We start from the raw sequence: 57,671 nt of genomic DNA, 5'->3' as shown, positions 1-57,671 counted from the left end.
CGCGGCGGCCCGCACAGCGAACGACGACGACGTCCCCCAGTTGGTGCGCGATGTCCTGGCCTCGTTGGGCTATACCCGTGAAGCGCCGCAGAGTTCCGGCGCTGTCCGGGAAAAGTGGGAATCGTTGGCCGCGCTGGTTTCCCTTGCGGACGAACTGCAGTCAGCGCGTTCAGAGCAGGGCTTCACCCTGCAGGATTTCGTGGCGGAGCTGGAGGAACGGGCGGCCGCTCAGCACGCTCCGACGGTGCAGGGTGTCACGCTCGCTTCGTTGCATTCGGCGAAGGGCCTTGAATGGGACGCGGTGTTTCTGGTGGGGCTCAGCGAAGGGCTCATGCCCATATCCTTCGCGGACACACCGGACGCCGTCGATGAGGAACGGCGGCTGCTCTACGTCGGAATCACGCGGGCACGGAAACACCTGGCCCTTTCCTGGTCTACGTCCCGGACACCGGGCGGCCGTGCATCCCGGAAGCCTTCACGGTTCCTCGACGGTCTGCGCCCCGAAACGGAAGGCAGGCGGACGTTCCGGGAGCCTGCGGCGAAGCGTCAGCGAAAAGTGGCCGCTCCCGCGCACTGCCGATCCTGCGGAAAAGTGCTGGGAACCGGTGCCGAGCGGAAGATCGGCCGCTGCCAGGATTGTCCGGCGAACTACAGCGAGGAGACCTTCGAAGCCCTGCGTTCGTGGCGTCTGCAGGCAGCGCGTGAGGCCGACGTCCCTGCGTTCGTCGTATTCACCGACGCCACCCTCGTCGCCATCGCCGAAGCGCGCCCTGACTCGCTGACGAAGCTGGCCGAACTCGCTGGTGTCGGGCCAGCCAAGCTCGAGCGTTACGGAGAGTCGGTGCTGGATGTCCTCGGCGATCAAAACTGAACGTCAGCAAACGCGGGTCGGAACCCATGAGCGATGAAATCTCGAACCAGCGCAACCGGTTTCCTGTTGAGGTTCGGCGTTCTGCCCGTCGGCGACGCACCGTCAGCGTAGATCTGCGGGACGGTGTCGCTGTGGTGTCCATTCCCGCAACGTTTACGCGCCGGCAGGAGCAGCAGTGGGTCGAGCGCATGGTCGCGAAGCTGCACGCAAAATCGGTGCGTCCCGCGGAATCAGAGTCGGCGTTGACCGTCCGTGCCGCAGAACTGTCTACCCGCTACCTCGCCGGTAAGGGCCTCCCGGACAGCATCCGGTGGGTCACTAACCAGAATTCACGCTGGGGTTCGGCAACGCCCGTCGCCCGCGCCATCAGACTCTCCCACAAGCTGCAGGGCATGCCCGAATGGGTTGTTGACTACGTCATCCTTCACGAGATGGCGCATCTGATCGAACCATCGCATAACAGCCGGTTCTGGGCACTACTCAAGGCGTACCCGCACACCGAAACCGCGAAGGCGTTCCTGCAGGGCGCAGCCTTCGCCGCCGACCACGGCCTGAGCGGCCGTTAGGGCCGTGGCCGGGAATAACCACTAGCTGCGCGGGCCGTCGTCGTTCTTCGGCTGGTCCTCGTCCCCGTCTTCGGAACCGGTGTCGGGTGCTGAATCCTCACCGTTGGGGCTGGCATCGCCGCCATCTGGCCCGGCGGTTCCCGGCTCATTTTGGGAGGAACCGGCTGGTGAGTCGAACCCGCCGTCGAGTAGCTTCTGCAGAGCGGCATCGACGTCGGCGTCTGCCGATTCCGCGAGTTGGCGCCGCTTGCTGAAGCCAGCCGGGTCGTCGAGGTCCTCGGGGGTGGGGAGAAGATCAGGGTGTTGCCAGATCGCGTCGCGTCCGGCAATCCCGCGTTCCCCGAGGAGCTGTTCCCACAGCGCGGCCGCGTCCCGCAGCCGGCGGGGCCGCAATTCCAGGCCAACGAGGGAGGCGAAGGCGTTTTCCGCCGGCCCGCCGGTGGCCCGCCGTCGTCGTACCATTTCGCGGAGGGAAACGGAGGAGGGGAGGTTGACGGTGGCTGCCGCAGTGAGCTCATCCACCCAGCCCTCGACCAGGGCGAGCGTGGTCTCCAGCCGGGCAAGTGCAGCATCCTGCGCGGGCGTGCGCTCAGGCATGAATACCCCCTGGGACAGGGCCGCCTGCACGGACTCGGGGTTGGACGGGTCGATGTCCCTTGCGACATCCTCAATCTTCGACATATCAATGTGGATACCTCGAGCGAAGCTTTCGATCGCACCCAGCAGGTGGCCGGTCAGCCATGGCACGTGGGTGAACAGACGCACGTGCGCTGCCTCCCGCGTGGCCAGGAAGAGCCGGATATCTTCGTCCGGAATGTCCAGGCCTTCGCCGAACGAGGCAACGTTGGCTGGCAACAGGGCCATGCTGTTTTCGGCCAGCGGGATGCCGATGTCCGTAGAACTGACGACATCGCGGGACAGGGCTCCGACAGCCTGCCCGAGCTGCATTCCGAACATCGCTCCGCCCATGTTCTGCAGCATCGACGCGGCGCCGCCCATCATGGTTTTCATCTCTTCGGGCATCTGCTCGGTGATGGCGTTGGAGAGGGCGAGGGCGATACTCGTGGCGACCGGCTCCGTGAGGCGTTGCCAGGTTCCCATTGTTGCTTCCACCCACTCGGCGCGGGACCATGCACGGCCGAGCAGGGCAGTCGCCGGAAAGTCCGTGACGGGATCCAGCCACATCTCGGCGAGGCGCAGGGCGTCATCAACTTCCCGCTGTTCCTTGCTGCTGACGGAGGGATCCCCGCCTGTGGCAGCTGCCCGCCTGGCCTGTTCGCGGGCAAGGGTCCAGTTCACCGGGCCTTCCGACTGGGCGGAGAACATTGCCTGGACCTGCTGCATCATCATGGCCATGGTCTGGGGATCGTTCGGCAGGCCGGCCGCCTTCGCGATCTCCTTCGGATCCATGCCCTGCATGTTGCCGCCCATGAGCCGCTCCAGCATCTCGGAGAGGGGATCCTTGGGGGTGTCGTCGTCGTTGTTCGACGGGTTGGAACTCATCGATACCACCGGTCCTAGGTGTAAATGGTGCGGTTCAGGGGTGATTGGGAAGACGGTCCGGGCGAAGTTCGCGGATACCCGGAGCTCAAAGTCGGTCGGGACTCACACGTTACCGTCAGCGTTCGGTGTTGTCCCGCGCCCCGCACTTCAGTTCGCTCTAGGCAAAGCCCAACGGGGCAAGAGGTACTGTCCGCGCACATTCCCACCCGGGAACCTGCGCCGCGGCTTGTACGCTTGACTTGTGATGCCCTGCTGCCGCACGCCGGTAACGGGTTCGCTCCTATTCCAAAGGTGACACTCTTGACCCAGCCGCTTTCCCAGGACACGATCCAGCCTGACCACGGCCCCCGGAAACGTGATCCCCGCTTCACGGTGATGTGGGCGTCTGGTCTACTCGCGGCGGGGTTGGGCGTGGCAGCGGTGACATTGCCGGCGCCGTATGTCATCGAATCTCCGGGCCCGACGTTCAACACCATCGGCCAGATTGACTCGGAGCCGTTGATCAGCGTGGACGGGCGCGAAACCTACCCGACCAGCGGAGGTCTGGACCTGACAACGGTGTTCGTATCGGGCAGTCCCGGACAGCCGGTCAGTATCTTCGACGCGTTTCGCGCGTGGGCAGATCCTGCACAGGCGGTAACTCCCCGTGAACTGGTCTACCCGCCGGATGTTTCCGAATCCGATATCGAGGAGCGCAACGCTGCGGCCATGACCTCGTCGCAGGAGTCGGCCGTCGCTGCCGCCCTCTCGCACCTTGAAGTTCCCTATGAAGAAACGCTGTCAGTTGTCGGGCTGGCACAGGATTCTGCGTCGGAGGGCATCCTGCAGGAGGGGGACGTGCTGGTAGCCATCAATGGCGAGCCGATCGAGTCATTGGAGCCGTTGAAGGACGCGCTCAACGCAGCCGGCGGGGAGAGCGTCGAAATCACGGTCCTGCGTGAAGGCGGGGAGGTTATCGAGACAGTCACACCGATCGAGTCGGAGACCGGCGACTACCAACTCGGCGTGTTCCTGATGTCCGAGTTCCAGTTCCCCTTCGACGTCGACGTCGCGCTGAACAACGTCGGTGGCCCGTCAGCGGGCATGATGTTCGCGCTGGGCATCGTGGACAAGCTCACCGAGGGGGAGCTGACCGGTGGGGAGCACTTCGCCGGAACCGGAACCATCGACTCGTCGGGCAACGTGGGCCCCATTGGTGGAATCCGCCAGAAACTCATCGGCGCGCGCGACGCCGGAGCCGAGGTTTTCCTGGCACCGGCTGCGAATTGCGAAGAGGTTGTCGGCCACGTACCCGACGGCCTGCGCGTGGTGCGCGTGCAGACCCTCGATGATGCGGTGGACGCTGTCCGCACCCTGGGGGCAGAGAACGACGACGGCGCCCAGCTTGCATCCTGCGAGAGCTGATGTTTCGCTTCCTTTCCTGAATTAGGACACGATTCAGTGTCGATCGCGCCTCGCTGCCCCTGGGCCGGAACCGAATTGGCCCGCCCAGACGTGGACAAGGCAGAATGAAGAACGATGGGGGTTGCGCTTGAGGGCGCATCCATATGCCCACGCAGCGTGACTCCGTACAGCCAACGATGAGGTAATAGTGACATCCGGACCAGACCGGCCCTTCAGCAGCAGGCCTAGCCAATCGAGTTCCTCCCCAAACCGGCGACGCGGACCTTTGGTCCCCACCCTGATCGTGCTCGGTCTGCTCGTCGTTGCATTCGTGTATTTCTCCCAGGTGTATGCAGACGTGCTCTGGTACAACCAGTTGGGGTTCCTCGAGGTTTTCGTGACGGAGAACCTCTCACGGATCGGCTTGTTTGTCGCGGCCTTCCTGATCATGGGAGCGAGCGTCTACTTCAGTCTGCGGATTGCGTACCGCTCCCGGCCCATTTATGCGCCGGACAGCAACGTCCAGGACAACCTGAACCGCTACCAGGCCCAGCTCGAGCCGATCCGCAAGCTCCTGATGATCGGCATCCCGATTGTTCTCGGCGCATTCGCCGGGACCGCTGCTTCTTCGCAGTGGGAAACCATGCTCCTCTTCTTCAACGCGGAGCCGTTCGGAGAAGTGGACCCCGAGTTCGGACTGGACATCGGCTTCTATGTCTTCACCTTGCCGTTCCTCGGCTTCCTTCTTGGATTCCTCATCAGCATCGTGGTGATCAGCGGTATTGCCGCCATCCTCACGCACTACTTGTACGGCGGTATCCGACTCGAGGAGAAGGGGCTGTTCACCAGTCGTGCGGCGCGGACACAGATTGCGGTCCTCGCAGCACTGTTCCTGATCCTGCAGGGAGTGAACTACTGGCTCGATCGGTACGCCACTGTCACCAGCAGCGATGGCAATTGGACAGGAGCCCTCTATACCGATGTGAACGCGGTGATTCCAACGAAGGCGATCCTTGCTGCGGCCGCCGTCATCGTCGCCGTACTGTTTATCGTCTCCGCCGTGATCGGCCGCTGGCGGCTCCCGGTCATCGGGACCGCAATGCTGGTCATCACTGCCATCCTTGCCGGCGGCGTGTACCCGTGGATAATCCAGCGGGTCCAGGTGGAGCCCAACGAGTTCGCTCGTGAGGAGCAGTACATCGAGAGCAACATTACGATGACCCGCGCCGCCTACGGTCTCGACGATGTTCAGGTCAATAATTACCCCGTCGAAGAAGTTCCCCAGGAAGGCGCGTTGAACGCGGACGGCGAGACCACTGCGAACATTCGGCTGCTCGACCCGAACCTGGTGAGCGACGCATTCAGCCAGTTGCAGCAGTTCCGCCAGTATTACCAGTTTCCGGAGATCCTCAACGTAGACCGCTACGAGATCGATGGGGAGGTGGAGGACACCGTCATTGCCGTCCGTGAACTCAACACGGCGGGTGTGCCCGACGGCTGGGTCAACGAGCACGTGTTCTACACGCACGGCTACGGCGTAGTTGCCGCAGCTGGGTCCACGGTGCAGCCGGATGGACGGCCTGAATTCATCCAATCTGGTATCCCAACCACGGGTGTCCTGGGCGACGAGAGTACCTACGAGCCGCGAATCTACTTCGGGGATGAGTCCCCCGAGTACTCGATCGTGGGTGCTCCGGAAGGTGCAGCGCCGCAGGAGATCGACCGGCCGGAGACCGAAGGTGCCACCCAAGAGGCACGCAGTACCTTCCAGGGGGATGGCGGGCCGCGGATCGGCAACTTCTTCAATCGACTGGTGTATGCACTGAAGTTCCAGTCCACGGACCTGTTGCTATCAGACCAGGTGAACTCGGAATCGCAGATCCTTTACGACCGTGACCCCGTTGATCGTGTCGAGAAGATCGCTCCGTATCTGACACTCGACAGCAATAGCTATCCAGCCATCGTTGATGGACGAGTGAAGTGGATCATTGAGGGTTACACCACCACCACTGAGTACCCATATTCGACGCAGCAGGAGCTTCAATCCGCGACCGTCGATTCGCTGACTGCAGAGGGCGTTGCCACCGCACTGCCCGCTGAGCAGGTCAACTACATCCGCAATGCCGTCAAGGCCACAGTCGACGCCTACGACGGGTCGGTGGATCTTTACGCCTGGGACGATCAGGACCCCATCCTCAAGGCGTGGCAGAAGGTCTACCCCACGTCCCTGAAGCCGTACAGCGAAATGTCGGCCGATTTGATGGCGCACGTGCGTTACCCGGAGGATCTCTTCAAGGTCCAGCGCGAGTTGCTGGCCCGGTATCACGTGACCGAAACCTTGCCATTCTTCAACAACAGCGAGGCGTGGACAGTCCCGGTTGATCCAACGCTTGAGGAGGAGGAGCAGGAGGTCAAGCAGCCCCCGTTCTACCTCTCGCTCCAGATGCCCGAGCAGGAATCGGCAAGCTTCTCGCTGACCACGCCATTCATTCCCTTTGTCCCCGAGGGGCAGCAGGCACGGAACATCCTGTACGGCTTTTTGGCTGCCGATGGAGATGCCGGGACCGGTGAGGACGGTGTGAAGGCCGAGACGTACGGCACCTTGCGGTTGCTCGATACCTCCGGTGAGGACTCCGCCGTCGGTCCGGGCCAGGCAGCAAACCTCTTCAACTCCGATACCAACGTCTCGCAGGAGCTGAACCTGCTGCGTCAGGGCGCCTCCGAGGTGATCAGCGGTAACCTGCTGACTCTCCCCATCGGTGGCGGCATCGCTTATGTGCAGCCGGTATTTGTCCAGTCCTCGGGTGACTCGTCTTTCCCTGTCCTTCGTCGCGTACTCGTGAGCTTCGGTGAACAGGTTGGCTTCGCGCCCACCCTCGCTGAGGCGTTGGATCAGGTGTTCCAGGGCGATTCGGGTGCCGAGACCGGCGATAGCGAGAACGTCGGCGAAACTCCGGATGATCCGGCGGCGCCCCCTGCCGGAGAGGAACCCACAGGGGAACCGACTGAGGAACCCACGGGTGAGCCTACGCCTCCTGCAGATCCAGGTACGGGCGATCCCGCCGCGGACCTGCGGGCGGCGCTTGAGGATGCAAACGCGGCAATCCAGGAGGGGCAGGCAGCGCTGGCTGAAGGCGATTTCGCAGCGTACGGCGAAGCGCAGGAGCGGCTCGACCAGGCTCTCCAGCGCGCGCTCGACGCCGAAACCCGCCTTTCAGAAGCAGGCGGCGAGCCTACCGAATAGGCCGTCAAGGGCTCGATTTGTGATCCCATCCCGCGGCGGGTAACGTAGGTATCACCGCCGCGGGGTGGAGCAGTTCGGTAGCTCGCTGGGCTCATAACCCAGAGGTCGCAAGTTCAAATCTTGCCCCCGCAACGTAAAGGAAAGTCCCGGAGAGGTTTCTCTCCGGGACTTTTTGCATTCCGGCATGTTCGTCCCGGCCAATCTTCAAGTGGCCATGTAATCTCTGCGCAGCGCCGCCTCACCTACACTGAATCCATGATTGAACAGGGTGCCGTCGGCGGCGATGATGAGCGTGGTGAAACCGCATTGCAGAGGGTGGACCGCAACTGGCTGGAACTCCTTCAGGAGCTGCGCGTTCTCCAGACCGGCATCCAGATCCTGACCGGTTTCCTTCTTACCCTCCCGTTTCAGTCACGGTTCAGTGAACTCGATTCGTTCCAGTTGACCACCTATCTCATACTGGTTGTCCTCTCCGCGCTCATTACGGCTCTTCTGCTGGGCACGGTGGTCATGCACCGCACCTTCTTCCGGCTTCGTATCAAAGCGGTTCTGGTACGCAACGCGGACCGCATCCTTCGGGTCACTCTGGTACTTGTGGCATTCGTGCTGATCGGGATCACCGGGCTCATTTTCGACATTGTGCTGAACCGGACTGCAGGCACACTGACGGCTATCGGTTTGGCTGTTCTCATTGCAGGACTGTGGGTGGCGCTTCCCGAGTTCCTGAAGCGCCGTTCCGTGAACGGGGCTAACGGGAACGCAGCTCACGGTAAGCCGTGAGGGCCTGTGCACGGGACTCCTTCAGGTCGACCAGGCGAGCGGGGTAGCCGTCCGCGTCGCCCTTCCAGGGCTCGTGCACGTTCTCGGCGGCGCGTAGCTCAGGTACCCACCTGCGGAGGTAACCGCCGTCGGCGTCGAACTTCTTGCTCTGGGTAACCGGGTTGAAGATGCGGAAGTACGGTGCGGCGTCTGCGCCCGAGCCGGCTACCCATTGCCAATTGGCGGCGTTATTTGCCGGATCGGCGTCAACGAGGGTGTCCCAGAACCATTGTTCACCGATTCGCCAGTCCACCATCATGTTCTTGACGAGGAAAGACGCAACCGCCATGCGCACCCGGTTATGCATCCAGCCGGTGTGCCAGAGCTGACGCATGCCGGCGTCAATCAGGGGATACCCCGTCCGACCGTAACGCCAGGCGTCCAATTCCTCAGGGGCGGGTTCATGCCACGGGAAGGCGTTGAACTGTGGCCGGTAGTTCTCGGTCGCCAGATTTGGATTGTGGTACTGCAATTGCCAGCAGAATTCGCGCCAGCCTATCTCGTTGCCGAACACTGTGACATCGCGGGAAATGGCCGGATTTCGGCTGTGCTCGGCTGAGTGCCACACCTGAAACGGGCTGACTTCACCGAATCTCAGATGTGGGGACAACCGGCTGGTTCCTTCGACGTTCGGCAGCTCGCGGGCGTCGGCGTAACCGCTGATGGTGCCGTCGAGGAATTCAGCAAGGAGTCGTTGACCGGTAGGTTCCCCGGGAGTCCACGCTTCACGTAGCCCACCGGCCCAGTCCGGTTTCGTGGGCAAGAAGCCCCACTCTTTAAAGCTTTCAGATGTGAGCTGCGGACCTCCTAGAATGTGTGGTGCGGGAAGTGGTGGTCGCGGCTCGGAAGCGCTCCTGCAGGCGTTCCAGAAGGGCGTGAAAACCCTGTAGGGCTGGCCGCTACCCGTAACGATCGTCCAGGGCTCGTGGAGCAGATTCGCCTGGAAGCTGTGGACTTCCACTCCTGCTTCGGTCAAGGACGCTTTGATCCCTGCGTCAATGGTGCGCTCGGCGTAGCCATAACGGCGGTTCCAGAAAACGGCATCTGCGCCTGACTCCTGAACAAGTTGCTCGATGACGTCTTCGGACCTGCCCGCACGTAACACGAGTGGAATACCGAGGGCTTCGAGTGAATCGCCCAACGAGGAAAGTGAATGATGCAGCCACCAGCGGGACGCTCCACCGAGGGGTCTCAGTCCTTCGCTCTCTTCATCCAGGAGATAGCAGACCACAACGTCTCCGCGCTCCGCGGCCGCGAGCAGCGCCGGATTGTCTGCAACACGTAGGTCATCCCGGAGCCACACCATAGTCAACGCCATAGCGCCTAAGCGTACCCGGCGAGGTGTGACGCCGAGCGTCTGGGAGGTGTGGGACCCAGGTAAGCGCTACCCGTCGAGGCATCATGCGCCGGGCGTCCTAGAAACAACAAAGGACGACGACGGCCCGTCGGGAGCCGCCGTCGTCCGTGAGGAAGTGGGTTAGTACTTGGGTGTTTCCTCGCCTTGTTCGATCGCGGTGGGTGTACTGCTGCCGGAACTGCCTGACTTCAGCGCTGCAAGGCGAGCTTCGATCTCGGTCTGCTCCCCGAGATCCTCGAGGCTCTCGAACTGAGCGTCGAGGCTTGAATTCGCCAGCTCGGACTGGCCGAGCACGCGGGCCTCCTCGCGCCTGATCTTCTCCTCGAAGCGGCCAACTTCGCTGGTGGGATCCATGAAGTCGATGCTCTTCATGGCGTCATGTACCTGCTGCTGCGCGGCGGCGGTGCGGGATCGGGCGATGAGCTCATCGCGCTTGCTGGTGAGCTCGTTGAGCTTGCCCTTCATCTGGTTCAGGCCAGTCTTGAGCTTCTCGACGATCTCCGTCTGCGACGCGATGGTCGGTTCGGCGCCCTTTGCCTCATTCTCAGCGGTGATCTGTCGCTGGATGGCTACCTTGGCCAGGTTGTCGAACTTCTCTGCGTCAGCGGTATCTCCGGAAGCACGGTACTCGTCCGCCTTCTTGGACGCCGCGAGCGCTTTGTTGCCCCAGTTCTGCGAGTTCTCGCGATCCTCGTTGTAATCCTCCTGGAGCATGCGCAGGTTCCCGATGGTCTGGGCCACCGCGCTTTCCGCTTCGGCGATGCTGTTTGCGTAATCGCGCACCATTTGGTCCAGCATCTTTTGCGGGTCCTCCGCCTGATCCAGAAGGGCGTTGATGTTCGCCTTCGCAAGAGTTGCCATACGTCCGAAAATTGATTGCTTTACCATGGGTTACCTTTCGATCTGCCTGAGTATTTCACTGCCTTGTTGGGCTCGCCTAGAAATCACCGAAACCACCGCCGAAGTCGCCGAAGCCTCCGCCGCCGGCGTCGAATCCGCCGAATCCGCCGCCGCCGAACATCCCGCCGTCGCCGCCGCCTCCGCCGAAGTCCCCTCCGCCTCCGCCGAAGAATCCGCCGCCGTGGCCTCCACCGTTGAGGATGGACCCGATCAGGATGCCTCCGAGCAGCGCCCCGCCCATCCCGTTTCCTCCGCCGCCGAACATGCCGCCGCCACCGAAGCCGCCCATGCGGCCCCCAAATCCCTCCACGTCCTGCTGAGCAATTTGGCCGGCCTGTTCGGCGAGTGCAAGTGCCTGTTGCGCGTGGGAGAGCGCAGTGACGGGATCATCGGTTTGGATCTGGAGTGCGTAGTCGAGGTTTCGTTCCGCTTCGGCCAGCCGGGTCCTTGCCTCACTGCCCACGCCGCCGCGGCGGGCACGGATGTAGTCAGCGGTTCCTGAAATCCGTGATTGGGCCGCCATGATGGTGTGCTGCAGGCTTTCGCGTGCACGACGGGTCTGGTCAGCCTGGTCCCGTACGCCGCCCAGCGCCGCGTCGAGCTGATTGTGTGCGGACTCGACTCGCTGCAGTAGAGCAACTGGGTCGATCTTTCCGGACGCGATCTCCCGTTTCACGCCATCGAGTGCAGCGGCGGTTCCTGCCGCCGGTCCTGCAAGCTCCGGGTTGGATCCTGCGGAAACCATTGCCTGGGCCTGGGCGAGATCCTGCGCGGTATCGGAGACCGCCTGTTCCATTTCGCGCTCGGCATCGGAGAGCTCCGCGGCGCGGCGATCGATCGCTTCCAGCAGGACCTTTGTCTGATGCACGCCTTCCTCCGTAGCCCGGACGGCGACGACGGCGGCGCTGGTGTTGCCTTCAGAGAGGTGCTCCTGGGCCTTGGACGCTGCGTTGTCGACGAACTGCAGCCGGTCACGAGCCTGGTCGACGTTGTCCTCCACCTGGGCGGTTGCTGAAGGAGCGTAGCGGTCCTGCAGTTGCCTCAGCGCGGCCTCGGCGGCCGCTACGCGCGCACTGACGTCGCTGGCCGCGTTCTGGGCGTCTCGGAGAGCTTGCGGGGCATTGCGTTCGAGTTTACGGAGGGCATCGAAATCGGTCTTGTGTTCCTGGAGGCTTGCATTCACTGACTCGCATCGGCGAATGATGTCGCCGAGCCACTTGCGTTGATCCTCTTCGGTGTCGGGGATGTGGTCGTCGAGTTGCTGCTGGAGCTTGAAGGATTCGCTCATGTGGGCTTTTGCGGCTGCGATGTCTTCGGCGAAGGGTTTCACCGAATCGTCGCCGTACTGGGCCTGGGCGAATCCGAGTTCCTGTTCGCTGGACTTGATGGCGTCGTCGGCAGCGATCAAAAGGCTTCCTGCCCGCTTTCGCAGGTCCTCGACACTAACGGATGCGAGGGGGTCGAGTACCTCTCCGTTGGCATCACGCCCGGGACCGAAGTCCATCTCGGCGGGCCGCTGTTGCAGTTGCTGGTTGTTGTTCTGCTTCCGGGTCTTGGAACGGAGGTAGAAGTAACCGCCCATTCCGGCGAGTACCAGTAATGCACCTATGAAGAGAATAGCGCCCACTCCGCCTCCGTCGTCGTTCGTGTTGCCCGCTGATCCGACGGTACCGCCGTCGAGCACTTCTGCAATTCCGGTGGTTGCGGCGATGGCCGCGCCGTCCCAGTTACCCGCCTGAATCTCGGGGGCGATCACCGACCCATAAATCTCTTCGTCACGTTCGCCTATGGGCGTTGAACCGGACCCGATCAGCCCTGCCTGCTCCTGCTCGAATCCGACTACCATGATCGCGTCGCGTGGCCCTAAGTCGCTGGTCACGGCGGCCTGCTGCGCCCACGCTTCACCGTCGGAAGGATTTGTGAATGAGTCCACATACGCGACGTGCAGCGTGTAGCCGTGCTGGCTCTCCAACTCGGCGATGGCCTGCTCAACCTGCTGCTGCTCGCTGTCGTCGAGGACGTCTGCCTGATCAATGACGGTGTCGGAGTTGAAGTCCACGGGATCGACTGCATACGCAGCCGGCACCGCCAGCGGACTCATCATGAGAAGGGCCCCGAGACCCGCAGCGGATGAGATACGTGTGGTGCTCGACTTCATTCACGACCCTTCAGGAGTGTCCGCCGGGCGCTCCGGGAACCGGCGAAGCACGGTGCATCCAGGCTACATCCCCCGCTTCGCCTCACTGCGATTCTATGGCCCTCCCAGTAGGCCGTCCACCGAATCGGGTATGCCTCCAGCGAAACCGGTTCGCATTTTACGGGCCGGGTGAATGGGACACAATGAATGGACGTGCTCCGGCGTTCGGCTTGTTCACAGCAGGCATACAGGGAACGTTGGCCGAGACTCCAGTTTGGCTTGGCATAGTTTCAGGGAGCATCAGTGAAAGGACAACCGATGACCGAGAACAACGCCGGCTATAACGGACCGCTTCCTCCCCGCCCGCAGAACCCGCCGACGCAGCGCGCGGCCGAGGAACGAGCTGAAGAAGAACGGCAGGCCGCCGAACATGCGGCAGCAGGATCGCCCACTGAAAGCACACCAGCGGACCGCCCCGCCGAAGGCGCACCGGCGGACCTCCCCGCCGAGGGAGCACCAGCGGACACAACCGATGCCAGCGACGGCGTCCACGCGCAGCAGCGGGGTACGCCAGAACAGCACGAAACTCAGGCGTACCCCACTGCCCACGCAACGCCCGCGGAGCAGCAGTCCTACGGCGCTTCGTTCGGGTATGACGCCTACGCCCAACCCGAGACCCCCGTGTACAAGCGCCGGGAGAAGAAGCGTGTCGGCGCCGGGACCTTCGTTACCGGAATGCTGGTTGCCGGCCTACTGGGCGGGTCAGTGGTGGCTGGGACCGACGCGCTGCTGGATACAGGTAATGGTGTCGGGAACACCGGGACCGCACAGCCGCAGTCCGTTGTTGTCAACGACACCGGAAGCGTAAATGAGATCACGGGCGCGGCCGCGAAGGCTTCACCCAGCGTGGTCACCATCTCAGTGAGCGGTGGGCAGTCCGGTGGTTCCGGTTCGGGAATAATTCTCGACGCTGAGGGCCATATCCTGACCAACACCCACGTGGTGACCCTCGGCGGGCAGGTGGCCGACCCGGCGGTCGAAGTGAGGACCAACGACGGCCGGGTATTCCAGGCTGAGGTGGTGGGTACCGATCCACTCTCCGACCTGGCCGTGATCAAGATCGACGCACCAGACCTGCAACCCGCAACCCTGGCGGATTCCTCCGAGCTGAATGTCGGTGACGTCGCTATCGCGATTGGTGCGCCGCTGGGGCTCAGCGGCACCGTTACGGACGGAATCATCTCCACACTCAACCGGACCATCAGCGTGCAGTCCTCAGCTGTGCCCGAACAGCAGGCCGATGAGCCCGAACAGGCTCCCGGAGACGGATTCAACTTCCTGCCGCCGGATGGCTCCGAGGCTCCGCAGCAGGGGACCCAGGGCTCGATCTACCTGAATGTCATTCAGACGGACGCCGCAATCAATCAGGGCAATTCGGGTGGGGCGCTCGTTGACTCCCAAGGGCAGATCATCGGCGTGAATGTCGCGATCGCCTCTGCAGGATCAGGCGAGAGCGCAGGCAACATCGGCGTCGGATTCTCCATCCCGATCAACTACGCGCAACGTGTCGCTGAGGAGATCATCGCTAGCGGCGAGGCTACGCACGGCTTCCTCGGAGTCAGTGTGGGGCCAGCTGCCTCAGGCAATGCCGAAGGCGCGAGTACGTTCTCAGTCGGGGCCGAGGTGCAGTCAGTGGAACCGGACAGCCCGGCCCAAGTTGCAGGACTGCAGGAGGGTGATGTCATCACCAAGGTAGGTGAACTGGGGATCGAGGACCCGCAGGCCCTTACCGCCGCGGTGCGCATGCTTGCCGAGGGAGAATCAACCCAGGTGGAACTGCTGCGCGGCAGTGAAGCGCTGACCCTCAATGTAACGGTTGGCCGCTCACCCGCCTGACCGGAAGTTCGAGAGAAGCAGCCCGTCCTTGTGGCGGGCTGCTTCTTCGTCATATAGCTGCGGTATTCCGCTTTCCCTTGTGGTTAGCTTGTGTGCGGCAGCTAGTAGCCGCATGGAAAGGCAGCAATGGACGAGACGAAATCAGCGCTCAAGATCGCGGTACTGGTGAAGCACGTGCCGGACACCCAGTTCGACCGTCATCTGCAGGGCAGTGACCACAGCACCGACCGCTCCGAAAGCATCCTTTCCGAGCTGGATGAATATGCACTCGAAGCGGCGCTGCAGGTCATCGAGGCGCATGGCGGCGAGGCCGCCGGCCACCGGGTTACTGCTATCACCATGGGACCCGCCGCGGCCGTGAATGCTGTCAAGAAAGCGCTGCAGATAGGCGCACATGACGGCGTCCACCTCACCGATGACGCCCTTGCCGGCTCCGATGCCTCCGGCACCTCGCGCGCGCTCGCAGCCGTCGTACGTCATCTCGGCGACGTCGATATTGTCCTTACCGGCATGGCCTCTACCGACGGCGAAACCTCGCTGGTGCCGGCGCAGCTCGCAGAGCTGCTGGAGCTTCCCCAGGTCACCTTCGCCTCGAGCCTTGAGATAGGCGACGACGACGGCGCCTGGCGGCTCAGCGCGCGGCGCGAAAGCGACAACTACGCCGAGACAGTGGAATGCAGCCTCCCCGCCGTGGTGTCGGTAACCGATCAGATCAACGAACCGCGCTACCCGAATTTCAAGGCAATCATGGCTGCCAAGAAGAAATCCGTATGCACACTCTCCCTGGCCGACATCGGCTTGGACGCTTCGCAGGTGGGGCTGGAGGGGTCATGGACGCGGGTCGAGGACGCACAGCCGAGACCTCCCCGGACGCAGGGAACCATCATCACCGACGAGGGAGATGCGGGCCTCCGTCTGGTCGACTTCCTCGCTGAGCAGAAGCTGCTCTAGCCGTAGCTTCCGAGCGATCATCAACTTTTTAAGGAGCCTGCCATGGCAACAGTCCTTGTCTATATCGATAATCCAGGTGATTCGCTGCACAAGACGGATCGCGAGCTGCTGACTCTCGCACGCATCCTCGGCACACCCGCAGCCGCGTTCATTGGCGAACTTTCGCCTGCGGTGGCCGAGGAACTCGGCACATTCGGCGTGAGCAGTGTGTACCAGCCCTCCACGCCGGGACTCGATGAACTGCTGGTTGCAGGCAAGGCTGCCTTCCTGTCCGCCGCGGCTTCGGCAACCCAGGCCGCCGCCATTCTTCTCGGTAACACGTTCGAGGCCAAGGAGATCGCTGCGCGGACAGGAATTCGGCTCGCCTCCGGCGTCATCACGGATGCTGTGGCCGTCAGTGAGGATTTTCAGGTCACGAAGTCCGTTTTTGCAGGTTCATACACCGTACAGGCGACCGTTACCAGCGGAACACCCATCGTTACGGTGAAGGCCAACAGTGTGGAGGTTCAGCCGGCCCCGGAAGGCTGCGTTCCCGAAACGCACACAGTCGACGTCGATGTTCCAGCGGCAGCCGCCCGCATCACCAGCCGGATCGAGAAGGCCGCCAGTGGGCGCCCCACCCTCGACGAAGCGCAGGTAGTGGTAGCCGGTGGGCGTGGAGTCGATGGAAACTTCGGCCCCATCGAGGACCTCGCCGATGTACTGGGCGGCGCAGTGGGGGCCTCCCGGGCGGCAACGGACGCTGGCTGGATCGAGCATGCCGCGCAGGTTGGGCAAACCGGCAAGACCGTCTCCCCGCGGCTGTACATCTCTGCGGGTATCTCCGGTGCCATCCAGCAGAAGTCAGGTATGCAGACGGCCAAGGTGATCGTTGCGGTGAACAAGGACGCCGACGCCCCTGTCTTCGAGATCGCGGACTTCGGCATTGTGGGTGACCTGTCCACGGTGCTCCCGCAGGCAACCGAAGAGATCCGGAAGCGCAAGGGCTAGGAGTGGGTCGCCCTCCCGCACCAGATTTCGGCCAGGTGAGCCGAGTGCTCTGTTTCGTGGCGCATCCGGATGACATCGACTTCGGGGCGGCCGGGACAATCGCGACGTGGACGGCGTCCGGCGTCGATGTTCAGTACTGCATCATGACCGATGGTGACGCCGGGGGTTTCTCGGACGAGCACCGGCCGGACATCGTGGAACGACGCCGCCAGGAACAGCGCTCAGCTGCCGGTCTGGTCGGCGTGGAGACGGTCCATTTTCTCGGGCACCGGGACGGTTACCTGGAGCCTACCGAGGAACTGGTGGCGAGTGTCGTGGAGCTGATCCGGCGTGAACGCCCGCAGATAGTTCTCTCGATGCACCCGGAACGGAACTGGGAGCGGATCCAGAAGAGCCATCCGGACCATCTGGCGTGCGGGGAGGCGGTGACCCGCGCGATCTATCCCGCCGTGGAAAACCAATACGCGTTTCCGGAGTTGGCCGCGAAGGGGCTCGACGCTTATCGCGTTCCCTGGTTGTGGTTCTTCGGTGGACCTACACAGCTGGAAAACCACTTCGTCGATGTCACTGAACACGTGGAGGACAAGATGCGCGCGCTCCACTTCCACGCGAGCCAGCATCCGGACATCGATCGTATGGACCGGGCCGTCCGCGCCTTCCTGAGCGCAAATGCGGAGCGCGGTGGGCTCAGGCAAGGGCGGAGCGCCGAGGTCTTCCAGGTAGTTCCGGTCAATACCGACGCGACTATTGCGGGCTTCTAGTGTCATGCGCCTTAAATTCGTTCTATAAGTTGTAGAATGGGGTATGCCACGAACCGGTCGCCCCAAAGCCGAACTGACACTGACGGATGATGAACGCCAGACCCTGACCCGGTGGGCCCGTCGAGCCAAATCATCACAGGCGCTGGCTTTGCGCTCGCGTATTGTCCTGTCCTGCAGTGAGGGCAAGACGAACAAGGATGCTGCTGCAGCGCTCGGGGTCACCTCGCCCACGGTCGCGAAATGGCGGTCGCGTTTCATCGCGCACCGGTTGGATGGGCTCGTTGACGAACCTCGCCCCGGACGGCCCGCGACGATCACGGCCGACCAGGTCGAAGACGTCGTGGTGTCCACCCTGGAACACACGCCGAAGAACGCCACGCATTGGTCACGAGCGAAGATGGCCGAACGCAGTGGACTGTCGAAATCGACGATCGGGCGAATCTGGAAGGCCTTCGACCTCAAACCACACCGGGCTGATGGGTTCAAGCTCTCCAACGATCCTTTATTCGTGGAGAAGGTCTATGACATCGTCGGTCTCTACCTCAACCCGCCCGAGTCGGCAGTCGTGCTCAGCGTCGACGAGAAGTCCCAGGTCCAAGCACTCTCCCGATCGCAGCCAGCGTTTCCGATGATGCCGGGCATGCCAGAGAAACGCACCCACGACTACGCCCGCCACGGCACCACGAGTCTCTTCGCGGCCCTGAACGTCGCTGACGGGACCGTGATTGCCTCGACGCACCGGAAGCATCGGGCGATCGAGTTCCGGAAGTTCCTGACCAAGATCGACAAGGAAGTCCCCGACCATCTCGATATTCACGTCATCTGCGACAACTACGGCACGCATAAACACCCCACGGTCAAGACCTGGCTGGACAAGCAGCCCCGGTTCCATATCCATTTCACTCCGACATATTCGTCATGGATCAACCAGGTCGAGAGGCTGTTCGCCGAAGTCACCCGGGACCTACTCCAACGCAGTGATCACCGCAGCGTGCAGGCACTGGAAAAAGACCTCAGGGAATGGGTGAAAGCCTGGAACGAGGACCCGCAACCCTACGTGTGGACCAAGACCGCCGACGAGATCCTGGAATCCCTATCCCGACTAATGCAACGAACTACCGGCGCAGGACACTAGACCGGTTGCAGCTGTTGGAGAGGACCGCGAGGGCGGCTCTCTCCAACAGCTCCGTAGATCTTCGTGCGGCGCAGATCAGGCGTTGAACGGGATCTGCACAACCATCGGTAGAGTTGGTGCTTCCGAACCACCCTCTGGTTCGACTGTGATGGCAAGGCCGCTGTATGCGTTGATGCCTTCTACAGGCACTTCCGTGTGGGTGACTTCCTCGGCCGTCATGGTGCCAAGGGACTCCGGGGGAGTGCCGTCCGCGGGCAGCCGCCACATCTGGTAGACCTTGCCTGCGGGAGGGGCCGGAACGCCGTCGAGGGTCACGACAGCGGCATCCTCGGAGGTGGAGAACGCGAGTTCAGCGGTTCCACCACCCTCGATCGGGACCTGATTCCGCTGCACGTCCGCCGCCTGCAGCACTTCCTCCTGAACCGACGAAGGCTGCAGATTCTGGGCAACGGTCACACCGCCGACAGCTACGACGACAGCGGCCGCCGCTGCTACGAGCCAGCGTCCCGCCGATGAGGGCTTGCGTCGCGCTTCCCTTCTGGCGGAGAGGTCGTCTGCCGGGGCAGGCGGGGTGTTGTGAACGGGTTGATCCTGCCGGTCTCCCGGGATGCTGCTCATGATGCGTCCAAGCAGATCAGCCGGCGGTTCAGCCTCGTCAACGGCGTAAGCCTTCGCTATGGTCTCCTGCGCGGCCCGAACTCGTTCGTTGAACGCCTTGCGTTCCTCGGGAGCGGATCCTGAGACGTAGTCCTCGAGTGTGGTGCGCTCCTCTTCGCTCACAGCATCCAGGGCATACATCTCAGCCCACTCAAGGGCCAGGCCGTTGGCCAGGTCCTGCCGAAGATCATCTGCAAACTGCTTGTTCGTATCCTTGTCCTGCATCTCAGTTCACCCCCAAACAGGTTTTCAGTCGAATCAGGCCATCCCTGATTCTCGATTTGATGGTTGGTACCGCTACTCCGAGCTTTTCGGCGACCTCGCGGTAGGTCAGGCCACCGTAATACGCCAGCCGTACGGATTCCTGCTGGGTTTCCGTCAGCGTCTCGAGACACTCGACTACTGCTTCAGCCTCAAGGCGCTGCGTGACTGTATCCACGACGTCGTCATGGTCCTTAACCTGCATGGCGGCGCCATAACGTGCTTCGCGTTCGCTTGAGCTCTGTTCCGACCGGACTTTGTCTACAGCCCTGCGGTGAGCGAGGGTCATCAGCCATGCCATCGGACTCCCCGCCTCGGGGTTGAACCGGTCAGCCATGTTCCAGACCTGCAGGTAGACCTCCTGCGTGGTGTCCTCGCTCAGTTCGGGATCTATCAGGACCCGCCTGGCGAGCCCGTATACCCGGCGCGACGTCTGTGTGTAGAACTCCGCGAAGGCGTTGCGGTCCTGGCGTGCGATCCGTCCGAGCAGTTCGGCGAGCGCTGCCGAAGATCCGACTGGGTCACCGGCGGTCTGCTGGGCGTGCGGTCTCGCGGGGCTTATCCGGCTCACACGTGGCGTATCCATAGGTTTCAAGCATAAAGCTCCGGGATGACTATCCAGAACATGTGTGTCCAGAACACGGGTACCGCGGACACGGTTATTGAAGACACGTGGTTTCAAAGTGCGAGTCAGCATTACTCCACCGCCTTGCCCCCCGTCCATTCGATACCGCCGTTCCCTAGCCGATGGCGGTTGAACCAAATGGTCCTCCGCCTCAAGCACTGAGTACCAGTGGTCGGCATTACAGACGAACACTGATGACTGATGACACCTATAGTTCGGAGCCGTTGCTACAGGGGATGGGCGCGATGCCGAAGATGCTTAGCGGGTAGCTACGGCAATGAGCGAATCTGCGTTGAGCGTGAAGTTCTCGCCCAGGGAATCGATGAAACGTTCACGGACCCGTTCGCGGCCGTCGGGATCTTCCGGCAATAGAAAACGGTATCCACTGCCCAGGACAAGGGACCACGCAAGATCGGCATCGAGCGGGAGTTGCTGGGGAGCGCTGTGGACTTCGACGGAGGCGAACCCACACGCATCGAGGAATTCCGTGAGCTTCGCCGAGGAAGCGATCTGTTCCAGTTGGCGTGTTGGTTTGGGCGCTGGAGCATCTGCCAACTGTGGCTGCTCGGCGTAGGCAGCCTCTTTCAGGAGAGCCGCGAACGGCTCGTGTGCGCCTTCCTGCCACGTGCTGACGGCGAGGCGGCCCCCGCTGCGTAGCTGCTCAGCGAGGTTCCGGGCTCCGGCGGCCATGTCTGAGAGGAAGAAGAGGCCGTAGCAGCACAGGACGGCGTCATACGGGGCTTCTCCTGTCCAGGTGGAGACGTCGGCTTCCGCAAAGGTGACGGATTCCAGGTTCAGCGCAGAGGCTTTGGCCGCAGCAAGCTCAAGGAGCTCCGCGGACAGATCGATGGCGTCGACGTGCCCTTCGGGACCAACCAGCTGTGCCGCCGGAATGGTGCTGGCACCACTTCCACAACACGCGTCGAGGACTCTTTCGCCGGTGTGGATGTCCGCTGCGGCGACAACAGCATTGCCCATGGGATTCCAGAGCGCCGGTGCGAGGCGCTCGAAGTGCTCGGCGCCGTCGTCGAACAGTGAACCAACGTTCTTCACGAGATTTCCTCCGTGCTGGACTGCTTGATGAGTGCGCCTTCGAATCCCAGCTGGCGCCAAGCTTCGTAGACGACGATTGATGCCGAATTGGCGAGATTCAGGGAGCGCCGGGACGGCAGCATGGGTAGGCGTACCCGCGCTGTCACTGCACGGTGAGACTTGACCGACGCCGGAAGTCCCATGGATTCAGGACCGAACAGCAGCACGTCGTCCGGACGGTACTGGATGTCTGAGTAGGTTCTCTCGCCTTCAGCGGTATAGGCGAAGAGACGCGCAGGCTGCAACTTCGCGAGGGCAGTTTCGAGGTTCGGGTGGACTGTCAGGACGGCGAGGTCGTGGTAGTCGAGACCGGCCCGGCGAAGCTTGGTGTCGTCCAGATCGAAACCCAGGGGTTCGACCAAGTGGAGTTCCGCACCTGTGACTGCGGCCAGCCGGATGGCGTTGCCGGTGTTTCCCGGAATTTCAGGGGAATAGAAGAGGATGCGGAGCACTGTGCAATCCTAGCGCCCGGCCGCGCTGAGCAGCCGGGCAAGGACGGGAACCTGCACGGTATTTGCCTGCGGACCCTCGGAGAGGAATCGTTTGACTTCCCGCAGGAGGGTTCCGGGGTTGGAAACGTGGACCATTGCGAGACCGGACCGGTCCAGCGACGGCGGGTAGTCGATGATGGGCTCAAACGGATTGTTCTGGCGTCCGTGTAGCACCAGCCATCCGCGGACATTGCACTCAGGGAAAGTCTCCTGGATCTGCCGCACCGTATCGATGATCCGCACGTCGCCGGTGCGGCGGCCACGGTGCCTGAGTTGGCGGCCATCCCACGAGTAGTTTCCCGGCGGAGCGATCAGTGAATCGATGACCGCGATGCGGTACCCGGCGAGGACTGCATGGCCCGTTTCGACCCCGCCACCGAACGACAACCCGTTGACCAGCCGGGCGGCCGGAAATCCCTGCAGCAGGGTGCTTTCGATGAGTCGGGCAGTGGCGCGTTCGCCGTCGTACCGTGACGCTGAACCGGAACGGAACTTCTTCAGGACGCCCGGTTGACGGGCAAGGCCATGCACCTGCTGGCTGGCGACTGTCAGGGGCAGCCCGCCGTTCGCGGCTCCGTAGGGAGGTTCGTAGCGCGGCGCTTGGGAGAACTCATCCCTGACCGGTTCAGGCCCGGCCGGCTTTCTCCGGGGTTGGGCGGTCCTGGCATTGGGGAGGGGATCGATATGGCCGAGCGTCCGGTCATAACGACGACGCCGGTCCGGATCGATGAGCGTCTCATACGCCACGGCCACATCGTGGAAGAGTTCGGCGCTCCCACCGGAATCGGGGTGGGCGGAGCGAGCCGCTTTGCGGTAGGCATCCTTGATCTGCTTCGCGGTGGCGCCCCTGGTCAGCCCGAGCACACTGTAGAGCGTGGGTTCCGGAGCTGCCATGGAGGCCTTTCGTCGGTTCGGGAGGCGGTCCAAGGGTTGAGAGGACTTCCGCGCTTGACTGTAAACGGTGCGCTCACCTCCGGCAAATGGTGCGCTCACCGGCCGAGGGCCCCGAGGGCCAGCGAGGATTGGATGTCGGTGGGTGGCGCTAGCATCAGGGTCATGGCGATCAACGAGGGTGTGCAGGGCGGACTGGACTGGTACGGAAGGCAGCTTGAGCGGGAAGATTACAGCGGGATTCACTTTGTGGACTGTGACTTCACCGAGTTGCGCAGCGAAGGGACTATCTTCAGCGGTTGCGTCTTCCGCAATGTGAAATTCAACGTGTCAGCTCACGCGAACAGCGCGTTTGATAATTGCCGCTTTGAGAACTGCAACTTGTTCGACGCCGCGTTCGAGGGCTGCAAGGTCACCGGAAGCACTTTCATCCGCTCCTCGTTGAAGCCCATCCGGGTCCAAGGCGGCAACTGGTCCTTCGTATCACTACAGAACGCCGACCTTCAGGGCGGGGCATTCTCGGAGGTGAACCTCACGGAAGCGGATCTCACGGGGGCCGACCTGCGGCGCGTGCGGCTGCGGGACTGCCGGCTGTCCAGCGTCGTCTGGAATGGCTCACGGTTGCGCGACGCTGACCTGCGCGGCAGCGCGCTGGACGGAATCGATGCCGAGAACTTCAACGTGTACGGCGCCGTCATCGATGCAGGCCAGGCACTGAGCGTGGCCGAGGCCTATGGGGCGGTTATCCGGTGAGGCTTGTTGTGGCAGTCAACCCCCGTGCGGGTAACGGGGCGGGTGCGCGTGCTTCCCCTGAAGTTGTGCACGCTTTGCGGGCCGCAGGGCACGACGTGAACCTCGTTCAGGTGGACAATCCGGTCGGTCTCCGCCCACAGCTCGCTTCTGCGCTCGCTAGGAATCCCGAAGCACTTGTTGTGGTGGGCGGCGACGGCATGGTTCATATCGGTATCAACGCGCTCGCGGGCACTGCGGTACCCCTTGCGATTGTTCCTGCGGGTACGGGGAACGACGTCGCGCGTTCACTGGGACTGCCGACCGGCGGCAAGCCGCCGGCCGCTGCCGCCTCCCTGGTGCGTGTCCTCCGGATGGAACCCCGCAGTATCGACCTCGGCCGGATCACCTCCGCGGGGAGTCCGGACGTCTGGTTCGCCGCAGTCTGTTCCGCGGGGCTGGACGCCGTCGTGAACGCGAGGGCCAACCGATGCTCATGGCCGCGCGGCCGCGCGAAGTACGTGCTCGCGCTGCTTCGTGAGCTGCCCTTCTTCCGGCCGCCGACCTACAGGTTGTCGGTAGACGGACGGGAAACGAACATCGAGGCGATTCTGGTGTGCGTCTCGAACATGCGCTCGGTCGGAGGCGGCATGCTCATCACGCCTGGTGCACGGTACGACGACGGACGCCTGGACCTGCTGACTGTCGATCCGATGCCGAGGCTGAAGTTGCTGACGCTTTTCCCACTGATTTTCTCGGGCCGGCATGTGGGCCTCAAAACTGTCCATCTGCAAACTGTCTCCAGCGTGTCACTGGACGTCCCAGGTATCACACTCTTCGCCGATGGTGAACCGGTGGGCAACGCTCCCGTGGACATTGCCGTGGTACCCGCAGCGCTGAAAGTATTCGCGTAGCCGCCCATGGGGACCGCTCCCCATGGGTCCGTGACCGGGTCAGTGGCTAGAGTGGTTGCGGGAATTGGGAGGATCCCGATCCCAAGCGAGAGAACAGGAAGTACGCACCAGTGTTGGTAAGGCCGTCCAGACCGCTGCTTTGCTGCGCGGTCCTGTTCGCGGTTGCAACTCTCTTGGCGGGATGCCGGATTGAGGTGCCGATCGAACCCGGCGCGCCCGTGCAGAGTGACCCGGCGTCGTCAGCCGGGGCGGAGCCGTCGTCCGGGGCGGGGCAGTCGTCGGGGACGGCGGACTCCACGGTGCTCCCGCCGATTCCGCGCGCGGAGATAATCGGCGAGGACATGACGTTCGAACGCGGCGGGTACATCGAGGAAGCCGACATGGTGGCGTTTTCCGATGGTGTCTCGCGTGCAGGCGGATGGAGCCAGGAGAAACTGTTGGTCAACGGTGAGTCCGTCTACGTGAGCGAAGCCGGGTGTACGGCGTCGTTGCGCTATACGGCGGCCCAGGCGCCCTTGGTGGTCGAGGGGAATGACCGTGCGTCCACCGAAGCGCTCTTCCGCTTCATGGACCCCAGCATCCTGCCCGAATACCTGGTTCCGACGAGCTGGTTGTGGGGCCAGACGCCCAGTGAATCAACGGCGTCGATCGAGTTCCTCACCTACGTTCAGGAGGCAACGGGGGAGGCACCCGCCAGCGCCGTCTCGCTGCGGCTCTTCCACGCTACGGGTACCGGGCTGGCGTTCACCGTTTCCTGTCCTGCCAATGACGAACTGACGGCGGCAGTGGCCGATATCCGGAGCCGGATCTCGGTGGTTCCACCGGGCTAGGTGTCCCCTGGTTCGGCTGACGCACGAACCCAGCGGCCGTATAGCGCCGAGTCAGCCTCCAGAAGCGAAGCGAGCGTGAAGCGGCGCAGTGGTGTGTGATCCCCGTGTGAGGCCAGGACCGAACCCTGGCCGGCGGCGAGGAGCGGGCTGACTGACAGGCACAGCTCGTCCACCTCGTCGGCGGCGATGAAACTCCCGAAAACTCCCGGCCCGCCTTCACACAGGATGCGCCCCAGTCCGCGCTCCTGGAGCCAACCGGCGCATCGGTCGGGTTCAACTGTGGTTTCACCGCAAACAACGACGTCGGCAACCCCACGCAGCGCCTCGAGCCGTTCCTTCGGCGCGTCGGCAGCGGTGAAGATGATGGGCCGGACCGGCGAATGCTCGAACAGTTCGCTTTTCGGATCAAGGTCCAGTGACCCCGAGATCACCGCCAGTGCCGGGTGGAGGGAGTATCCGTGTTCCTGGCGCCACCGCGAATCCTTCTCGTTGACGAGCTCGCCGGCGTAGCCTTCGGCACGGACAGTTCCGGCTCCGACCACGATTACGTCGCACAGCCGGCGAATCAGCCCAAAAAGCCTGCGGTCGCCGTCGTTACCCAGGGGAGCTGAAACACCCCGGTACGAAGCGGACCCGTCCAGGCTGGCGATGAAATTGAAACGGACCCACGGGCGGGTGTCCGGGTACGAATAGAGGTCGAGGATGTGCTCATCGGAGAGGTCCTTCGCGGGGGAGGGGCTGAGCTGGTTGATCACGGCTGGTTGGCCTCCCCCATGTTGTGCAACAGATAAGCCGGTTCGCGCCACCCCATTACTGCTTCGACGACGTTGATCGCGGAGCGGGAGGCTGCGACGTTGTGCATGCGGAGAATCCTGGCTCCGCCCATCGCGCACATCACCGCCGCGGCAAGGGATCCGTCCACCCGTTCGTGCTTGGGCAGGTTCAGGGTCTCACCGATGAAGTCCTTGTTCGAGACTGCCGCCAGCGCGGGATAGCCCAAGCCGGCGATCTCGTTGAAGCGGCGTGTGATCTCGAGGGAATGAAGGGTGTTCTTGTTGAGGTCGTGGCCGGGATCCACCAGGATCCGGTCCTCACCGATACCGAGGCTCAGAGCGCGGTCCACCTGCCGGAGCAGGAACTCGACGACCTCCGTAACCACGTCCCCGTACGTTGGCCGCCCGAGAACCTGACGCGGTTCGGCGAGGCTGTGCGTGATCACTACGTGGGCCCCGGTCTGGGCAATCACCGCTGCCAGGTCGCGATTCCTCAGGCCAGTGGTGTCGTTGATGACGTTGGCACCGGCTTTGATGGCCTGTTCCGCCACCTCCGGCAGGAAGGTGTCAGCAGAGATGACGACGTCGGAGAAGTTACGGACCTCCTCGATGACCGGAACTATGCGGGCCGCTTCCTCGGCAGCCGGTATGGCCGGCCCCGGCGCGAAAGGCGCGCCACCGATATCAACCCAGTCGGCGCCGTCGTTGACTGCCTGTTGCGACGCGGCGATAGCCGCCTCAAGGCCGAAGGTGCGGCCGCCGTCGTAAAAGGAATCCGGCGTGCGGTTGATGATGGCCATCAGCGCGATCTGACGACTGAAATCCAGGGTGCGCGTACCGAAGGCATGCTTGGGGTGCAGAAGCTCAGGAGCAGGAGCCGGGGCAGGAGCCGGAGGTCCGGCGTGCAGGGGAATGTCAGCCACAGCTCATTTCTACCAGTCGTTGCTGACGGTCCCAGTGCGAACGAAATGACAGGACACACCCTTTATGCGTCTGCATAAAGGGTGTGTCGTACCAGCTCGATGGCTGGGTTCGGCTTAAACAGAGCGCGACGATAGAATTGACCGGTGCCCGTGTATCTTGATCACGCGGCGACCACGCCCCTCTCGGCGCCCGCGCTCGCCGCACTCACCATAGAACTAAGCCGTAGCGGCAACCCGTCTTCGCTCCACGGCTCGGGGCGTCGTGCCCGCAGGGTGGTCGAAGATGCACGGGAGACGCTGGCGAGGGCTGCCGGTGCGCATCCGTCGGAGGTCATTTTCACCTCAGGCGGCACTGAAGCGGACAACCTGGCGGTCAAGGGTCTCTACTGGGCGCGGAGCAGCGAGGACTCCCGCCGGACGCGCATCCTGTGCAGTGCCGTGGAACACCACGCCGTCCAGGACACAGTCGAATGGCTGCAGCAGCACGAGGGAGCCGAAGTCACCTGGCTTCCGGTGGACGGGGACGGGGTGGTGCAGATGGACGTCCTGCGCCGCGAACTCGATGCGGAAGCCGGGAACATTGCCCTCGTCACCGTCATGTGGGCCAACAACGAGGTGGGTGCGCTTCAGCCGATTTCCGAGATCACCACCGCCGCCGCAGAACAAGGCATTCCCGTCCATTCCGACGCGGTGCAGGCTTTCGGGTCGGTTCCGGTGTCCTTCGCCGACTCGGGCCTGGCCACCATGGCCATCAGCGGCCACAAGATCGGCGGGCCTGTCGGCGCAGGTGCGTTACTGGTCGGCCGAGCCGTAAAGCTGACGCCCGTCCAGCACGGCGGGGGACAGGAGCGTGATATCCGTTCGGGCACGCTCGACACCGCCGGTATCGCGGCGTTTGCAGCAGCCGCCGACGACGTCGTCGCTCACCTCCCAGCCGAATCCGCCCGGATCGGTGCGCTGCGGGACCAGCTGATCGCCGGCGTCGAACGCGCAGTCCCCGAAGCAGTGCTGCGCGGTCCGCGTGGGGGGCGACTGCCCGGCAATGCTCATTTCACATTCCCGGGCTGCGAGGGCGATTCGCTGCTGTTCCTGCTGGACGCTGCAGGCGTGGAGTCCTCCACCGGTTCGGCCTGCACCGCGGGAGTGCCGCGGCCATCACACGTTCTGCTCGCGATGGGTCTGAGCGAAACCGAAGCGCGCGGGGCACAACGGTTTACCCTCGGGCATACATCCGGGCCCGCCGACGTTGACGCCTTGGTGGCAGCGCTTCCCGAAGCGTACGAGCGCGCCCGGAAGGCCGGGATGTCCGGCCACGCATCATCCATCCAGACAGCAGGAACAGGTTTTCACGTATGAGAGTACTCGCAGCAATGAGCGGCGGAGTGGACTCGGCCGTCGCCGCCGCCCGTGCAGTTGAGGCGGGGCACGACGTCGTCGGCGTCCACCTGGCGCTCTCCCGTATGCCCGGAACGCTGCGAACCGGCAGTCGCGGCTGCTGCACCATCGAAGACAGCCGCGATGCCTGGCGGGCCTGCGACATCCTCGGCATCCCGTACTACGTCTGGGACTTCTCGGAACGGTTCAAGGAAGACGTCGTGGATGACTTCATCGCCGAGTACGCTGCCGGGCGCACTCCCAACCCCTGCATGCGCTGCAACGAGCGCATCAAGTTCGCCGCGCTGCTGGAAAAGGCGCTCGCGCTCGGTTTCGACGCCGTCTGCACCGGGCACTACGCGAAGGTCATCGAGAACGCCGACGGCAGCCGGGAACTGCACCGCGCGGCGGACTGGGCGAAGGACCAGTCCTATGTACTGGGCGTCCTGACCCACGAACAGCTCAGGCACTCCATGTTTCCGCTCGCCGACACACCCTCCAAGGCAGAGGTCCGCGCGGAGGCCGAGCGGCGCGGGCTTTCGGTCGCCAACAAGCCGGACAGCCACGACATCTGCTTCATTCCCGACGGCGACACCCGCGGCTGGCTCGAGGAGCGTATTGAACTGACCGAGGGCGACATCGTCGATGTGGACGGCGAGAGAATCGGGACGCATCCGGGCGCCAACGCCTTCACCGTCGGCCAGCGCAAGGGTCTTAAGCTGGGACGTCCCGCCCCGGACGGCAAGCCCCGTTTTGTGCTGGAGATCCGGCCCAAGGAGAACACCGTGGTGGTCGGTCCCGAACGGATGCTTGCCGTTGACGAGCTGCGCGGAATCAAGGTCTCCTGGGCAGGAGAGCCGATTCCCGCCGTCGAAACCGGCGAGGAATTCGAATGCATGGCCCAGGTGCGGGCGCACGGCGACCCTGTCGACGCGAAGGCGTGGGTGGAGCACGACGACGACGGGCGCCAGAGCCTGACTGTCCGCCTTATCGAACCGATGCGCGGCGTCGCCCCAGGCCAGACCGTCGTGATCTACCAGGGCACGCGCGTGTTGGGCCAAGCTACCCTGGACTCGGCCCGCTCGCTTGAGCGGCCGGACCTCGCCACCCGCTGACGCCTTCCCGGACACAATGCGCTGCAGCCTGAGGGTTTCTGCTTAACTGGAAACATGACAGATAACAACCGGGACTTCGACCCCGCCGCGAGCTCCCTTGCCGGCGAGGTCGATCCAGCAGTCATGGAGGAGTTGCTCGCGGTCCGCGGCAGCATTGACAACATCGACGCAACCCTGGTGTACCTGCTCGCCGAACGGTTCAAGGCCACCCAGCGCGTTGGGCACCTGAAGGCCGACCACCAGTTGCCTCCCGCAGATCCGGCACGCGAGGCTGCGCAGATATCCAGGTTGCGTGCGCTCGCCGAGGAAGCACACCTCGACCCCGCGTTCGCGGAGAAGTTCCTGAACTTCATCATCTCCGAGGTCATCAGGCACCATCAGGATATCTCAGAGAACCATTCATCGCGCGATGCCTGATGCCGTGACAGTCACCGCGGCCGGTGACTGGCCGGGCCAGGATCCGGCCGAAGCGATCCGCACCATCCGTGGAGAGCTTGGGAGTCCGAACCTGCCGTTCCTTCCCTCGTTGCCGCAGCGGGGAGCCGGCAGCGACGAGGTTGGCCGGACGGCCGCGCTGCTGAGCGAGCTTCCCGTCGACCTGCAACCTCACGGCTGGCGCCTGGTCGATCGGCCGGGACAGGACCTCCGCCGTGCGGCTTCAGCCCTGTCCACCGATCTGAACGTTCTCGCGGACCTGGTCGGCGCGGAAGCGGACCCTACTGCAGGGTTCAAGATTTCCTGCCGTGGACCGCTTTCCATGGCCGCTAATCTGTACCTTCATAACGGCGAGCGGGCGCTCCTTGACCATGGGGCCCGTAGAGACATCCGTGATGCCCTGGTGGACGGCGTCGTCTCCCTGGTGCGACGCACTGCAGCGGCGAACCCGGCCACGGAATTGACCGTGCAGTTGGATGAGCCCGAGATTGCTGACGTGCTTGGCGGTGCCATCCCCACGGCGAGCGGCTACCGCACCCTCCGTGCCATACCCCAGCACGAGGTCATCGAAGCCTGGACAGCGGTTGCTGAGGCCGCCCAGGAAGCCGGTGCCGCCGTCGTCGTCCTTTCCTTCCGTGAGACCGAAGCGCTGCAGGTTCTGACGCGGACGCCGAAGGTCGGCTTTGCAGTGCCCGTAGCCGGGGCAACCGGTCAGGACTGGGAAGCGATCGCTGAACTCGTTGAGGGCGGCCGGCAGTTCTGGGCAGCTCTTCCCGTGCCGGTGCAGCGGCCGGTGAAGGTTCAGGACACGACGGAGACGCTGCTGCGTCCCTGGCGAGGTATCGGGCTCCCGCTCTCGAGCCTGGGTGCCGTTAGGCTGCTGCCCGCCGAAAGACTCTCCGAGGATGGGCCGGACAACGCGCGCCGAATGCTGAGGCATCTCCACTCAAGCGCCGATGCCCTGAACCAGGCGATCGCCGACGCCTGAACGCTACACCCGACGCTCCCAACGTGCCGGCGCTTCTTCGGCGGGGAGGTCGCCATTGTAGGGAGATGTTTCATAGGTAAATCTGCCCGCGTACACGAGCACCGGGCCCAGCTGCCGGTGCAGAACGTTGGAGGAGATGCGGAAACAGTTCTCGGCGGAGTCCCACCATTGCTCTACATACGCCTTGGCACCGATAAATTCCGGGATCGGCAGTCTCAGCGGACCGGCGAACACACGGGTGTTCCAGGAGACCATGCGCATCCGGCCGTTGGCGGTCACCTGGCACGTCAACGCCGTAGCCATCCGCCGATGGATTCCGAGGTAATCAACAAGACCGTCATCTGTCCAGGACGTCGTGTCCTCAAAGATGCGGTGTGCGGCCGCGAAGTGGAAGTCGCGGCGGGCGGTGAGGGAGGGCCGGCCGAACGGATCGGTGTGAGCCCAGTTCCGCACCCTGAACTGCACGTTGCCCTCGTACTCCGGGAAGAACGTATGCTCCCGGGCAGCCACCGCGAAAACGGGCCGCATGATCTTCGATGGGCTGCCCGCAACGTCGAACGTGCCCCTGCAGGTGGCATGTGCCCCGCTGTGCTGATGGAAACTGAAGTAGTGCTGCAACTCGGGCTGGAGCCGGCGGAAGTCTTCTCCGAGCGCGAACTGGTAGATGGACAGCGTCACGGCCATCTCCTTTCAGCAATCCAGTCCAGGATGATGCGGGCAGTGAACCGTCCATGCGCACGGAGCATCGGGCTACTCCGGAGATCCGGCTGCATTCCGTAATGGGTCATGTAAGCGGCAAGGACCGCGAGCCAACTGTCGACGTCATCGGGATCCGCCGCCGCTGACAAGGGCGAGTCCCGCAACCACGGGCGCGGATCGATACCGCCGTGACGGGCGTAAACGAGCAGACCAATCCAGTCCGCCCACGCCGGTCCGTGAGCGAGGAAGTTCCAGTCACAGACGAAAGCACGATTGTCGCTGCGCTGAATGATGACGTTGTCGGCCCTCAGATCGTTGTGCAGGATGGCATCGCCCTTCAAGGCATCGGCGCTGCGGTTGCACAGCGCTTGCAGCTCGCTCAACCGTCCGGCCGTCCACGGCGGAAGAAAGTCGGGCAGCCCACCGCTGGCGCCCAAACGATGGAAGATTGAACTGACCTCCGGATCGTCGCTGAGCCCGGCTGCCATCGGGCCGCCGGTCACGCCGCGCGGTAGCCCGGCCAAAGCGTCCTGAATCGTCACGAGGCTCTCGTGGATCGAACCGAGGTCGGCTTCCGTCCAGGGCGTTCCCGGCATGTAGCCGTGAATTGTCTCGAAGCAGAGAACCTGCCAGGCGCCGTCGTCGTCATCTGCGGTGAAGGCCGCCCGAAGGTGCGGGACAGGAAGGTGTGGGGGAAGCAGTTCGAGCACCGCCTGCTCCCGCACATACGCGTCGTGGATGAACTTATCCGAGGACGGCGCCGCCTTGACGAAAAGACTATGCTCGCCGGACTCGACGATCGCGGCGAAGCCGGGAGTGAAGCCACCGCCTGCCAGCACGGTGCTGCGGACCGTGCTACCGAGCTGAACCTCGATGCGGGACCGTACCGATTCGGGGAGCGTGCTCCACTCGCGCCGCCGGGACGTCCGGGTGTAGTCGAACACCTCGGGCTGCGTTCCCATGCTAGAGCCGCCCCGTTGCTTTGAGCCTGATATAAAGGTCAGCCAGTTTGGACGGAAGCTCGTGCGGCGGTTCGTCGACCACCTCCGCGCCCAACTGGTGCAGACGGGCCTTGATGGCTGCACGGTCGAGGAGTGCCCGCTCGGCGGCCGCCGCGCGGTAGGTCTCAGCCGCTGTTGTTCGCTCGCGCCGCAGTTCGTCGAGGTGCGGGTCGCGGACCGAAGCCACAACGACGACGTGCTGTGAAGTCAGGGACGGCAGCATCGGAAGGAGTCCTTCCTCCACCGCTCCGGAATCGAGGGCGGTGAGCAGCACAACCAGCGAGCGGTGGGCAGAAATGGACCGGACCTGCGCTGGCATCTGGGAGAAATCAGCCTCGATCAGTTCCGAATCAAGTGGGGCCATGGCCGTCACCAGCGAGGCAAGCAGGTTGCCCTTTGCGGCGGACTCCACGCGAGCACGGGGCCTGCGGTCGAACGCGAGGAAATCCACGCGGTCACCGCCACGCTGCGCAAGAACCGCGAGCAGGAGGGACGCCTCGATACCCGTGTCGAGCCGTGGCTCGTCCTCGATCCGTGCGGCGGAGGTCCGGGAGGTGTCCAGCACGATCACCACCCGCCGGTCCCGTTCCGGGCGCCACGTCCGCACAACGGTGTCGCGCCGTCGCGCCGTTGCTCGCCAGTCGATCGAGCGTACGTCGTCGCCGCGAACGTAATCCCGGAGGGAGTCGAACTCGGTACCGGCTCCGCGAATCTGTACCGCGGCCCGGCCATCCAGTTCACGAAGCCGGCGAAGCTTGGACGGCAGGAGGCGTTTGGAGTGGAAGGGCGGCAATACCCGAAGGCCGCCCGGCGTCTTGAGCGTAAGTTGGCGCGCGGCAAGTCCGAGCGGGCCGACACTGCGTATTGTCACATGGTGCACAGCCAGGTCACCGCGGCGCCGGGGAACGAGTTGCACCTCCACACGCCGCCCTTCGCCAGGCGGCACGGAGACCCGTTGAACCGGATTCACAGCGCCTGCGGACGGCTGCCACCCCTCGCGGATCCAGCCGCGGAGCGCCCGTCCCGAGTGATTCCGTACCGTTAGCGTGCTGTGGGCGCTCTCCGTCAACCGCACCGACTCAGGGAGCGTACGTTCGACGCCCACGCGGCGCGGCGAGGCAGCCAGGAGGAGGTCCACAGCGCAAGCGAGCACCAGCAAGGCGAGCCACACTGCGAGGGAGACCGGGCCGGGGTAGAGAATAACCGGCAGCACACCGAGCAGCGCACAAAGGACTAGACGGGATGTAATGCTCATTCCGAAGCGCCCACGGGTTACCTGGGCACCGGCACTGTGGCGAGGATGCTGCCGAGTATGCTATCCACGCTGACACCGTCCATCTGGGCTTCCGGACGCAGCGCCACCCTGTGCCGCAGGGCGGGGAGCGTTAGGGCCTTCACGTCATCGGGCGTGACGAAGTCGCGTCCGGCGAGCCATGCCCATGCACGCGACGTGTTCAACAGCGCCGTTGCCCCACGTGGGGAGACACCCAACTGGAACGACGGCGCCGACCGGGTCGCGCGCACTACATCCACGATGTAGCCGATCACCTCGGGCGCAATGTTCACTCTCTGCACCGCCTGCCGGGCCTTCGCCAGATCCGACTCTCCCGCGACCGCCCGGACACCGGCACCGGACAGGTTCCGGGGATCGAAGCCGGCACTGTGGCGGCGGATCACCTCGATCTCGTCGTCGCGTTCCGGTAGAGGGAGGGTGAGCTTGAGCAGGAACCGGTCCAGTTGTGCTTCCGGCAGTGGATAGGTCCCCTCATACTCCACCGGGTTCTGCGTAGCGGCCACGATGAACGGATCCGGCAGTGCACGGCTTACGCCGTCGACCGAGACCTGACGCTCTTCCATGGCTTCGAGAAGTGCTGCCTGCGTTTTCGGCGGCGTCCGGTTGATCTCGTCAGCGAGCATGATGTTGGTGAAGACCGGCCCCTCGCGGAAGGTGAACTCCGCAGTCCGCGACTCGAAGATCAGTGAGCCCGTGATATCACCGGGCATCAGGTCCGGAGTAAATTGCACCCGCTTGGTATCCAGGCTGAGCGCAGCAGAGAGGCTGCGCACCAGAAGGGTCTTCGCTACGCCGGGCACACCTTCGAGCAGGACGTGCCCCTTGGCCAGCAGGGCAATCAGAAGACCGGTCACCGCGGCGTCCTGCCCGACGACCGCCTTCGCCACCTCGTCGCGGACAGCAACAAGGGCTTCCCGAGCTGACTCCGTCGTGCGGGTCCCGGCGCCGGGTGCGGCTGGATCTCTGTCCGGGGCGTCTCTGTCCGGGGCGTCACTGTTGGCCGGAGCTTCTCCCGGCCGGTAGGACGGGGGTGCCGGCTGATACGGGTGTTGTTGACTCATGCGCGTCGGATCTCCTGTTCGAGGTCTTCCAGTTCCTGGCTCCAGCGCACCAGCTGCGCGTCGGAGCGTGGCGTAAAGGTATTAAGGATTCGGTCCACATCCTGATGGTCGCGCCCACACTTTCGGGCCGCGGCGGCAACCACTTCGAATCGGGATCCGGACTGCGGGACCCGCAACATCGCGGCCAGGCGGTTGAGGGTGCCGGCGCGCAGTGTGTCCGCGGCATGCTCGACGGCGTTGGCGTCCTGGTAGAGCCGGGCCCGTCCGGCCGCGGTTTCCGCCGAACGTACGACGACGGGCAACGGCTCCGTCACCAGCGGTCCGAGCCGGCGGCCGCGCCACAGGATAGCCAACAACGCCGTCACCAGAAGCCAGAACATCAACGGGTTCACGAAAGCGGGCAGGAGGCTCAGAGGATCAACTGGTCCGGCAGCGGCCGGTACATCCTCGGCGGTGGGCTGGTACCAGACGAGTGTCGGATTACTTCCGAGTGTTCTGAGAGATAACGCCGCGTTCCCGTGTTCATCGACGAGTTCGTTGCTCAGGACAGCGCCGTTCCCGATGACGAGCGCATTGCCGCCGGTCGTTGCAGCGAACGTACCGCTTGCCTCGGCGTCGCCACCTGTTGGAATAGGGAAGCAGGTGACGTCACCGCGATACGTGCGGCCGCCCGGACTGGTGGTTTCGGCCGCTTGCGCGTCAGCGTTCGCACACTCCGCCGTGAGCGGGTCGGTAATCGTTTCCGGTACCACCCCTGCGGACCGGATGCCGGGGGCGAGCTCGTTCAGGATAGGTAAGCTCGGCTCGATCAGGACAACCCTGTCGGCAAGCCCTGCGCCCAGATCCGCCAATTGATCGGGCCCCAGCCAGCCGTTGGGGTCATGAAGCAGGAGCGTGTCACTTGGCCCCTCAAGGGCTTCCTGCGCCTGCTCCAACGTTGTTGCCGGAATTACCTCAATACCGCTGCGCTTCAACACTTCGGCGGTGGCTCGCGCGCCCTGCGGTGCAGGGTTACTGGGGGAGAGCGGGGTGCCGTCGTTCGACGTCGCAACGAGTGCGCCGACGATCACCGAGATGACGAGCAGCGAGCCCAGGATGAGCCATGGACGCGCCCGCGACAGATGATTCGTAACGGTGCGGCGCACACTTCCCCCGTCGCCGATCACCTCCGCATCGCGCTGCCGTTCTGCCGAAGCAGGGGGCGCCGTCGTCGTCGTTTCGCTCATACTGGTGCCGCCCATTGAGCCGTCGCACGGGCGGACTGGGGCTGGGAAACCGTCAGGTTCCGGTCCAGCGCGACTGACCGCTCGTAATCGCTCGGGGTCGCGGGCCGGGCGCCGTAATGCACTTCATTGAAGCGTAAGGCCAACCAGGAGATGTCCGTCTCGAATGCACTGAACGCGCCCTGCAGCCGGTCGGCGACTTCGCCGGCTGTCCGGCCGGGCTGGTCGTCGAGGACAAGCCGCTCCTCGGCGGAGCGCGTGATGGCACGGAACCTTTCCGTGAGCGCCTCATCCCAGTTACTTCCGGCCGCGGCTTCATCAGCGAGTGCGCGGTGCGCCTCCGCGGAGAGCCGGGATGTCTGTTCGAACACTGCAGGCCCGGAGCGCTTCCTGCGGGCATTCAGCCGTGGACGGACGAGAAGTACGGCAATTACGATGACGACGGCGGCGCCGACGGCAAGCAGGATGGTTCCCAGCCCGGCGTCCACGCCCCTGATCTGTCCCAGGAGTTCGCCAAGCCAGTTGAGGATCTCAGTCCAGATTCGCTCAAGCAGGGAGGGCTCGGCTTCCTGGTAGACCGGTTTCGATAACTCTTCCTGCAGAAGTTGCCTGGCCTCCTCGTCGTCAGGCTGGACCGGAACGCCCGCCCATACGGGCCAGTCAATAACGTTTTTCTGCATGCGCACTCAGGGCCCGGGCCGTGAGGGAGGGCCCGCAGATCCGGGATGCCCGAATTGCCCGGCGGACTGGCCCGGGATTGGGTGGGACACGCCGGTTGCGCGGGCCTCGTTCTCCCGGAGCAGGACGATGTCGAAGCCTTCCCGCCGGATCCTGAGATCTACGTAAAGCAGTGCCGTTACTCCGGCCTGGAAGGCAAATCCGATGGCTGTGAATATGGCCGTGATCGACTGCAGGATCAGCAGCAGGGGCAGTGACTGGACCATCCCGGTCTCGAAGGAGGCAGGATCGGTGGTGAATGACCCGAATCCGAAGCCAAGGAAGGAGATCGGCATGGTGACGATCTGAGTGATGACGGAAACGATGATCGCGGTGAGAATAAGGATGCCGAACGTACGCCACCAGTTTCCGGTGGTGAGGGTCCAGGATCTGCGAAGGGCGGCGATTGGCCCGACATTTTCCAGCATCAGCGCCGCAGGCGCCATGACCCACTTGACGTTGAGCCAGGCGGCAACCGCGACGGCGGCCAGTGTTCCGACGATGATGATTGCGATGGAACCTTCCTCCAGCGCCACCGCGAGGCCAACAAAAATAACCACGAGGATGGTGATCGAGACGGTCCAGATCAGGAACAGTATGGCTCCCAGCCCCAGCAGTGGAAGGATACGCCGCCCGGCGAGTTTCCACAGCGCTTTGAACCCTGTGCGTTCGTTCAGGACGGCCCTTGCGATAGGGATGATCAGGACTCCCTGGAGGATCAGCACGCCTACTGATGTCAGGAGAATCAGAACCGAGCCGACAGACAGGAATGACGCAATCAGGCCTACGGTCTGCTCTGTCGAAGCGGTGAACGGGTCCAGCGTCGCGAGCGATCCGGTAAGCCCGAAAGTCAGGAGAACGGTGATGATGCCGACGATCACCTGGAAGAGGATGGCCGAGCCGAAGGTGGCAAGAGCGTTGCGCCGGCAGGCTTGGAAAGCGCCGTCGAGAATCTCGCCCAGTCCGAGCGGACGCAGCGGAATGATCCCAGGTTTCGGTGGTGCCTGATACCCCGGGAATCGGCCCGGCGGGTAAGCCGGCCATCCCTGGGCACCCGAATTGGCGGGCTGCTCAGACGGCCAAGGCTGGTTCTGGCCCCACTGTGGTTGGGGCGGCTGGTTCTGCCCATGCTGTGGCGGTCCGGAGGGAGGCTGCCATGGCCGGTCTTCCGGTTTTCCTCCCGGGAAGTTCCCGCTCATGATGATCCCCTTACATACATTTGCTGCCACTGCTTTTATAGCGACTGCGCCTGGCTCATCTAGAACTATAGTTACCGGCGCCGACGTTTAGTGTCTTTCCTGTTCTCCGGCCCAATTGTTCCTGACCCGGGGCCGCCAGTAATCGTCCTCTAGGATGACAGGAGCGCAGCGGGATGCCGGATGTGCTTGGTGCGCCAGCGCGCCAATGCGACATTGGTTGGGGCAATGGGAGAACATGGAGTCATGAAGGCACGCATTCTGGTCATAGACGACGACGAAGCACTGGCCGAGATGATCGGTATCGTACTGCGCAACGATGGGTTCGACCCGGTGTTCTGCGCCGACGGCGCGCAGGCGTTGGAGATCTTCCGAAGTTCCAAGCCCGATCTTGTGCTGTTGGATTTGATGTTGCCTGGTGTGGACGGCATCGAAGTGTGCCGGCAGATCCGCAACGAATCGGACCTTCCGATCGTCATGCTTACCGCGAAGTCGGACACCTCGGATGTAGTCCGAGGACTTGAATCCGGTGCTGATGACTACGTGCCCAAGCCGTTCAAACCGGCGGAACTGGTCGCCCGCGTGCGTGCACGCCTTCGGCCGGGTGATCAGAAAGCACCGGAAACGCTGCGAATCGGCGAGGTCAGCATCGACGTCGCGGGGCACTCGGTGACCCGGGCAGGCGAGCGTATTTCGCTGACGCCGCTGGAATTCGACCTGCTCGTGGCGCTTGCCCGCAAACCGTGGCAGGTGTTCACGCGTGAACTTCTGCTGGAGCAGGTTTGGGGATACCGGCACGCTGCGGACACCCGGCTCGTTAATGTCCATGTGCAGCGGCTGAGGTCCAAGATCGAACGCGATCCTGAGGCCCCGGAGATTGTGCTCACAGTTCGAGGCGTTGGATATAAGGCAGGACAAGCGTAATTTGAAGCGGCGTGTGAGCCAGTCCTTCGGTGCCGCGGCAGATGCCGTGGTACGGGGGTGGCGGGGGTTCCGATCCGCCACGGGGCGGGTAGCGCGTCGGTGGCGACGATCGCTGCTGTTCCGGACCGTGACGTCCACACTGGTGCTCACTGCCGTCGCGCTGGTTGCTGTCGGTGCCTTCCTCTCCAGCCAGATTGCCAACGGTCTCTACCAGGAACGCCTGGATCAATTCAAGGCCGAGGCGAGCGAGGGTCTGAGCGAAGTGAAGCAGATTTTCGCTCAGACTTCAGTGACTGGTCAGGAAGATACCGGCCAGCTCGTACGGGATACCCTGCCGAGCCTGGAAGGCGGGGGCGCCGACGCGCCCCGTCAGTTCATCCTGGCTGACGTGCCGGAACAACAAACGAGCGACTTCATCATTTCCCCGTTCGGAAGTAACGACCTCACAGAGTCAGCGGCGATTCCCGACCAGCTGATCCAGGCGGTCAGGACAGGCGATGCACAGTATTGGTCTCCTACCAGCTTGCCAACCTCGGCAAGCGGAACCGAACTTAACGTGCCGGGAATCGCCTTCGGCACGAAGGTGACCCTCCCACCTGAGCAGACAGAGTATGCGCTGTACCTTCTCTACGATCTTTCTTCGATGCAAGCGACACTCGACTACATACACGGTGTCATCTGGATCGGTGGAACGCTGCTGCTGCTGACAATAGGCGCGATTGTCTGGCTGGTCACCCGAAGTCTGGTGGGACCGGTCAGCCATGCGGCGCTGGTATCGGAGAAACTTGCTGCCGGCCAGCTGCAGGAACGCATGGAGACGCAGGGAGAGGACGAGGTAGCACGGCTTGGCGCCTCCTTCAATCACATGGCAGCGAGCCTCCAAGACCAGATCACGCAGCTCGCACAGCTCTCGCAGATGCAACAGCGATTCGTTTCGGACGTGTCCCATGAGCTCAGGACGCCGCTCACAACGGTGCGGATGGCGGCCGAAGTCCTGCACGAAGCGCGCCGTGACTTCGATCCCGTGAACCGACGCTCAGCGGAGATCCTTTACAACCAGGTTGAGCGCTTTCAGGCGCTCCTTGCAGACCTGCTCGAAATTTCACGGTTTGATGCCGGCGCCGCAGTTCTCGATGCGGAACCCACCGATATTTTTCAGCTCGTGCAACACGTTATCGATGGCGCGCAACCCCTGGCAGACAGCCACAAGTCGGAAATCACTGTCATCTCGAGCGAAACCAAGTGCGTGGTGGATGCGGACCCGCGCCGGATAGACCGTATCCTGCGTAATCTCGTATTGAATGCGCTCGAACACGGCGAAGGCAAGCCCATCAATATCTACATTGCTTCCAACCCGGATGCGGTTGCCGTTGCCGTACGGGACCATGGCATCGGAATGTCCCCGCTGGACGCGGCACGGGTATTCGACCGGTTCTGGCGCGCAGACCCTGCGCGCGCTCGGACAACCGGGGGCAGCGGCCTGGGGTTGTCCATTGCCACAGAGGACGCCCGCCTGCATGGAGCCTGGCTGCAGGCCTGGGGGTCGCCCGGGGAGGGGTCCTGCTTCCGGCTGACCCTGCCGAAACGGCGAGACGCGGTGCTGAAAGTCTCGCCCCTGCCGCTTCCTCCCCGACAGGCAGCGCTTCCGCCTGGACCGGTTGAGGCCAACCAGGCAGCGCCGGACGCGCTTCCGACTTTGCACGGCGCAGTAGGGGGAGACCGATCGTGAAGCTTCTGCGCAACTCGCGCTTTGTTATCGCTCTCGCCCTGCTGGGAGCCCTTACCGCGTGCTCGTCAATTCCCACGGCTGGTCCCATCGGTACCATCGAGGCGACCGCAGAGGCGGAGAACGACGGGGGATTCGTGAATAATCCTCCTCCGCCCAGGGAAGGTTCCAGTGCGGCAGAAGTGCTCGAGGGGTTCCTTTTCGCAGGAGTTGGTGTGTCAGATAACTTCAGCGTCGCCAGAGAATACCTTACGCCGGCGCTTGCGCAGACCTGGGAGCCGGAGGAAGAGATTACTATCTACCGCTCTGACCCCATTGTCAGTCCCACGCCTACAGACGGACAGTTGCAGCTACAGGTAGAGGTAGCCGGTTACATTGACGCAGCCGGAATACGTAGCAATGTGCCCGCCGGAAGCACTGAGTCCCTCTCCGTTCGGATGGAGCGGGTGGAGGGTGAGTGGCGTGTCGCGGAAATTCCGAATGGGATCATGATCTCAACCGCGGATGCGGTGAATCTGCTGCAGTCGCACGAGCTGTATTTCTACAGCAGCACCAGCGAGTTCTGGGTGCCGGACGTTCGCTGGTTCGTCAACCGTCAGGGGATTGCTTCGAATATTGCGCAAGCACTCATCAATGGTCCCGCACCGTATCTGCAAGGCGCCGTGATCAGCGCGTTCCCGGAGAACGCGGCGTTGGCGGTCGAATCGGTTCCCATCGAATCGGGTACCGCTACCGTCGATTTGACTGAAGAGATTCTGGACAGCACAGATGACCTTCAGCGCCAGCAGATGGAGCAGCAACTCGAGGTGACGCTGACTGCGCTCGATACGGTAAATTCGGTCGAGCTGAGATCAGGCACTCTGTCTCTCGCGGATTCCGACGCGAACCTGAATACGATTCGGGACCAGGCCGTGGGAAGTCAGCAGGTCGCCATCTCGGAAAACGAGCTGGTCTATCTCGAAGGCGGGGCGCTGAGGCCGGTCGAGGACGTGCCTTCCATCGCCACGCTGGAGCCGATCGATCCGGCGATGTCCTACGGCAGCACCAGAAGCTTCGCTTTCCTCAACGCCGCTCGAACGCAGTTGTTCGCGACTGGTGAGGGGGAGGCGGTGAGGACGGTACTCAGTGGCTCCAATTTGACTGCGCCGAGCTTCGACCCCACTGGTTGGCTCTGGACAGCAGGGACCAGCAACGAGTCGTCCTATGTACGCGCCATTCCGCCCGGTGGGAACGAGGGCGACGCAGTACAGGTTCTTGCCCCGTGGCTTGGAGATCGGACCATCAGTGAAATCCGTATCTCACGAGACGGTGCTAGGGCCCTGATTGTGTCCCAGCAGTCAGGTCAGAGCCAAGTTCTTCTCTCCGGTGTCAGCCGGACGGAAGAGGGCGTGCCGCAGAGCCTCAGCGAGCCAATCTCTCTCGACGCGTCCGGACCGGTCAACGCGGCAAAGTGGGTGTCGGAAACCTCAGTTCTCGTCGCGCAGACATCCAGTGACGATCCCGTCGTCGCGACGCTCATCCCGTTTGCAGGGGACTCAACCGACTTTCAGCCCCCACAAGACGAAACGTCGCTCGCGATTGAACACATCAGCGCCGGAAGCGGGACGACCGCGCTGTTCGCGCAGAGCGCCGGAAGTATTTGGCAGCTGGTAGGCAGCACGTGGAACAACCAGGACGTGCCGGCGCGTGACCCTGCCTTTCCCGGCTAGGTGCTTCGAAGTCCCGTGGACTTATCCACATAGCGCCTAGGTCCGCTGCGACGCGACGCTTCGATCCGGCAAAGTGAGGAGGGTGCTCTGGAAACGACTTGCTGCGAGATTCGACGAACTGCGGCTCCGTCCCTGGCCGGTGAAGACCGGAGAAGCGTTCGGCGAGTTCTGGTCGCTCCTCTTCCCTACCGAATGCGTCGTCTGCGAACAGCCGGACAGCTCACTCTGTACTGACTGCACCGAGACATTTCGGCGTATGACGGTCCGCCCATTTCGGGCGGAGGAGAGCGCCGACGGTCTGCCTGCCTCGGAAGTCAGCGGTTCCCGACCACGAGCGGACGGTTCAGACTTCGTGCCCTTACCCGTCATCGCCTCCGGCCGTTACGCGAAGTCACTCGCCGCTGTGTTGCTGGCGTACAAAAATCATGGGCACACGGACCTGGTGCGGTGGCTGCAGGCTGCGCTTGCCGGAGCCCTGCACGAAGCTAATGCGTCTCTCTGCGTCCATGCCGCCGACGTCGTTCTGGTTCCTGTGCCCGGCAAGGGTGCTTCATTCAGGCGCCGCGGCTACGATCCACTCGCACTGCTGCTGGGCGGGTTGGCGAGACGCCGCGAGTTACCAGCCGGTGCGGTGGTAGTCCCGGCGGTCCGACACGCGCGTACACCCGCTGCGAGTGCAATCTTCGACATCGCGAAGTCAGGTCAGAAGGGACTTGGGAGGCGAGGGCGGCGTTCAAATGTTGCGTGGAGCATGGAGCCCGCTCCCGCTTACCAACGGGTTCTCCGCGGGCGTGCATGCCTGATCGTTGACGATGTTCTGACCACCGGCTCCACCATTGCGGAAACCGCCAGGGTACTTCGCGGACTGGACGCCACGGTGGCGGGCGCCGTCGTTATCGCAGCAACTCCAGCCCCTCGCGGTCGCCGCGAACGTGAAACGGAAGACCCGACGGGCTAACTGAGAGCTGACAGCGGACTCCCAGCGAACCCACCGAAAAAAACCCGCCGGTAGGGGTGAATTCAAACATCACGTGAACTAACGTGAAGTATGGGTATCGCAGCGAAGACAGTTACCCGTCGACAGCGGCTGGAAGGAGAACATCCTCGGCCGCTGTTGTGTCACCTAAGCGATTTTGGAGGGCACTAATGGAATTCATGATCAACGGGAGAAACCTGGCGGTTTCCGACCGGTTCCGCGAGTACGCGGAAGAAAAGATCGACAAAATCGAACAGCTGGGGGACAAGGTCCAAAGGCTCGACGCGAAGGTAACCAAAGAGCCAAATGCGCGTCAGGCGGACAGCGCGCTCACCGTTGAGCTTACGGTGATGGGACGGGGTCCGGTTATCCGGGCCGAAGCGTCAGCCGCAGACAAGTTCGCGGCGTTCGATCTCGCTTACAGCAAACTGCTGGAAAGGCTTCGCCGCGCACGGGACCGGCGCAAGGTGCACCACGGACGGCACACGCCGGTTGCCGTGCGTGTTGCGACGGCCGGTTTGGAACCGGCCAGCACGAGTCAGCCCATCTACGCCGAATCGTCGAACCACACCGGAAGCTCCGGTACCGACACCGCTGAGCAGTCCGGCTATGAGGTAGCGGACGATGTACCGGCCGGGGATTCGCCGGTATTGATCCGCAGGAAAGTGTTCTCGGGAACGCCGATGAGCCTGGATGACGCGGTCGACAACATGGAACTTGTGGGACACGATTTCTACCTCTTCGTGGATTCGCTGACAGGAGCCCCATCGGTGGTCTACAGGCGTCAGGGTTGGACCTATGGCGTCATCACCCTTGACTCGAAGTGCGCAGACGGCGAGGAAGACCCGCACGAGGAGCTCGTCGCCTACCGGTCGCGCGAATCGGCTACGGCTTGATTCCCGAAGCGGCATCTATGATCGAGCAATGACCTCGACCCTGACCCTCCCTCAGGCACGTCGGATCGCCTTGGAGGCCCAGGGACTGTCAAGAGTACGGTCCACCCAGCCCGCGGGAACGCGGGAGGTGGGCCGTATCCTTGAGCGAATCCAGCTCCTGCAGATTGACTCCGTCAACGTATTGGCCCGTAGCCACTACCTCCCGGTCTTCGCGCGGGCCGGCGCATACGACCGCGCGTTGCTGGACCGTATGGCCGGGCAGTCGCCGCGTCGGCTCGTCGAGTACTGGGCGCATGAGGCGAGTTTCATCCGACCGGCCCTCTTCCCCTATCTGCTGACCGTTCAGAGCCGAAAGTGGGCCAGCGCTTCCTCCCTTCCGGAGGAACTGACGGAGTCGCTGAGCTCACGCATTCTGGAACTGCTGGAGAGATCCAGGCCGCTCACAGCTGCGCAGGTACAGGACCGAATCGGCCACGTCGAGGATAGAACCTCGGACCAGTGGGGCTGGAACTGGTCCTCGGTCAAACGGGTATTGGAGGACCTGTTCCAGCACGGGCTCGTGACATCGGCGGGAAGGACACCACAGTTTGAGAGACGTTACACGCTCACCGGGAAGGTCATGCCGGATCTGGTCCGTGCCCAGGTGGATGTGTCCGCCGAGGAGGCCTATCTCCACCTTGCCGAACGTGCAGCTAAAGCGCTGGGCATCGGAATGGTGCGTTGTATAGCAGACTATTTCCGGACACCCATCAAGCCGACAACGGCCGCAATCCATACTTTGGTGCAGCGCGGCACGCTGGTTCCGGTCAGCGTGCAGGGCTGGTCTCAGCCTGCGTACCGCTTCGCCGGGTCCATTCTTCCGCGGTCAGCCGACGGTCGTGCGCTGCTGAGCCCTTTCGATTCCATGGTTTTCGAACGGCGACGGCTCTTGGCGCTCTTCGGCTTTCACTATCGCATCGAAATTTACACGCCCGCTCAGAAACGGCAATTCGGTTACTACGTCCTGCCCTTCCTGCTGCGCGATCAAATGGTTGCGCGGGTGGACCTGAAGGCGGACCGTCCCTCCGGCCGGCTCCTGGTGCGGGCTGCGCACGGCGAGTTGTCGATGCCGCCAGATACCGGCGTCGAACTGGCCGAGGAACTGACGCTCATGGCGCGGTGGTTGGGGCTCAGCCAGGTTGTCGTGGAAGAGCGTGGCGACCTCTCGGCGGAGCTGGGAGCCTTGATGGTCGGCAAGTATGGCTGGGAACTAAATCGGGGGACAGTACGTCTCTCACGTAGACTGAACTCGCCAGAAAGCGGCGTACCTAGATTGGGAGCAAAAACCAGTGCCATCACTTCTTGAACGAGTCCTACGTACCGGCGATAAGAAGACACTGAAACAACTCCGCAATTACGCCGATGCGATCAACGTCCTGGAGGACGAGTTCCGCGGCCTCAGCGACGAGGAGCTGCGGGGAGAAACAGAGAAGCTCAAGCAGCGCTACAAGGACGGCGACACGCTGGAGGCGCTGCTGCCGGAGGCATTCGCTGCCGTAAGGGAAGCTTCAAGCCGAACCCTCGGCCTTCGGCACTTCGACGTTCAGCTCATGGGTGGAGCGGCCCTTCACCTTGGCAACATCGCCGAGATGAAGACCGGTGAGGGTAAAACCCTTGTTGCCACGGCGCCCGCCTACCTCAACGCGCTGACAGGTAATGGCGTTCATATCGTCACGACCAACGATTACCTCGCGGAGTACCAGTCCGACCTCATGGGCCGCGTCTTCCGTTTCCTCGGCATGAGCTGTGGATGCATCCTCTCGAAGCAGGACCCGGCTACGCGCCGCGAACAGTACGCTTCCGACATAACTTATGGAACCAACAACGAGTTTGGGTTCGATTACCTGCGCGACAACATGGCCTGGAGCGCAACTGAGCTGGTGCAGCGCGGACACAACTTCGCCATCGTTGACGAGGTCGACTCCATCCTGATCGACGAAGCCCGCACGCCCCTCATTATCTCGGGGCAGGCATCCGGTGACGTCAACCGTTGGTACACCGAATTCTCCAAGGTTGTTACCCGGCTGACGCGGGAGACCGACTATGAGGTCGACGAGAAAAAGCGGACAGTCGGCGTGCTGGAAGGTGGAATCGAGAAGGTTGAGGATTACCTCGGCATCCAGAACCTGTATGAGTCGGCGAACACGCCCCTGATCGGATTCCTCAATAACGCCATTAAGGCCAAGGAACTGTTCAAGCGCGACAAGGACTACGTGGTCCTCAACGGCGAGGTCATGATCGTCGACGAGCACACGGGCCGAATCCTCGCCGGCCGGCGTTATAACGAAGGCATGCACCAGGCGATCGAGGCGAAGGAAGGCGTCGAGATCAAGGCCGAGAACCAGACGCTCGCCACCGTGACCCTGCAGAACTACTTCCGCCTGTATGAGAAGTTGTCCGGCATGACCGGCACCGCTGAAACAGAAGCTGCGGAGTTCATGGGTACCTACAAACTTGGCGTCGTTCCCATTCCGACCAACATGCCGATGATCCGTGATGATCGCTCGGACCTGATCTACAAGAATGAAATCGCCAAGTTCGAGGCGGTCGTCAAGGACATCGCGGAACGCCATGAACTGGGTCAGCCGGTTCTCGTCGGCACCACCTCTGTCGAAAAGAGCGAGTACCTGTCCAAGCAGCTGGCGAAGGCAGGCATCCGTCACGAAGTGCTGAACGCAAAGAACCATGCGCGGGAAGCGGCGATCGTCGCTCAGGCCGGTCGAAAGGGCGCGGTCACGGTTGCAACCAACATGGCCGGTCGCGGTACGGACATCATGCTCGGCGGCAACGCGGAGTTCAACGCGGTCACTGCGATGGAAAAAAAGGGCCTTCACCCTGCCGAAAACCCGGACGAGTACGAGGCTGAATGGCCGAAAGCGTTGGCTGTGGCGAAAGAATCCGTACAGACCGAGCAGGACGAGGTGCGCGAGCTCGGCGGTCTCTATGTGCTCGGTACCGAGCGCCACGAATCCCGGCGAATCGATAACCAGTTGAGGGGCCGTTCAGGGCGCCAGGGCGACCCCGGGGCATCGCGATTCTATCTTTCGCTGACCGATGATTTGATGCGGCTGTTCAATTCAGGTGCGGCCGAGCGCATCATGAACAGCTCGACCATGCCTGATGATGTGGCTCTCGAGTCGAAAATGGTTTCGAAGGCGATCGAGAACGCCCAAGGGCAGGTTGAGGGCCGTAACGCCGAACAGCGGAAGAACGTCCTGAAGTACGACGACGTCCTTAACCGTCAGCGCGAGGCGATCTATAGCGATCGGCGGCGAATCCTGGAGGGCGATGACCTGCACGAGAAGGTCGCTCACTTCCTTGAGGACGTTGTAACGGCGATGGTCGACGAAGCGACAGTGCAGGGACACGGCGATGACTGGGACTACGAACAGCTTTGGACCAACCTCAAGACCCTGTATCCCATCAACCTGACCATCGATGAGGTGATTGAGGAAGCCGGCGGGAAGTCAAAGGTCACGAGGGACTTCCTCCATGCCGAGATTCTTTCTGACGCGAAGCTCGCGTACCAGCAGCGGGAGACCGTGCTCGGCGAAAAATCGATGCGTGAGCTGGAGCGCCGGGTTGTGCTCTCGGTCATCGGACGAAAGTGGCAGGAGCACCTCTATGAGATGGACTACCTGAAGGAAGGCATCGGTCTCCGGGCCATGGCCCAACGCGATCCGCTGGTGGAGTACCAGCGCGAGGGATTCGTGCTGTTCCAGGCCATGATGGAAGCTATCCGCGAGGAAAGCATTGGCTATATCTTCAATCTTGAGGTTGAGGTGACGCCGGCCCAACAGACAGGCCTTCCGGGGGTAGCTGATGGCCGCGGCCTGGTGGATACGCCGACCATCAAAGCGGCCGGACTTGAAGCGCCGGAGCGCCCTGCGAGCCTGAATTTCAGCGCTCCAAATGCGCAGGGCGAGGTTGAGACGAGGGTGGAACGCCGTCGTAATGAATCCACTCCGGACACGGGTAAGGAAACCCGCTCCGCTCAACGGGCATCAGCCAAGCGTCGCCGCAAGTAGTTCAATACTGACGCCGTTCCTGTGGTTGGGACGGCGTCAGCCTACCTGCATCTCGGTTACCCGCCATTGTCCCCGCCACCGCTCAATGCGTAGGGCGATAGCGCGTGCTCTTCGCTGCTCGGCTGCGACCACGGAGGCTTCGAATATGGTCTCAGAGATGGCACAGATTCGGACTGTACGGATCATGACGTTGCGGTGAAGACGCATCGTATTGGTGCTGGACGGTCCCTTCCCAATCTGGTCGTTTGATTGCTCAACGCTGCGCACCAGGTTAGCCCGCAACTGAAGGCGCTCGTAGCTTCGGGCATCCAGTAGGCGAGCCATCTGCTGCAGTGGCCTCGTGCCGCCCAGCACCTCAAGAGCGCCGCGGGCGACTTTGCGTGCAACTGCTTCGAGTTCCTCAGGAATCTCGGGCTCCGGACTAGGAGCGGGTGCGGCAGGCCGAGTCAATGGAACCACGACCGAGGTGTCGTCGCGGGGTCCGGTGTGCGCAGGCCTCGGCAGGACCGGCCTGGGTGCGCCGCTGGCAGATGCCAGAGCCCCATAGCCGGCGGCCAGGCTCAGACGGGCGATCATACTCATGTGAATTCCTCGCTTTGCCTAGGATCCTGTTGGTGCGTAGAGAACTTGGCCGGGTAGGAGAAGATCGGGTTGCTCACCGATTACCTGCTTGTTAGCCGCGAACCACCGCGGCCAGGCTTTGGCCACTTCAGCTTCGGATGCCGTCGGGCCGAGATGCTTCGCAGCTATTGACCACAGCGAATCACCCGGTTGCACGATGACTTCAGCTGTGTTTGTTGCACTGGGCGCGGCAGCGCGGTCAGCCTTCACCAGAAGGCCCCCGTCTGCCGGAGGTGCTGTCGGCTGCCACAGAGGCTCCGGTGCATGCGGTTCTCCTGCGGTAGCCCACAGTGGACTGAGCGCCGTAGCATCCTCCGCGGCCTGGGCCTGCTGAGCCTCCTTAGCAACCGCCACGCTGGCCGGAGCCGGCGTATCTGCATGGGCTGCTGGCACAGCGAATAGGTTGAACCCCAGCACCGCGCACGCCAGGGTGCGCATGAACGCGGGTGAAAAGGATCCGGTACGCGTTGCTGCCTGGTGCAGGCCGCGCCGCGACAGGATTTCCGCGATCAGGGCAATGCAGAATGTAAGTGCCCACCAGGCCAGCACCACCAGGCCCAGAATGCTTACCGCGAGGCCGACCAGATTCTCCACGCCCGGCTCATTGGTGCTCCGATGCAGAAAGGCTGCCAGTGAACCCCCGATGAAGTAGAGCCCAGCGCCGAGCAGAAGTACGCCCAACGCCATTGCCACATCTGTCTTCTGGACCATTTTATCCTCGTTTAATGTCATTTGACGTGTTTTAAACAGTTTGACATCACTTGTCTACACTCAATGAAGTTCAATGTCCACTCTTGACCCGCATATGAGCGACCCATAGGGTTGCCCAGTGCGATGGAGAGCGTTGTTCGATGACCTTGAGGTTCAGTTTGCTGCGTCTGAACGGCTGGCGGAGGAGTCAGAAATTGCCGACCGCGTCCGGCTCGAGCAGGCGGGCATACTGCTGATAGACCGCTTGCGGGGGCAGCTGGGGCTGATCCTGAGAATCAGGGTCTCAGGGGGCGTTCTGTTCGACGGTGAGTTGACCCATGTAGGGTCCGAATGGGTGGTGCTCAGTAAGGCGACCGGCGACGTCGTTATCCCTCTAGCGGCTGTTCAGCTCGTTGAGGGACTGGGGAGGAAGGTGCTCGGGGATACTTCCAGGGTGCAGTCCGCGCTGGGCCTGGCTTCAGCCCTGAGAACCCTTGCCCGTGATCGGAGCCATGTGGTGGTGCATAGCGCCGACGCCGGTGCCTGCATCGAGGGCACAATCGACCGGGTAGGCAAGGACTTCATGGAAATTGCAGCCGTGCTGCCTGGGGAGCAGCGTCGCTCAGGCAGCGTCGGTGCTGTATATGCGGTCCCGTTCGCCGGTATAGCAGCCGTATCCTCCCGTAGCTAGCATCTAACTGCGAGGCTTAACGGATCAGGGCGGCACATCTATGATGCGCCGCCCTGATCCGGATACACCTGTCAGAAGTCCTGCTCGGCGTGGATGCCTTCCTTCAGGCTCGCTGCCGTTTTCTGGTAAGCGCGAGCGATGTAGTCCTCAAGGACCTGGGTCTCCACCCGCCATTGACCGCGCCCGCCCACCTGAATAGCTGGTAACTCACCGGAGCGCACCAGCGCATAGGTCTGCGACGAGGAGATGTTGAGGACTTCTCCCACGTCCGCCAACGTCATGAATCGTTTCTCTGCCACGAAAGCCGCCTTTCCCTTCGCCCAATGCAAGAAACCTGTTGCTTCTATCTTGCCATCACTGAAGGCGCCCCATCGCCGGTTATCCACAGTTTCGTGCTGTTCGACGAAGTTCGTTTCCATTTGCTGCCCAGGTGCAAGAGAATTGCTTCGGCAACGCATGTCTTGTTGCACGGTGCACGTGTTCTGCACCAACGTAAAACAGGGGAGTATCAGTGAGTCTCAGAACCGAAAGTCCATCGGCAGTCAACACGCCGGTTCGTCTCCGTAAGCCGTCCTGGAAGGACCCGCGGCTGCTGATTGGCCTGCTGCTGGTCTGCGTCTCGATCGCCGGCGTTATTGCCCTGGTGGAGAGCGTGGACAGCACTACCGATGTCTATGCCGCCCGCGATGACCTCGCCGTCGGCGCTGAACTCACGGTGGAGGACTTCGACGTTGTGCCGGTCCGGTTGGGTGATGTTCAGGGTTCATACCGATTGGTGAGCGAAGGGATTCCGGATAATGCGGTGGCGCAGCGCCTGATCCGTGCGGGAGAACTGTTGCCGGCGTCGGGAATTGCGGCCGCGGATGAACACGATCGAAAGCCCGTCGGGCTGACAATCGAGGACCCGTTGCCTGCCGGAACGACTACCGGTGACCGTGTGGATGTGTGGGTTTCACCGCGTGGCGAGGGAGATGACTACGGCGAGCCGAAACTGCTGCTCGAGGGAGCAGAAATCTTCGACTACACGGAAGACGATTCCGCCCTGGCGGCGAGCCAATCCGTTCGTATTTTCGTCCTGGTCGATGACAAGACACTGCCGGCTCTTCTGGACGCCCTGTCAAACGAATCGAGAATCGCTGTCGTCGTGAACGCGGGGGCACGATGAGCATCCCAGTGGTTACGGTCGGGGAATCGGCCAGCGAGTGCGTTACCGGGCTGGAACAGTTGCGGGGACCGGTTACCGTTGTCCGTCGCTGCGAAGAATTCACCGAGATGATTGCGGCGTGCCAGACAGGCATCGCGCGTGCAGCGATCATCGCTTTTGACGCGGGTGAGCTCACAGCTTCACTCCTGGACCGCCTGCGCGCAGCTGATGTGGCCGTAGTGGCGCTCGCCGATGACAATGATGCACAGGAGCGCCTGCGTGCGTTGAATATCCGGCAGGCAGGAACCAACGTGGAACCCGCTGTTCTGGCCGAACAGGTTTCCTTAGCCGTCGCAGATCTCGAGCTTCACAGGGATACGGGCAGCAGCAGTTCCTTCGCCGAGACGGCGGATTCCCTGGTGCCGCGAACCCCTGCGCCCGCCGCGGATCCCGAGTCCGACGGCGATGGGCGGGTCATTGCAATCTGGGGGCCGACTGGCGCGCCCGGCCGCACCACCCTTGCAGTGAACCTTGCGGCCGAACTCACGGCAACCGGCTCGCGTGTACTCCTGATCGATGCGGATACGTATGGCGCGAGTGTCGCTGCCGCCCTTGGACTCCTGGATGAGTCAGCTGCCGTAGCCCAGGCATGCCGGTTCGCCGATCAGGGATCGCTGGACTCTGCCATGCTGATGCGGGTTTGCTCCGAGGTGCTCATCGAGGGAAACGCCCTGAATGTCCTTACCGGCATCACCCGGCCGGACCGGTGGGCTGAAGTTCGGCCCTCCGCCCTCAGCCGCATCATCGCAGTGGCCCGCTCAAGTGCGGACGCCGTCGTCGTCGACTGTGGTTTTGGGCTGGAAGCGGACGAGGAGTTGAGCTTCGACACCCTGGCGCCCCGGCGTAACGGTGCAACGTTGCGCTGTCTCGAACTCGCCGACGAGGTATACGCGGTGGGAGCCGCTGACTCCATTGGCGTCCCCCGTTTGGTCCGCGGTCTCAACGAACTCGCAGAGGCCGTACCCACGGCGGTTCCTCGCGTGATCTTCAACAAGGTCCGTGCCGCTTCCGTGGGTCGCTCGCCGGAACGCCAGCTGCGGGAGGCCTGGGAACGCTTCGGGCCGGCGTCAGCGATTTCAGCCTTTCTGCCCGCCGATTTCGACGCCGCGGATGCCGCGCTGCTGGCGGGTTCGACCCTGTGCGAGGCAGCGCCTGCGTCACCGTTGCGCCAGAGCATCGCAAGCTTGGTCGATGCACCGGTTGAACAACGGAGGAGGGGCTCCACTGGAGCACCCAACAACGAAATGAAGTTTTCCGGCAACGGCGTTAGGCTCTCACAGTAAGGGGGTCGCAAAGGGGCGGCCTTTCATCTCGTTACGGAGGCGGTTCATGTCGTCTGGATCCAGCACCACGGAACAGTCCAGCTCTGACACTTCACTCACCGAGTTCATCCAGCACTATTACCAGCACCTCGCGGAGGACGACGCCGGCGCCTATTCGCCCGACGCCCTCGGCGACAGGGCGCTGAAGCATCGCTCGACGGCCGCGATCCGGCCGACCGGCGAGGCAAAGGTCGATATCTTCGACCAGGATGACGCAAGCATCGTCATGATCGTCACTGACGACATGCCGTTCCTGGTGGATTCGGTAACGGCTGAGCTGGTGAGGCAACAGGCAGCTATCCGGTTGGTGGTGCATCCCACCTTCGTGGCCGTACGCCATCGGCAGTCCCATGAATTGGAGCGGCTGCGGCGCGTTCCCTCATCTGCGGGCGTCTCCAGCGGAGACACCGCAGCGCTGCCGAACCTGTCCGAGGTCGGTGCGCACAGTGATCTCACCGCGCATGTCGAGTCCTGGATTGCAGTGGAGATCGGCCGCGTCGCAGATCAAACCCGCAAGGCGGCGATCATCGAGGGGCTTCAGCGTGTCCTTTCTGACGTCCGTGCAGCTGTCGAGGATTGGGCTGCGATGCGTAGCAAGGTGCGCGAAATCTCAGTCACGCTCGAATCAGTGCCAAGCGCGGCTGAAGTCCCGGACCTGGCTCAGGCACGGGAGCTGCTGGAGTGGCTCGATAACGGCAACTTCACCTTCCTTGGCTACAAGGAATACGACCTCGTGGCCGAGAATGGGGAAGACGTACTGCGGGTGCGCGGGGAGAGCGGCCTCGGCCTGCTGCGACACTCCATCGACGGCCGCCACGTGCAGCACCTGACGCAGGCGGGACGGGCGAAAGCACGCGAGAAGCAGGCCCTCGTGATCACCAAGGCAAACTCACGGTCTACAGTGCACCGGGCTGCCTACCTCGACTACATCGGGGTCAAGCAATTCGACAGCCAGGGCAACGTGTGCGGTGAGCGCAGGTTCATCGGCCTGTTCGCGACCAGCGCGTACACCGGGTCTGTTCGGAATGTCCCGATCGTTCGCGACAAGGTGAACGAGGTGCTGCGCCGTTGCGGTTTTCCCTCGGATTCACACTCCGGCAAGGACTTGCTGTCCATTCTTGAGACGTATCCACGCGACGAACTCTTCCAGATAGACATCGACGATCTGGTGGCTACTGCCCTGGGCATCCTCCGCCTGCAGGAGCGGCGGCGCACCAGACTGTTCCTCCGCCCGGACACCTATGGCCGCTTCATGTCGGCACTCGTGTACCTGCCGCGCGATCGCTACACGACCAGCGTCCGCCTTCGCATCGAAGAGGAACTGCGGCGTACGTTCAACGCCGAGTCCATTGATTATGAAGCGCGCATGAGCGAGTCAGCGCTCGCCCGGCTGTTCTTCCGGATCCGGCTCCCGAAGGGCGCCGAGGTTGCCCATGTCGAGGTGGCGGACCTGGAGAAGCGCCTCGTCGGCGCCGCCCGGTCCTGGTCCGAAGGTATCGATGAAGTGGCAAGAAGCCGGTTCAGCCGTCGTGAAGCCGAACGATTCGCGGAGCTTTGGGCGGAAGCATTCCCGGCCGCCTACAGAGTGGATTATGAGGTCGAGGACGCGCTCGAGGACATCGAACGCTTCTCCATTTATGACCGCACCGATACGCCGGGGCCGGTCATGCATGTTTACGTCCCGACGGGTGCCGGAGAGCATCTGGAGGAAGATGCCCGGTTGAAGCTGTACCTCACCGAGCCCAAGAGCCTTAGCCAGATCCTTCCGTTCCTCCACAACCTGGGACTCGAAGTCCTCGATGAACGCCCGTTCGAGATCGAGCGATCCGACGGCCGGGAGTTCTTCCTCTATGACCTCGGCCTGAAGTACCCGAGTGGTATCGACCCCAAGGGGACGGGGGAGCTGCTGGAGGATGCGTTTGCGGCCGCCGTAGCGAATGCCAGCGAATCCGATTCCTTCGACCGCCTGGTCCTGAGGGAGGATCTGCGGTGGCGCCAGGTCGTCATCCTGCGAAGCTATGCGAAGTACATGCGGCAGATGGGAAACATCAACTCCTACGGCTTCATCAGTGACACGCTGCTGACCAACCCGGATGTGACCCGGAGTCTGGTAGCTCTCTTCGAAGCACGGTTCGACCCCGACCTGGATGATGAGGAACACGCCGCCATGACCGTCGGTGTGCGGGAAAAGCTCGAGGCCGGTCTTGAGCAGGTGCCTACCCTGGACGCCGACCGTGTCCTGAGGACCTTCGCGAACCTGATCGAAGCTACGCTGCGCACCAACTATTTCCAGGACAAGCGCCATGTCAGCTTCAAGCTGAACACCTCCGCTATCGATGGGGCGCCGCACCCTCGGCCGAAGTTCGAGATCTGGGTGTACTCGCCTCAGGTCGAGGGCGTCCATCTCCGCTTCGGGGAAGTGGCCCGTGGCGGGTTGCGCTGGTCCGACCGGCGGGAGGATTTCCGTACCGAGGTGCTCGGGCTGGTGAAGGCACAGACCGTCAAGAACGCCGTCATCGTCCCCACTGGCGCAAAGGGCGGATTCTTCGCAAAGCAATTACCGGACCCGGCGCAGGACCGGGCAGCGTGGATGACGGAAGGGCAGTCAAGCTACCGGACGTTTATCCGTGCCCTGCTCGACATCACGGACAATCTCGTAACCACCGACGACGGAGAGCGGGTGGTCCCGCCGCCGCGTGTTGTCCGGCACGACGCCGACGACAGCTACCTGGTCGTGGCTGCGGACAAGGGCACTGCTTCATTCTCCGACATCGCCAACGAACTTTCCGCCGAGTACGGCTTCTGGTTGGGCGATGCTTTCGCTTCCGGCGGATCGGTCGGCTATGACCACAAGGCGATGGGCATCACAGCCCGGGGCGCCTGGGAATCGGTCAAGCGCCACTTCAGCGAGTTCGGCATCGACACGCAGACCGAGGATTTCACGGTCGCTGGTGTGGGTGACATGAGCGGAGACGTGTTCGGCAATGGCATGCTCCTGTCCGAGCACATCCGACTGGTCGCTGCCTTCGACCACCGCCATATCTTCCTGGATCCCAACCCGGACGCGCCGTCGTCGTTCGCTGAGCGCAAGCGACTCTTCGAACTTCCCCGATCGAGTTGGGAGGACTACAACGCCGAGCTCATCAGCGAGGGCGGTGGCATCTATCCCCGCCACGTGAAATCCGTACCCATCTCGGCGCAGGTTCGCGATTCGCTTGGCCTGGATGAGTCAACCACGAGCATGAGTCCGCCCGAGCTACTGCGGGCAATTCTCACCGCCCCCGTGGATCTCCTCTATAACGGCGGAATTGGGACCTACGTCAAGGCGTCAACGGAAACGCACTCGGACGTGGGGGACAAGGCGAACGACGCCATCAGGGTAAATGGCGATCAACTGAGGGCACGCGTTGTGGGCGAAGGCGGAAACCTTGGCATGACCCAACGCGGTCGCATCGAAGCGGCGCTGAACGGTGTCATCCTGAACACGGACGCGATTGACAACTCGGCGGGCGTCGACTGCTCCGACCACGAAGTGAATATCAAGATCTTCGTTGACCGGATGGTGCGAACGGGACATCTGCCGGCGGAAGAACGGGCAGAGTTCCTTCACTCGATGACGGATGAAGTTGCCGGTCTTGTGCTGCAGGACAATATCGACCAGAACGTGCTGCTGCTGAACGACAGGCAGCGTGTGCTGGAGTGGAGCCCGAGCTTTGAGCGGCTGATGGACTGGCTCGAAAAGAAGGCAGACCTCAACCGTGAACTTGAGGCTCTTCCCTCCACACGTGAACTGCGTGCTCGGGCGGAGAAGGGCCAGGGGCTTACCTCGCCCGAGCTTTCCGTGCTTGCCGCATACGCGAAGATCGAGCTCACGAAGGCCCTGACCCAGAGCGATCTCGCCGACGATCCCTGGTTCAAGGACACGTTGCGGGATTACTTCCCCAGCCAGGTCGTGGATCGATTTGACAGTGAACTGGACACTCATCCACTGCGGCGGGAGATCATCTCAACCGTAGTGGCGAACGACATGATCAACATGGGCGGAATCACTTTCGTGTTCCGGGTCATGGAGGAGACTTCAGTCTCCGAGTCGGTTGTCGCGCGGGCCTTTGTAGCACTCCGCGAGATCTACGATCTTCAACGGATCGTGGGGGCGCTCGCGGAACTGCCAGCCAGCTTCCCCACCGAACGCTGGGCAACCGTTCACCTCGATATTCGCCGACTGCTCGACCGCGCGGTGAGATGGTTCGTGAACCACGTCGGGCAGGGAACCACTGTTGAGGAGGATATCGCTGCGTTCAAGCCGCTGATCGATCCGCTGCGCACCAAGCTGGTCAATTACGTCCGTGGCGGGGATCTGGAGCGTGTCCGAAGCTGGTTCGCGCAAGCTGAAGAGTGGGGGCTGCCCGACAACATCGCGCAGCATTGGGCCGAACAGTTCGAGTCCTTCGGGCTCCTGGACGTAGCGCTCATCTCCCGCCGCGTCGATGAGCCTGTGGAACGGATCGCCGAGGTCTACTACGCAATCTACGATCGCTTCAATATCGACAACCTGCTCGAACGCATCACATCGCTGCCGAGGGAGGACCGCTGGCAGGCCCTGGCCCGGGCAGCACTCCGGGATGACCTGTATTCGACCGTTTCTGAGATGACCGTGTCAGTGATGAACAGTTCGTCACATTTGGATTCAGCGGACGCGTCGAGCAGGCTTCAGGAGTGGGAGAAGCTCAACGCTGAACACCTTGACCGCGCGAAGAAGATGTTCGCCGAGGTAAACCAGCTGGAGCGTGATGACATGGCATCCCTATCGGTCGCACTGCGTCTGCTGCGTTCGATCGTCCGGCAGTAGAGGGAGGCGCTGAGTTGGCAATCTTCACGGACCCAATCCGCGAGCACGCGGGTTTCGCTCCCGGAGACGCCGAATGGCTTCACCTTTTGGTGGGGGACTGGCAGATGGTCGCCGACCTTGCTTTCGCGGACCTCGCGCTGTGGTTCCCCCTGCACGACGGCGGTTACGTCGCCCTTGCGCATGTCCGCCCGTCA

51 protein-coding genes and 1 tRNA gene (2 of these 52 cut by a window edge) are annotated in these 57,671 nt (G+C 62.9%); 31 read left to right on the top strand and 21 right to left on the bottom strand.

Annotation, left to right across the window (positions count from 1 at the left end):
- Together BJ994_RS10320 and BJ994_RS10315 are read left to right on the top strand one after the other, a co-directional pair.
- Positions 1-871 carry the end of a UvrD-helicase domain-containing protein gene (locus tag BJ994_RS10320; protein ID WP_167993852.1) on the top strand. Its footprint begins 1,235 nt before the window's first position, so 871 of the gene's 2,106 nt are visible here — the last part of the coding sequence; its start codon lies off the left edge, out of view; its stop codon occupies positions 869-871.
- 26 nt (positions 872-897) lie between these two features.
- Positions 898-1,437 carry a M48 metallopeptidase family protein gene (locus BJ994_RS10315; RefSeq protein WP_167993850.1) on the top strand — a complete coding sequence of 180 codons (540 nt, stop codon included), beginning with the start codon at positions 898-900 and terminating at the stop codon, positions 1,435-1,437.
- Positions 1,438-1,458: 21 nt separating this feature from the next.
- On the opposite strand, the gene BJ994_RS10310 is transcribed toward BJ994_RS10315, so the two are convergent.
- The gene (locus tag BJ994_RS10310; protein WP_167993848.1) at positions 1,459-2,940 is read right to left on the bottom strand and encodes a zinc-dependent metalloprotease; all 1,482 of its coding nucleotides are present in this window, start codon (positions 2,938-2,940) and stop codon (positions 1,459-1,461) included.
- Between the two features lie 291 nt (positions 2,941-3,231).
- On the opposite strand from BJ994_RS10310, the gene BJ994_RS10305 reads away from it, so the two are divergent.
- The 4 genes from BJ994_RS10305 to BJ994_RS10290 all read left to right on the top strand — a co-directional run bounded on the left by BJ994_RS10305 (position 3,232) and on the right by BJ994_RS10290 (position 8,347).
- Positions 3,232-4,344, top strand: coding sequence for a YlbL family protein (locus BJ994_RS10305; protein ID WP_342450353.1), 1,113 nt, complete (start codon positions 3,232-3,234; stop codon positions 4,342-4,344).
- A 265-nt stretch (positions 4,345-4,609) separates the two neighbouring features.
- Positions 4,610-7,567, top strand: a complete 2,958-nt coding sequence (locus tag BJ994_RS10300) for a UPF0182 family membrane protein (protein WP_209066778.1) — start codon at positions 4,610-4,612, stop codon at positions 7,565-7,567.
- A 58-nt stretch (positions 7,568-7,625) separates the two neighbouring features.
- Positions 7,626-7,699, top strand: a tRNA-Met gene (locus BJ994_RS10295).
- A gap of 123 nt (positions 7,700-7,822) precedes the next feature.
- The gene (locus tag BJ994_RS10290) at positions 7,823-8,347 is read left to right on the top strand and encodes a DUF6328 family protein (protein WP_167993845.1); all 525 of its coding nucleotides are present in this window, start codon (positions 7,823-7,825) and stop codon (positions 8,345-8,347) included.
- Here BJ994_RS10290 and BJ994_RS10285 read toward each other — a convergent pair.
- On the bottom strand, positions 8,316-9,704 hold the full coding sequence (locus BJ994_RS10285) for a cryptochrome/photolyase family protein (RefSeq protein WP_167993843.1): 1,389 nt from the start codon (positions 9,702-9,704) through the stop codon (positions 8,316-8,318). The two genes, BJ994_RS10290 and BJ994_RS10285, sit on opposite strands and share 32 nt — an antisense overlap.
- 25 nt (positions 9,705-9,729) lie before the next feature.
- Between BJ994_RS10285 and BJ994_RS10280 the strand changes: the two genes are divergently transcribed.
- Positions 9,730-9,867 (top strand): hypothetical protein, encoded by a 138-nt coding sequence (locus tag BJ994_RS10280; protein ID WP_167993841.1) that lies wholly within the window; start codon positions 9,730-9,732, stop codon positions 9,865-9,867.
- On the opposite strand, the gene BJ994_RS10275 is transcribed toward BJ994_RS10280, so the two are convergent.
- Positions 9,864-10,631: a PspA/IM30 family protein gene (locus BJ994_RS10275; RefSeq protein ID WP_167993839.1), complete on the bottom strand. Its 768-nt coding sequence runs from the start codon at positions 10,629-10,631 to the stop codon at positions 9,864-9,866. The two genes, BJ994_RS10280 and BJ994_RS10275, sit on opposite strands and share 4 nt — an antisense overlap.
- Positions 10,632-10,680: 49 nt before the next feature.
- Complete coding sequence (locus BJ994_RS10270) at positions 10,681-12,801, bottom strand: TPM domain-containing protein (RefSeq protein ID WP_167993837.1); 2,121 nt, start codon at positions 12,799-12,801, stop codon at positions 10,681-10,683.
- 297 nt (positions 12,802-13,098) lie between these two features.
- Here BJ994_RS10270 and BJ994_RS10265 point away from each other — a divergent pair, with 297 nt between their 5' ends.
- From BJ994_RS10265 to BJ994_RS10245, 5 genes are all read left to right on the top strand, one after another.
- Positions 13,099-14,676 (top strand): S1C family serine protease, encoded by a 1,578-nt coding sequence (locus tag BJ994_RS10265; protein WP_167993835.1) that lies wholly within the window; start codon positions 13,099-13,101, stop codon positions 14,674-14,676.
- Positions 14,677-14,802: 126 nt separating this feature from the next.
- Positions 14,803-15,627, top strand: a complete 825-nt coding sequence (locus BJ994_RS10260) for an electron transfer flavoprotein subunit beta/FixA family protein (RefSeq protein WP_167993833.1) — start codon at positions 14,803-14,805, stop codon at positions 15,625-15,627.
- Positions 15,628-15,669: 42 nt separating this feature from the next.
- Positions 15,670-16,617 carry an electron transfer flavoprotein subunit alpha/FixB family protein gene (locus tag BJ994_RS10255; RefSeq protein WP_167993831.1) on the top strand — a complete coding sequence of 316 codons (948 nt, stop codon included), beginning with the start codon at positions 15,670-15,672 and terminating at the stop codon, positions 16,615-16,617.
- A gap of 35 nt (positions 16,618-16,652) precedes the next feature.
- Positions 16,653-17,378: a PIG-L deacetylase family protein gene (locus BJ994_RS10250; RefSeq protein ID WP_342450352.1), complete on the top strand. Its 726-nt coding sequence runs from the start codon at positions 16,653-16,655 to the stop codon at positions 17,376-17,378.
- A gap of 43 nt (positions 17,379-17,421) precedes the next feature.
- Positions 17,422-18,513, top strand: a complete 1,092-nt coding sequence (locus BJ994_RS10245; protein WP_167993827.1) for an IS630 family transposase — start codon at positions 17,422-17,424, stop codon at positions 18,511-18,513.
- 75 nt (positions 18,514-18,588) lie between these two features.
- Here the strand turns inward: BJ994_RS10245 and BJ994_RS10240 are convergent, their stop codons facing one another.
- The 5 genes from BJ994_RS10240 to BJ994_RS10220 form a co-directional block, all read right to left on the bottom strand.
- Positions 18,589-19,395, bottom strand: a complete 807-nt coding sequence (locus BJ994_RS10240) for an anti-sigma factor (protein ID WP_167993825.1) — start codon at positions 19,393-19,395, stop codon at positions 18,589-18,591.
- 1 nt (position 19,396) lies between these two features.
- Complete coding sequence (gene sigK / locus BJ994_RS10235; protein ID WP_167993823.1) at positions 19,397-20,017, bottom strand: ECF RNA polymerase sigma factor SigK; 621 nt, start codon at positions 20,015-20,017, stop codon at positions 19,397-19,399.
- A 297-nt stretch (positions 20,018-20,314) separates the two neighbouring features.
- Positions 20,315-21,109, bottom strand: coding sequence for a methyltransferase domain-containing protein (locus BJ994_RS10230; protein WP_167993821.1), 795 nt, complete (start codon positions 21,107-21,109; stop codon positions 20,315-20,317).
- Positions 21,106-21,600, bottom strand: coding sequence for a TrmH family RNA methyltransferase (locus BJ994_RS10225; RefSeq protein WP_167993819.1), 495 nt, complete (start codon positions 21,598-21,600; stop codon positions 21,106-21,108). Before BJ994_RS10225 ends, BJ994_RS10230 begins: the two co-directional genes overlap by 4 nt.
- Before the next feature lie 9 nt (positions 21,601-21,609).
- On the bottom strand, positions 21,610-22,533 hold the full coding sequence (locus BJ994_RS10220; RefSeq protein WP_167993817.1) for a J domain-containing protein: 924 nt from the start codon (positions 22,531-22,533) through the stop codon (positions 21,610-21,612).
- Positions 22,534-22,695: 162 nt separating this feature from the next.
- Here BJ994_RS10220 and BJ994_RS10215 point away from each other — a divergent pair, with 162 nt between their 5' ends.
- From BJ994_RS10215 to BJ994_RS10205, 3 genes are all read left to right on the top strand, one after another.
- A complete protein-coding gene (locus BJ994_RS10215; protein WP_167993816.1) occupies positions 22,696-23,283 on the top strand; it encodes a pentapeptide repeat-containing protein in 588 nt (195 codons plus the stop codon).
- A gap of 8 nt (positions 23,284-23,291) precedes the next feature.
- Positions 23,292-24,173 (top strand): diacylglycerol kinase family protein, encoded by an 882-nt coding sequence (locus tag BJ994_RS18415; RefSeq protein WP_167993815.1) that lies wholly within the window; start codon positions 23,292-23,294, stop codon positions 24,171-24,173.
- A gap of 194 nt (positions 24,174-24,367) precedes the next feature.
- Positions 24,368-25,003: a hypothetical protein gene (locus BJ994_RS10205; RefSeq protein WP_167993814.1), complete on the top strand. Its 636-nt coding sequence runs from the start codon at positions 24,368-24,370 to the stop codon at positions 25,001-25,003.
- Here the strand turns inward: BJ994_RS10205 and BJ994_RS10200 are convergent.
- Positions 25,000-25,758: a dihydrofolate reductase family protein gene (locus tag BJ994_RS10200; RefSeq protein WP_167993813.1), complete on the bottom strand. Its 759-nt coding sequence runs from the start codon at positions 25,756-25,758 to the stop codon at positions 25,000-25,002. The two genes, BJ994_RS10205 and BJ994_RS10200, sit on opposite strands and share 4 nt — an antisense overlap.
- A complete protein-coding gene (gene folP / locus BJ994_RS10195; protein WP_425339378.1) occupies positions 25,755-26,699 on the bottom strand; it encodes a dihydropteroate synthase in 945 nt (314 codons plus the stop codon). The genes BJ994_RS10200 and folP overlap by 4 nt, the downstream gene beginning before the upstream one ends.
- Before the next feature lie 144 nt (positions 26,700-26,843).
- Between folP and BJ994_RS10190 the strand changes: the two genes are divergently transcribed.
- The 4 genes from BJ994_RS10190 to BJ994_RS10175 are packed head-to-tail and all read left to right on the top strand — an operon-like array spanning position 26,844 to position 30,611.
- Positions 26,844-28,055, top strand: coding sequence for an aminotransferase class V-fold PLP-dependent enzyme (locus BJ994_RS10190; protein WP_167993812.1), 1,212 nt, complete (start codon positions 26,844-26,846; stop codon positions 28,053-28,055).
- Positions 28,052-29,188 carry a tRNA 2-thiouridine(34) synthase MnmA gene (gene mnmA / locus BJ994_RS10185; RefSeq protein ID WP_167993811.1) on the top strand — a complete coding sequence of 379 codons (1,137 nt, stop codon included), beginning with the start codon at positions 28,052-28,054 and terminating at the stop codon, positions 29,186-29,188. Before BJ994_RS10190 ends, mnmA begins: the two co-directional genes overlap by 4 nt.
- A gap of 54 nt (positions 29,189-29,242) precedes the next feature.
- Positions 29,243-29,605 (top strand): chorismate mutase, encoded by a 363-nt coding sequence (locus tag BJ994_RS10180; protein WP_167993810.1) that lies wholly within the window; start codon positions 29,243-29,245, stop codon positions 29,603-29,605.
- Positions 29,598-30,611 (top strand): uroporphyrinogen decarboxylase/cobalamine-independent methonine synthase family protein, encoded by a 1,014-nt coding sequence (locus tag BJ994_RS10175; protein ID WP_167993809.1) that lies wholly within the window; start codon positions 29,598-29,600, stop codon positions 30,609-30,611. The genes BJ994_RS10180 and BJ994_RS10175 overlap by 8 nt, the downstream gene beginning before the upstream one ends.
- A 3-nt stretch (positions 30,612-30,614) precedes the next feature.
- Here the strand turns inward: BJ994_RS10175 and BJ994_RS10170 are convergent, their stop codons facing one another.
- Genes BJ994_RS10170 through BJ994_RS10140 form a run of 7 tightly spaced genes read right to left on the bottom strand, consistent with a single transcriptional unit; the run spans position 30,615 to position 37,805 of the window.
- Positions 30,615-31,295, bottom strand: coding sequence for a DUF4166 domain-containing protein (locus BJ994_RS10170; protein ID WP_209066774.1), 681 nt, complete (start codon positions 31,293-31,295; stop codon positions 30,615-30,617).
- Positions 31,286-32,272, bottom strand: coding sequence for a phosphotransferase family protein (locus tag BJ994_RS10165; protein ID WP_167993806.1), 987 nt, complete (start codon positions 32,270-32,272; stop codon positions 31,286-31,288). Before BJ994_RS10165 ends, BJ994_RS10170 begins: the two co-directional genes overlap by 10 nt.
- A gap of 1 nt (position 32,273) precedes the next feature.
- A complete protein-coding gene (locus tag BJ994_RS10160; RefSeq protein ID WP_167993804.1) occupies positions 32,274-33,566 on the bottom strand; it encodes a DUF58 domain-containing protein in 1,293 nt (430 codons plus the stop codon).
- 17 nt (positions 33,567-33,583) lie between these two features.
- A complete protein-coding gene (locus BJ994_RS10155) occupies positions 33,584-34,666 on the bottom strand; it encodes an AAA family ATPase (protein ID WP_167993802.1) in 1,083 nt (360 codons plus the stop codon).
- Entirely contained in the window at positions 34,663-35,907 is a 1,245-nt protein-coding gene (locus BJ994_RS10150) for a DUF4350 domain-containing protein (RefSeq protein ID WP_209066772.1), read from the bottom strand. The genes BJ994_RS10155 and BJ994_RS10150 overlap by 4 nt, the downstream gene beginning before the upstream one ends.
- Entirely contained in the window at positions 35,889-36,569 is a 681-nt protein-coding gene (locus BJ994_RS10145; RefSeq protein ID WP_167993798.1) for a DUF4129 domain-containing protein, read from the bottom strand. Before BJ994_RS10145 ends, BJ994_RS10150 begins: the two co-directional genes overlap by 19 nt.
- Positions 36,570-36,575: 6 nt before the next feature.
- Entirely contained in the window at positions 36,576-37,805 is a 1,230-nt protein-coding gene (locus BJ994_RS10140; RefSeq protein WP_167993796.1) for a DUF7847 domain-containing protein, read from the bottom strand.
- A 243-nt stretch (positions 37,806-38,048) separates the two neighbouring features.
- Here BJ994_RS10140 and mtrA point away from each other — a divergent pair, with 243 nt between their 5' ends.
- The 7 genes from mtrA (at position 38,049) to secA (ending at position 48,100) form a co-directional block, all read left to right on the top strand.
- On the top strand, positions 38,049-38,726 hold the full coding sequence (gene mtrA, locus BJ994_RS10135) for an MtrAB system response regulator MtrA (RefSeq protein ID WP_167993794.1): 678 nt from the start codon (positions 38,049-38,051) through the stop codon (positions 38,724-38,726).
- A 46-nt stretch (positions 38,727-38,772) separates the two neighbouring features.
- Entirely contained in the window at positions 38,773-40,455 is a 1,683-nt protein-coding gene (gene mtrB, locus BJ994_RS10130; protein ID WP_342450446.1) for an MtrAB system histidine kinase MtrB, read from the top strand.
- Complete coding sequence (locus BJ994_RS10125; RefSeq protein ID WP_167993792.1) at positions 40,452-42,161, top strand: LpqB family beta-propeller domain-containing protein; 1,710 nt, start codon at positions 40,452-40,454, stop codon at positions 42,159-42,161. The genes mtrB and BJ994_RS10125 overlap by 4 nt, the downstream gene beginning before the upstream one ends.
- A gap of 82 nt (positions 42,162-42,243) precedes the next feature.
- Positions 42,244-43,119 (top strand): phosphoribosyltransferase family protein, encoded by an 876-nt coding sequence (locus BJ994_RS10120; protein WP_167993791.1) that lies wholly within the window; start codon positions 42,244-42,246, stop codon positions 43,117-43,119.
- Positions 43,120-43,307: 188 nt separating this feature from the next.
- Complete coding sequence (hpf, locus tag BJ994_RS10115) at positions 43,308-44,033, top strand: ribosome hibernation-promoting factor, HPF/YfiA family (protein ID WP_167993790.1); 726 nt, start codon at positions 43,308-43,310, stop codon at positions 44,031-44,033.
- A 28-nt stretch (positions 44,034-44,061) separates the two neighbouring features.
- Entirely contained in the window at positions 44,062-45,378 is a 1,317-nt protein-coding gene (locus BJ994_RS10110; RefSeq protein WP_167993789.1) for a winged helix-turn-helix domain-containing protein, read from the top strand.
- A complete protein-coding gene (gene secA, locus BJ994_RS10105) occupies positions 45,362-48,100 on the top strand; it encodes a preprotein translocase subunit SecA (RefSeq protein ID WP_167993788.1) in 2,739 nt (912 codons plus the stop codon). Before BJ994_RS10110 ends, secA begins: the two co-directional genes overlap by 17 nt.
- Positions 48,101-48,136: 36 nt before the next feature.
- On the opposite strand, the gene BJ994_RS10100 is transcribed toward secA, so the two are convergent.
- Together BJ994_RS10100 and BJ994_RS10095 are read right to left on the bottom strand one after the other, a co-directional pair.
- Positions 48,137-48,682 (bottom strand): Rv3235 family protein, encoded by a 546-nt coding sequence (locus BJ994_RS10100; protein WP_167993787.1) that lies wholly within the window; start codon positions 48,680-48,682, stop codon positions 48,137-48,139.
- 18 nt (positions 48,683-48,700) lie between these two features.
- Entirely contained in the window at positions 48,701-49,432 is a 732-nt protein-coding gene (locus tag BJ994_RS10095) for a LysM peptidoglycan-binding domain-containing protein (protein ID WP_209066770.1), read from the bottom strand.
- Between the two features lie 118 nt (positions 49,433-49,550).
- Here BJ994_RS10095 and BJ994_RS10090 point away from each other — a divergent pair, with 118 nt between their 5' ends.
- On the top strand, positions 49,551-50,102 hold the full coding sequence (locus BJ994_RS10090; protein ID WP_167993783.1) for a hypothetical protein: 552 nt from the start codon (positions 49,551-49,553) through the stop codon (positions 50,100-50,102).
- Positions 50,103-50,173: 71 nt separating this feature from the next.
- Here BJ994_RS10090 and BJ994_RS10085 read toward each other — a convergent pair whose 3' ends face one another.
- Positions 50,174-50,401, bottom strand: a complete 228-nt coding sequence (locus tag BJ994_RS10085) for a helix-turn-helix domain-containing protein (RefSeq protein ID WP_342450351.1) — start codon at positions 50,399-50,401, stop codon at positions 50,174-50,176.
- Between the two features lie 212 nt (positions 50,402-50,613).
- Here BJ994_RS10085 and BJ994_RS10080 point away from each other — a divergent pair, with 212 nt between their 5' ends.
- The 4 genes in view from BJ994_RS10080 to BJ994_RS10065 are tightly spaced (at most 46 nt apart) and all read left to right on the top strand, a layout consistent with a single transcriptional unit that may run on beyond the window.
- Positions 50,614-51,267, top strand: a complete 654-nt coding sequence (locus tag BJ994_RS10080) for a CpaB family protein (RefSeq protein ID WP_167993781.1) — start codon at positions 50,614-50,616, stop codon at positions 51,265-51,267.
- Complete coding sequence (locus BJ994_RS10075; RefSeq protein ID WP_167993780.1) at positions 51,264-52,589, top strand: CpaE/TadZ family protein; 1,326 nt, start codon at positions 51,264-51,266, stop codon at positions 52,587-52,589. The genes BJ994_RS10080 and BJ994_RS10075 overlap by 4 nt, the downstream gene beginning before the upstream one ends.
- A 46-nt stretch (positions 52,590-52,635) precedes the next feature.
- Positions 52,636-57,477 (top strand): NAD-glutamate dehydrogenase, encoded by a 4,842-nt coding sequence (locus BJ994_RS10070; RefSeq protein WP_167993779.1) that lies wholly within the window; start codon positions 52,636-52,638, stop codon positions 57,475-57,477.
- A 14-nt stretch (positions 57,478-57,491) separates the two neighbouring features.
- Positions 57,492-57,671, top strand: the start of a protein-coding gene (locus BJ994_RS10065) for a sensor histidine kinase (protein WP_167993778.1). Its footprint extends 1,293 nt past the window's final position; 180 of the gene's 1,473 nt are visible here — the first part of the coding sequence; the start codon lies at positions 57,492-57,494; its stop codon lies beyond the right edge, outside the window.

This window comes from Arthrobacter pigmenti (genome assembly GCF_011927905.1).
Classification (GTDB): domain Bacteria; phylum Actinomycetota; class Actinomycetes; order Actinomycetales; family Micrococcaceae; genus Arthrobacter_D; species Arthrobacter_D pigmenti.
This window is presented reverse-complemented; position numbering and strand designations above follow the sequence as displayed.

Excerpts from the sequence above, each read along its gene's own strand:
- BJ994_RS10315 (WP_167993850.1), top strand. The coding sequence starts at position 898 with ATGAGCGATGAAATCTCGAACCAGCGCAACCGGTTTCCTGTTGAGGTT.
- BJ994_RS10310 (WP_167993848.1), bottom strand. The coding sequence starts at position 2,940 with ATGAGTTCCAACCCGTCGAACAACGACGACGACACCCCCAAGGATCCC.
- BJ994_RS10290 (WP_167993845.1), top strand. The coding sequence starts at position 7,823 with ATGATTGAACAGGGTGCCGTCGGCGGCGATGATGAGCGTGGTGAAACC.
- BJ994_RS10285 (WP_167993843.1), bottom strand. The coding sequence starts at position 9,704 with ATGGCGTTGACTATGGTGTGGCTCCGGGATGACCTACGTGTTGCAGAC.
- BJ994_RS10275 (WP_167993839.1), bottom strand. The coding sequence starts at position 10,631 with ATGGTAAAGCAATCAATTTTCGGACGTATGGCAACTCTTGCGAAGGCG.
- BJ994_RS10270 (WP_167993837.1), bottom strand. The coding sequence starts at position 12,801 with ATGAAGTCGAGCACCACACGTATCTCATCCGCTGCGGGTCTCGGGGCC.
- BJ994_RS10265 (WP_167993835.1), top strand. The coding sequence starts at position 13,099 with ATGACCGAGAACAACGCCGGCTATAACGGACCGCTTCCTCCCCGCCCG.
- BJ994_RS10260 (WP_167993833.1), top strand. The coding sequence starts at position 14,803 with ATGGACGAGACGAAATCAGCGCTCAAGATCGCGGTACTGGTGAAGCAC.
- BJ994_RS10255 (WP_167993831.1), top strand. The coding sequence starts at position 15,670 with ATGGCAACAGTCCTTGTCTATATCGATAATCCAGGTGATTCGCTGCAC.
- BJ994_RS10245 (WP_167993827.1), top strand. The coding sequence starts at position 17,422 with ATGCCACGAACCGGTCGCCCCAAAGCCGAACTGACACTGACGGATGAT.
- BJ994_RS10240 (WP_167993825.1), bottom strand. The coding sequence starts at position 19,395 with ATGCAGGACAAGGATACGAACAAGCAGTTTGCAGATGATCTTCGGCAG.
- sigK (WP_167993823.1), bottom strand. The coding sequence starts at position 20,017 with ATGGATACGCCACGTGTGAGCCGGATAAGCCCCGCGAGACCGCACGCC.
- BJ994_RS10220 (WP_167993817.1), bottom strand. The coding sequence starts at position 22,533 with ATGGCAGCTCCGGAACCCACGCTCTACAGTGTGCTCGGGCTGACCAGG.
- BJ994_RS10215 (WP_167993816.1), top strand. The coding sequence starts at position 22,696 with ATGGCGATCAACGAGGGTGTGCAGGGCGGACTGGACTGGTACGGAAGG.
- mnmA (WP_167993811.1), top strand. The coding sequence starts at position 28,052 with ATGAGAGTACTCGCAGCAATGAGCGGCGGAGTGGACTCGGCCGTCGCC.
- BJ994_RS10180 (WP_167993810.1), top strand. The coding sequence starts at position 29,243 with ATGACAGATAACAACCGGGACTTCGACCCCGCCGCGAGCTCCCTTGCC.
- BJ994_RS10175 (WP_167993809.1), top strand. The coding sequence starts at position 29,598 with ATGCCTGATGCCGTGACAGTCACCGCGGCCGGTGACTGGCCGGGCCAG.
- BJ994_RS10170 (WP_209066774.1), bottom strand. The coding sequence starts at position 31,295 with ATGGCCGTGACGCTGTCCATCTACCAGTTCGCGCTCGGAGAAGACTTC.
- BJ994_RS10165 (WP_167993806.1), bottom strand. The coding sequence starts at position 32,272 with ATGGGAACGCAGCCCGAGGTGTTCGACTACACCCGGACGTCCCGGCGG.
- BJ994_RS10160 (WP_167993804.1), bottom strand. The coding sequence starts at position 33,566 with ATGAGCATTACATCCCGTCTAGTCCTTTGTGCGCTGCTCGGTGTGCTG.
- BJ994_RS10155 (WP_167993802.1), bottom strand. The coding sequence starts at position 34,666 with ATGAGTCAACAACACCCGTATCAGCCGGCACCCCCGTCCTACCGGCCG.
- BJ994_RS10150 (WP_209066772.1), bottom strand. The coding sequence starts at position 35,907 with ATGGGCGGCACCAGTATGAGCGAAACGACGACGACGGCGCCCCCTGCT.
- BJ994_RS10145 (WP_167993798.1), bottom strand. The coding sequence starts at position 36,569 with ATGCAGAAAAACGTTATTGACTGGCCCGTATGGGCGGGCGTTCCGGTC.
- BJ994_RS10140 (WP_167993796.1), bottom strand. The coding sequence starts at position 37,805 with ATGAGCGGGAACTTCCCGGGAGGAAAACCGGAAGACCGGCCATGGCAG.
- mtrA (WP_167993794.1), top strand. The coding sequence starts at position 38,049 with ATGAAGGCACGCATTCTGGTCATAGACGACGACGAAGCACTGGCCGAG.
- hpf (WP_167993790.1), top strand. The coding sequence starts at position 43,308 with ATGGAATTCATGATCAACGGGAGAAACCTGGCGGTTTCCGACCGGTTC.
- BJ994_RS10110 (WP_167993789.1), top strand. The coding sequence starts at position 44,062 with ATGACCTCGACCCTGACCCTCCCTCAGGCACGTCGGATCGCCTTGGAG.
- BJ994_RS10100 (WP_167993787.1), bottom strand. The coding sequence starts at position 48,682 with ATGAGTATGATCGCCCGTCTGAGCCTGGCCGCCGGCTATGGGGCTCTG.
- BJ994_RS10095 (WP_209066770.1), bottom strand. The coding sequence starts at position 49,432 with ATGGTCCAGAAGACAGATGTGGCAATGGCGTTGGGCGTACTTCTGCTC.
- BJ994_RS10075 (WP_167993780.1), top strand. The coding sequence starts at position 51,264 with ATGAGCATCCCAGTGGTTACGGTCGGGGAATCGGCCAGCGAGTGCGTT.
- BJ994_RS10070 (WP_167993779.1), top strand. The coding sequence starts at position 52,636 with ATGTCGTCTGGATCCAGCACCACGGAACAGTCCAGCTCTGACACTTCA.